Annotated in this window: 39 protein-coding genes (1 of these 39 running past the window's edge); 35 read left to right on the top strand and 4 right to left on the bottom strand. The window is 71.8% G+C overall.

The window, feature by feature from the left end; all coding sequences use genetic code 11:
- The 12 genes from AB0J33_RS05430 to AB0J33_RS05485 form a co-directional block, all read left to right on the top strand.
- Positions 1–639, top strand: the 3' portion of a protein-coding gene (locus AB0J33_RS05430) for an ABC transporter permease (protein WP_363610256.1). 261 nt of this gene lie to the left of the window's left edge; 639 of the gene's 900 nt are visible here — the last part of the coding sequence; its start codon lies beyond the left edge, outside the window; its stop codon occupies positions 637–639.
- On the top strand, positions 636–1,472 hold the full coding sequence (locus AB0J33_RS05435) for an ABC transporter permease (protein WP_363610062.1): 837 nt from the start codon (positions 636–638) through the stop codon (positions 1,470–1,472). The genes AB0J33_RS05430 and AB0J33_RS05435 overlap by 4 nt, the downstream gene beginning before the upstream one ends.
- A 49-nt stretch (positions 1,473–1,521) precedes the next feature.
- The gene (locus AB0J33_RS05440; RefSeq protein ID WP_363610064.1) at positions 1,522–2,943 is read left to right on the top strand and encodes an FAD-dependent oxidoreductase; all 1,422 of its coding nucleotides are present in this window, start codon (positions 1,522–1,524) and stop codon (positions 2,941–2,943) included.
- Positions 2,943–4,124, top strand: a complete 1,182-nt coding sequence (locus AB0J33_RS05445) for a saccharopine dehydrogenase C-terminal domain-containing protein (protein WP_363610066.1) — start codon at positions 2,943–2,945, stop codon at positions 4,122–4,124. Before AB0J33_RS05440 ends, AB0J33_RS05445 begins: the two co-directional genes overlap by 1 nt.
- A 269-nt stretch (positions 4,125–4,393) precedes the next feature.
- The gene (locus AB0J33_RS05450; protein WP_363610258.1) at positions 4,394–5,161 is read left to right on the top strand and encodes a G5 domain-containing protein; all 768 of its coding nucleotides are present in this window, start codon (positions 4,394–4,396) and stop codon (positions 5,159–5,161) included.
- 273 nt (positions 5,162–5,434) lie between these two features.
- A complete protein-coding gene (locus AB0J33_RS05455; RefSeq protein WP_363610068.1) occupies positions 5,435–6,247 on the top strand; it encodes a DUF559 domain-containing protein in 813 nt (270 codons plus the stop codon).
- Positions 6,248–6,586: 339 nt separating this feature from the next.
- The gene (locus AB0J33_RS05460) at positions 6,587–7,252 is read left to right on the top strand and encodes a response regulator transcription factor (protein ID WP_363610070.1); all 666 of its coding nucleotides are present in this window, start codon (positions 6,587–6,589) and stop codon (positions 7,250–7,252) included.
- A 29-nt stretch (positions 7,253–7,281) separates the two neighbouring features.
- Positions 7,282–8,313 carry an ATP-binding protein gene (locus AB0J33_RS05465; protein WP_363610072.1) on the top strand — a complete coding sequence of 344 codons (1,032 nt, stop codon included), beginning with the start codon at positions 7,282–7,284 and terminating at the stop codon, positions 8,311–8,313.
- Positions 8,314–8,386: 73 nt separating this feature from the next.
- Positions 8,387–9,430 (top strand): pyridoxal-phosphate dependent enzyme, encoded by a 1,044-nt coding sequence (locus AB0J33_RS05470; RefSeq protein WP_363610074.1) that lies wholly within the window; start codon positions 8,387–8,389, stop codon positions 9,428–9,430.
- On the top strand, positions 9,427–10,557 hold the full coding sequence (locus AB0J33_RS05475; RefSeq protein ID WP_363610076.1) for a D-alanine--D-alanine ligase family protein: 1,131 nt from the start codon (positions 9,427–9,429) through the stop codon (positions 10,555–10,557). Before AB0J33_RS05470 ends, AB0J33_RS05475 begins: the two co-directional genes overlap by 4 nt.
- Entirely contained in the window at positions 10,554–11,231 is a 678-nt protein-coding gene (locus AB0J33_RS05480) for a M15 family metallopeptidase (RefSeq protein ID WP_363610078.1), read from the top strand. Before AB0J33_RS05475 ends, AB0J33_RS05480 begins: the two co-directional genes overlap by 4 nt.
- A gap of 57 nt (positions 11,232–11,288) precedes the next feature.
- Positions 11,289–11,963: a hypothetical protein gene (locus AB0J33_RS05485; protein WP_363610080.1), complete on the top strand. Its 675-nt coding sequence runs from the start codon at positions 11,289–11,291 to the stop codon at positions 11,961–11,963.
- Between the two features lie 55 nt (positions 11,964–12,018).
- On the opposite strand, the gene gabT is transcribed toward AB0J33_RS05485, so the two are convergent.
- Together gabT and AB0J33_RS05495 are read right to left on the bottom strand one after the other, a co-directional pair.
- Positions 12,019–13,326, bottom strand: a complete 1,308-nt coding sequence (gene gabT / locus AB0J33_RS05490) for a 4-aminobutyrate--2-oxoglutarate transaminase (protein ID WP_363610082.1) — start codon at positions 13,324–13,326, stop codon at positions 12,019–12,021.
- A 27-nt stretch (positions 13,327–13,353) separates the two neighbouring features.
- Positions 13,354–14,790 carry a gamma-aminobutyraldehyde dehydrogenase gene (locus AB0J33_RS05495; RefSeq protein WP_363610084.1) on the bottom strand — a complete coding sequence of 479 codons (1,437 nt, stop codon included), beginning with the start codon at positions 14,788–14,790 and terminating at the stop codon, positions 13,354–13,356.
- Between the two features lie 142 nt (positions 14,791–14,932).
- On the opposite strand from AB0J33_RS05495, the gene AB0J33_RS05500 reads away from it, so the two are divergent.
- A complete protein-coding gene (locus AB0J33_RS05500) occupies positions 14,933–16,372 on the top strand; it encodes an aldehyde dehydrogenase family protein (protein ID WP_363610086.1) in 1,440 nt (479 codons plus the stop codon).
- 8 nt (positions 16,373–16,380) lie between these two features.
- On the opposite strand, the gene AB0J33_RS05505 is transcribed toward AB0J33_RS05500, so the two are convergent.
- Entirely contained in the window at positions 16,381–17,622 is a 1,242-nt protein-coding gene (locus AB0J33_RS05505) for an SUKH-3 domain-containing protein (RefSeq protein WP_363610088.1), read from the bottom strand.
- A 79-nt stretch (positions 17,623–17,701) separates the two neighbouring features.
- Between AB0J33_RS05505 and AB0J33_RS05510 the strand changes: the two genes are divergently transcribed.
- The 14 genes from AB0J33_RS05510 to ahcY all read left to right on the top strand — a co-directional run bounded on the left by AB0J33_RS05510 (position 17,702) and on the right by ahcY (position 32,927).
- Positions 17,702–18,124: a YbaB/EbfC family nucleoid-associated protein gene (locus tag AB0J33_RS05510; protein WP_363610090.1), complete on the top strand. Its 423-nt coding sequence runs from the start codon at positions 17,702–17,704 to the stop codon at positions 18,122–18,124.
- The gene (locus AB0J33_RS05515; protein WP_363610092.1) at positions 18,121–18,453 is read left to right on the top strand and encodes a hypothetical protein; all 333 of its coding nucleotides are present in this window, start codon (positions 18,121–18,123) and stop codon (positions 18,451–18,453) included. The genes AB0J33_RS05510 and AB0J33_RS05515 overlap by 4 nt, the downstream gene beginning before the upstream one ends.
- A gap of 15 nt (positions 18,454–18,468) precedes the next feature.
- On the top strand, positions 18,469–22,566 hold the full coding sequence (locus AB0J33_RS05520; RefSeq protein WP_363610094.1) for a toxin glutamine deamidase domain-containing protein: 4,098 nt from the start codon (positions 18,469–18,471) through the stop codon (positions 22,564–22,566).
- The gene (locus tag AB0J33_RS05525; protein ID WP_363610096.1) at positions 22,538–22,819 is read left to right on the top strand and encodes a hypothetical protein; all 282 of its coding nucleotides are present in this window, start codon (positions 22,538–22,540) and stop codon (positions 22,817–22,819) included. Before AB0J33_RS05520 ends, AB0J33_RS05525 begins: the two co-directional genes overlap by 29 nt.
- A 50-nt stretch (positions 22,820–22,869) precedes the next feature.
- Complete coding sequence (locus AB0J33_RS05530; protein ID WP_363610098.1) at positions 22,870–23,553, top strand: tetratricopeptide repeat protein; 684 nt, start codon at positions 22,870–22,872, stop codon at positions 23,551–23,553.
- Between the two features lie 55 nt (positions 23,554–23,608).
- Positions 23,609–23,860: a hypothetical protein gene (locus AB0J33_RS05535; protein WP_363610100.1), complete on the top strand. Its 252-nt coding sequence runs from the start codon at positions 23,609–23,611 to the stop codon at positions 23,858–23,860.
- A 197-nt stretch (positions 23,861–24,057) separates the two neighbouring features.
- On the top strand, positions 24,058–24,798 hold the full coding sequence (locus tag AB0J33_RS05540) for an endonuclease V (RefSeq protein WP_363610260.1): 741 nt from the start codon (positions 24,058–24,060) through the stop codon (positions 24,796–24,798).
- 151 nt (positions 24,799–24,949) lie between these two features.
- On the top strand, positions 24,950–26,014 hold the full coding sequence (locus tag AB0J33_RS05545) for a hypothetical protein (protein ID WP_363610102.1): 1,065 nt from the start codon (positions 24,950–24,952) through the stop codon (positions 26,012–26,014).
- A gap of 70 nt (positions 26,015–26,084) precedes the next feature.
- Complete coding sequence (locus tag AB0J33_RS05550) at positions 26,085–27,470, top strand: phosphomannomutase/phosphoglucomutase (protein WP_363610104.1); 1,386 nt, start codon at positions 26,085–26,087, stop codon at positions 27,468–27,470.
- Positions 27,471–27,531: 61 nt separating this feature from the next.
- Positions 27,532–27,717: a Trm112 family protein gene (locus tag AB0J33_RS05555; RefSeq protein ID WP_030490836.1), complete on the top strand. Its 186-nt coding sequence runs from the start codon at positions 27,532–27,534 to the stop codon at positions 27,715–27,717.
- A complete protein-coding gene (locus AB0J33_RS05560; protein WP_363610106.1) occupies positions 27,714–28,910 on the top strand; it encodes an SIS domain-containing protein in 1,197 nt (398 codons plus the stop codon). The genes AB0J33_RS05555 and AB0J33_RS05560 overlap by 4 nt, the downstream gene beginning before the upstream one ends.
- 67 nt (positions 28,911–28,977) lie before the next feature.
- Positions 28,978–29,985 carry a cation diffusion facilitator family transporter gene (locus AB0J33_RS05565; RefSeq protein ID WP_363610108.1) on the top strand — a complete coding sequence of 336 codons (1,008 nt, stop codon included), beginning with the start codon at positions 28,978–28,980 and terminating at the stop codon, positions 29,983–29,985.
- Positions 29,986–29,988: 3 nt separating this feature from the next.
- Complete coding sequence (gene manA, locus AB0J33_RS05570; protein WP_363610110.1) at positions 29,989–31,152, top strand: mannose-6-phosphate isomerase, class I; 1,164 nt, start codon at positions 29,989–29,991, stop codon at positions 31,150–31,152.
- Between the two features lie 275 nt (positions 31,153–31,427).
- Positions 31,428–32,927, top strand: a complete 1,500-nt coding sequence (gene ahcY / locus AB0J33_RS05575; protein WP_363610112.1) for an adenosylhomocysteinase — start codon at positions 31,428–31,430, stop codon at positions 32,925–32,927.
- Between the two features lie 63 nt (positions 32,928–32,990).
- On the opposite strand, the gene AB0J33_RS05580 is transcribed toward ahcY, so the two are convergent.
- The gene (locus tag AB0J33_RS05580) at positions 32,991–33,149 is read right to left on the bottom strand and encodes a hypothetical protein (RefSeq protein WP_357008755.1); all 159 of its coding nucleotides are present in this window, start codon (positions 33,147–33,149) and stop codon (positions 32,991–32,993) included.
- Between the two features lie 161 nt (positions 33,150–33,310).
- Between AB0J33_RS05580 and efeU the strand changes: the two genes are divergently transcribed.
- The 8 genes from efeU (at position 33,311) to raiA (ending at position 42,767) form a co-directional block, all read left to right on the top strand.
- The gene (gene efeU, locus AB0J33_RS05585) at positions 33,311–34,210 is read left to right on the top strand and encodes an iron uptake transporter permease EfeU (RefSeq protein WP_363610114.1); all 900 of its coding nucleotides are present in this window, start codon (positions 33,311–33,313) and stop codon (positions 34,208–34,210) included.
- Positions 34,211–34,232: 22 nt separating this feature from the next.
- A complete protein-coding gene (gene efeO / locus AB0J33_RS05590) occupies positions 34,233–35,366 on the top strand; it encodes an iron uptake system protein EfeO (RefSeq protein ID WP_363610116.1) in 1,134 nt (377 codons plus the stop codon).
- Between the two features lie 25 nt (positions 35,367–35,391).
- Positions 35,392–36,669, top strand: a complete 1,278-nt coding sequence (gene efeB / locus AB0J33_RS05595) for an iron uptake transporter deferrochelatase/peroxidase subunit (protein WP_363610118.1) — start codon at positions 35,392–35,394, stop codon at positions 36,667–36,669.
- Positions 36,670–36,896: 227 nt separating this feature from the next.
- Positions 36,897–37,586, top strand: coding sequence for an MtrAB system response regulator MtrA (mtrA, locus tag AB0J33_RS05600; protein WP_363610120.1), 690 nt, complete (start codon positions 36,897–36,899; stop codon positions 37,584–37,586).
- Between the two features lie 12 nt (positions 37,587–37,598).
- On the top strand, positions 37,599–39,356 hold the full coding sequence (mtrB, locus tag AB0J33_RS05605; protein WP_363610122.1) for an MtrAB system histidine kinase MtrB: 1,758 nt from the start codon (positions 37,599–37,601) through the stop codon (positions 39,354–39,356).
- Positions 39,353–41,164 (top strand): LpqB family beta-propeller domain-containing protein, encoded by a 1,812-nt coding sequence (locus AB0J33_RS05610; RefSeq protein WP_363610124.1) that lies wholly within the window; start codon positions 39,353–39,355, stop codon positions 41,162–41,164. The genes mtrB and AB0J33_RS05610 overlap by 4 nt, the downstream gene beginning before the upstream one ends.
- 1 nt (position 41,165) lies before the next feature.
- Positions 41,166–41,876 carry a ComF family protein gene (locus AB0J33_RS05615; protein ID WP_363610126.1) on the top strand — a complete coding sequence of 237 codons (711 nt, stop codon included), beginning with the start codon at positions 41,166–41,168 and terminating at the stop codon, positions 41,874–41,876.
- 246 nt (positions 41,877–42,122) lie between these two features.
- Positions 42,123–42,767, top strand: a complete 645-nt coding sequence (gene raiA / locus AB0J33_RS05620) for a ribosome-associated translation inhibitor RaiA (protein ID WP_363610128.1) — start codon at positions 42,123–42,125, stop codon at positions 42,765–42,767.
- The last annotated feature ends 145 nt before the right edge of the window (positions 42,768–42,912 follow it).

Here is a 42,912-nt window from a genome sequence, read left to right on the forward strand (position 1 = left end):
GGCTACGCCGGGCTGGCCCTGGTGCTGGCGCTGCTGCTGGGCTACCCACTGGCGTACGCCATCGCGCAGAAGGCGGGCCGGTGGAAGAACCTGCTGCTGGTGTGCGTCGTCGCGCCGATGTTCACCAGCTTCCTGGTTCGTACGCTGGCCTGGAAGACGATCCTGTCGGACAACGGCGCCCTCGTCGGTGTGCTGCGCGACGTGCACCTGCTCGCCCCGGACGGCCGGTTGCTGGCCACCCCGTTCGCGGTGGTGCTCGGCCTGACGTACAACTTCCTGCCGTTCCTGGTGCTGCCGCTGTACGCGAGCCTGGAGCGGCTGGACCACCGGTTGCTGGAGGCGGCCACCGACCTGTACGCGAGCGGCGTGCAGGCGTTCCGTCGGGTGACGCTGCCGCTGTCCATGCCCGGCCTGGTCGCCGGCACGCTGCTGTTCTTCATCCCGGCCAGCGGTGACTACATCAACGCGGAACTGCTCGGCACCCCGAACGAATACATGATCGGCAACGTCATCGACTCGGCGTTTTTGGTCCGACTGGACTACCCGCAGGGCGCCGCGCTGTCGTTCCTGCTGATGGCGGCGATCCTCGCGGTGGTCTTCGGCTACCTCCGTCGGGCCGGCACGGAGGAGGTGCTGTGAGGGTTTCGCGCTGGCTGGCGGACCGCTGGGTGATGATCGTGGCGTTGCTGGTGCTCGGCTACCTGGCTTTGCCGATCCTGGTGGTGGCGGCGCTGTCGTTCAACCGGCCGTCGAGCCGGCTGTCGTACGACTTCAACGAGTTCACCCTGGACAACTGGCGGCAGCCCTGCGCCACCTCGGACATGTGCGACGCGGTGGTCCGCAGCGTGCAGATCGGCTTCCTCGCCACCGTGGTCGCCACCGTCCTCGGCACCCTGATGGCGTTCGCGCTGGTCCGGCACCGCTTCCGCGGCCGGTCCGGGATCAACGTGCTGATCTTCCTGCCGATGGCCACACCCGAGCTGGTGATGGGCACGTCGTTGCTGGCCCTGTTCGTGTCGGCGGGCGTACCGCAGGGCTTCTGGACCATCGTGATCGCGCACGTGATGTTCTGCGTGTCGTTCGTGGTGGTCACGGTGAAAGCGCGGCTCGCCGGAATGGACCGGCGGCTGGAGGAGGCCGCCATGGACCTCTACGCCAACGAGTGGCAGACCTTCCGGCGGATCACCCTGCCACTGGTGCTGCCCGGCATCGTGGCCGCCGCACTGCTGGCCTTCTCGTTGAGCTTCGACGACTTCATCATCACGAACTTCAACGCCGGCACCACCGTCACGTTCCCGATGTACGTCTGGGGCGCCGCCCAGCGTGGCATCCCACCGCAGGTCAACGTCATCGGCACCGCGATGTTCGCGATCGCGCTGCTGCTCGTGGGCCTCAGCTCGCTGCGTGGTCGCCGGGCCCGCCGCGCCGCACTGCTGGCCGGGTCGTCCAGTCACCTGCGTCGGTCGTCATGACGCTCCCGCATCCGGTTCGACTGTTCGATCGTCCGACCGGTGGGCCGTCGTGACGCTCCCGCATACCGGGCGGGCGCTGGCCGACGCGGCACCCGTGCCGTACTGGCTCGACCGCCCGGACCGTCCCGACCCGTTGCCGCCGCTGCACGGCCCGCACTCCGCCGACCTGCTGGTGATCGGCGGCGGTTACAGCGGGCTGTGGGCCGCGCTGCTGGCGAAACAGGCCGACCCCGACCGGGACGTGCTGCTCGTCGACGCCGGGACGTGCGGTTGGGCCGCGTCCGGCCGCAACGGCGGTTTCTGCGCCGCCTCGCTCACCCACGGCCTCGCCAACGGCGTCGACCGGTTCCCCGACGAGGTCGGTGAGCTGGAACGCCTCGGCCGGGAGAACCTGGACGCCATCGCCGCCACCGTGGCCGCCTTCGACATCGACTGCGACTTCGAACGCACCGGCGAGTTGGCGGTCGCCGTCGAGCCGTACCAACTCGACGGGCTGGCTGCCGACGCCGACCTGGCCCGCCGGTACGGCCACCGGGTACGGCTGCTCGACCGGGACGAGGTACGCGCCGAGGTCAACTCGCCGACGTACCTCGGTGGCATGTTCGACGCCGACCGGGTCGCCATGGTGGACCCGGCGAAGCTGGCCTGGGGGCTGCGCCGCGCCTGCCTCGACCTCGGCGTACGCCTGCACGAACACACCCGGGTCACCGGCCTGCGCGCCGACGGCGCCGCCCTGCGCGCGGCGACGACCGGCGGGCCGGACGGCGCGCCCGGCTCGGTGCGGGCACGCCGGGTCGTGTTGGCCACCAACGCCTTCCCACCGCTGCTGCGCCGGCTGCGGGCATACCTGGTGCCGGTCTACGACCACGTGCTGATGACCGAACCGCTCACCCCGGCGCAGCGGGACGCCATCGGTTGGCGCAACCGGCAGGGGCTTGCCGACACGGGCAACCAGTTCCACTACTACCGGATCACCGCCGACGGGCGGATCCTCTTCGGCGGCTACGACGCCGTCTACCACTACGGCAATCGGGTCGCCCCGCAACTGGAGCAACGCCCGGCCACCTTCACCGCCCTCGCCCGCCACTTCTTCACCACGTTTCCGCAGCTCGCCGACCTGCGGTTCAGCCACCGCTGGGGCGGCGTCATCGACACCTGCACCCGGTTCTGCCCGTTCTTCGGCACCGCCTACGGCGGCCGGCTGGCGTACGCGGCCGGCTACACCGGCCTGGGCGTCGGGGCCACCCGCTTCGGCGCCCGGGTGCTGCTCGACCTGCTCGACGGCGGGAACACCCCGCTGACCCGGCTCGACCTGGTTCGCCGCAAGCCACTGCCGTTCCCGCCGGAACCCGCCCGCGCGATCGGCATCAATCTCACCCGCTGGTCACTGGCCCGCGCCGACGCGCGCGAGGGCAGGCGCGACCTCTGGCTCCGTACTCTCGATCGTTTCGGTTTGGGGTTTGATTCCTGATGCGTGTCCTCCTCGTCGGCGCCGGTGGCGTCGGCTCCGCCGCCGTAGCCATCGCCGCCCGACGAACCTTCTTCGAGACCATGGTGGTCGCCGACCACGACCCCGCCCGCGCCGAACGCGCGGTCGCCGAGCACGGCGACCGGTTCGTCGCCGCCCAGGTGGACGCCTCCTCCGCCGACGCGGTGACCGCGCTGTGCCGGGAGCACCGGATCACGCACGTGCTCAACGCCGTCGACCCACGGTTCGTCATGCCGATCTTCGACGGCGCGTTCGCGGCCGGCGCGGACTACCTGGACATGGCGATGTCACTGTCGCACGCCGACACCGGGGTGCGGCTCGGCGACGAACAGTTCGCCCAGGCCGACTCCTGGTCGGCGGCCGGTCGGCTGGCGCTGTGCGGCATCGGGGTCGAGCCCGGCCTCTCCGACGTGTTCGCCCGCTACGCCGCCGACGAACTCTTCAGCGAGATCGACGAGATCGGCGTCCGCGACGGGGCGAACCTCACCGTCGACGGGTACGACTTCGCGCCCTCGTTCTCCATCTGGACCACCATCGAGGAGTGCCTCAACCCGCCGGTCGTCTGGGAACGGGACCGGGGCTGGTTCACCACCGAACCGTTCTCCGAGCCGGAGGTCTTCCACTTTCCGGAGGGGATCGGGCCGGTGGAGTGCGTCAACGTCGAACACGAGGAGGTGCTGCTCATCCCGCGTTGGGTCAAGGCCCGGCGGGTCACCTTCAAGTACGGACTCGGCGACGAGTTCATCGAGGTGCTCAAGACGCTGCACAAGCTCGGCCTGGACGCGGTCTCCCCGGTGCGGGTACGCGGCGTCGAGGTCTCTCCGCGTGACGTGGTCGCCGCGAGCCTGCCCGACCCGGCCACGCTCGGCGCCCGGATGCGCGGCAAGACCTGCGCCGGCACCTGGGTTCGTGGCCTCGGCCCGGACGGAAAGCCCCGCGAGGTGTACCTGTACCACGTGGTCGACAACGAGTGGTCGATGCGGGAGTACGGGCACCAGGCGGTGGTCTGGCAGACCGCAGTCAACCCGGTCGTCGCGCTGGAACTGCTCGCCGCCGGGGTGTGGGCCGGTGTCGGGGTGCTCGGCCCGGAGGCGCTGCCACCGATGCCGTTCCTCGACCTGCTGAACGCCTACGGGTCGCCGTGGGCGATGGAGGAGCGGTAAGGCAGCGCCGCTGACGGCATCGCGACAGTCGGTCGCCGCCGTTGGACGTCGGGTCGCTTGTCGGTTCGATGCATGGGGATCTGCGGCTTATGTTGGTGCTGGTCCCCGCACGATCGGCCCTGCCCTGCCGGCCTGGAGGTTGCCGTGCCTGTCGACTCGTCGGCCGCAGGCGCGCCCACCGATCTTCCCCGTCGAGCGAAAGGCGAAGGTGACGAGCGCGACGGTGGATATTGCACCCTGTGTTTGCGACGACACTCATCGCCGTGACGATGCAACCACCACAGAACCCGGGGCCGCCGTACCCGCCAACGTTCGGCCAGACGCCCCGACCAAACTGGTTCCGCCGGGCCAGTCCCGCCAGCCGAGCCGCCGTGATCCTCGGCTCGATCACCCTGTCGATCCTGTTGCTCTGCTGCACCGGCACCGCCATCGTCGGCGCGTTGACCGGCGAGCCGGAATCGACCAAGACCGGCACCGCCGCCGAGGAGCCGCAGCAGCCGATCCTGGCGGCGCCCGGCGAGCCGACCGAGGAGACCCCCGGCCAGGAGGTGTCGCCGGTCGCCGCGCCTTCCACCGCGCCCTCGTCGACACCTTCAACCGCGCCCTCGTCGGCGGCGGCCGCGCCCGTGGTGAAGGTGACGACCGCGACCGAGCGGGCCACGATCCGGTACGGCGAGCGGACCGTCAAGGACTCGTCGCTGGCCGAGGGCAAGCGGGTCGTCCGCACCAGGGGTGTGAACGGCGTACGGACCCTGACGTACCAGGTCACCACCACGGACGGCGTGCAGACGAGCAAGAAGCTGGTCACCTCCGTCGTCACCAAGAAGCCGGTGACCCAGGTCGTCGCCGTCGGCACCAAGAAGCCGCAGTCCTCGAAGTGCGACCCGAACTACAGCGGCTGCGTCCCGATCGCCAGCGACGTCGACTGCGCTGGTGGCAGTGGCAACGGCCCCGCCTACGTCAGCGGACCAATCCGAGTGATCGGCGACGACATCTACGACCTGGACCGAGACGGCGACGGCACAGCCTGCGACTAACCCCCACCCCGCCCCACCCCCGCGCCACCCCCGCGATCTTGCACTTTCTGTTGTCGATATGACCGATAAAGAGCTAAAGGTGACCACAGAAGGTGCAAGATCGCGGGGGTGGGGGCGGCGGGGGTGTGTGGGGCTAGCACGGGAGGGGGTGGGACTGGGGGTTGTCCACAGGTGGGCTCGTTTTCCACAGGTGGAGGCTGCGGGGCATTCCTGGGGCCCCGGATTGGTCAGCCTGCTGTCATGGCTACTCAGTTGTGGCGTACCGACGCACTGATGCGGGAGCTCACCATCGGGCGGATCCGTACGCGGCTCGATCGTGAGGACCTGCTGCGTGTGCGCAGAGGGGTCTACGCCGACAAGCCCTGCGACGACGACGACGAAATCCGTGCTCTGATGCTCCGGCTACCCGATGGGGCGATGTTGGCGAGGCAGAGTGCCGCTCGCCGATACGGCTTCGGGGTGCTGCGCGACGATTTGATCCACATCCAGTTGCCCGCGGAGGCGCCGAAGCCCCGCCTGCCCGGTGTGGTCGTCCACCGGACGGTGCTACCCGCTCGGCCGGTCTTCGTCGCAGGTCTACCCTGCGTGCCGGCGGCCCGCTGTGCAGTCGACCTGGCCCGCGCCGTCCGGCGGCTCGACGCGCTCCCGGTCCTCGACGCTGCGCTCCGGTCGGGTTCGGTCAGCCAGGATGACCTGCTGGCGGAGGCCGCCGCACACAACGCGCTGCGTGGCGTACGCCAGGCCCGGCAACTCATACCGCTGGCTGATGGCCGGGCCGAATGCCGACAGGAAAGCCAACTGCGGCTGATCCTGATCGACGGAGGGCTGCCCCCGCCGGAGCCGCAGCTATGGGTGGCTGACCGCCACGGCATCCCTCTATACCGGCTCGATCTGGGCTACCGGGAACGCCGGATCGGCATCGAGTACGACGGGCTGTCGCACCTCGACCGTGACCGGCTCAGGCACGACCGAGAGCGCATCAACTGGCTCCAATCAGCAGGCTGGCGAATGCGCTATTTCACCGACCGTGACCTCTACCGCCGCCCAGAACACATCAAAGCCACCATTCGTGCCGCCCTCACCTAACCCGCTCCACCCCCACCCCCACCCCCACCCCCACCCCCACCCCCACCCCCACCCCCACCCCTACCTCCCGCCGATCTTGCAGTTTCTGTCCCGGCAAATTTGGCTTCAAGGGGCATTTGGGCAACAGAAACTGCAAGATCGGCGGTGTGGGGGGTGGGGGTTGTGGGGGACGGGGGGTGCAGGTGGTGGGGGGCGGGTACGAAGGCGACATCTCCTGGCTGGGGGTGGTTTGCCCACTGGACGCTCGCGTGGAGGATGGCTGCTGCGGGTGCTTACAGAACCCTTAACCCGGGCCTGAGACGGTATGCCGGGCAAGCCGAACTCGGGGGAGCGGAAGACGTGCGGGTGCTGGTGGCGGACGACGAGCGGTTGTTGGCGGACACGGTGGCCGAAGGGCTGCGCCGCCTCTCGATGGCCGTCGACGTCTGCTACGACGGTGACGGTGCGCTGGAGCGGGTCGGGGTGCACCGGTACGACGTCGCCGTGCTGGACCGGGACATGCCCGGGCACACCGGCGACGAGGTGTGCCGCAGCATCGCCGACTCGCAGGTCGGTACGCGGGTGCTGCTGCTCACCGCGGCGGCCGGCATCCGGGACCGGGTGGAGGGTCTCGGCCTCGGCGCGGACGACTACCTGACCAAGCCGTTCGCCTTCGCCGAGTTGGTGGCCCGGGTGCAGGCCCTCGGTCGACGGTCCGCGCCGGCGCTGCCGCCGGTGCTCGCGCAGGACGGCCTGGTGCTGGACGTGGGCCGGCACGTGGCCACCCGGGACGGCCGCCCGCTCGCGTTGAGCCCGAAGGAGTTCGCGGTGCTGCACGTGCTGCTGCGCGCGGACGGTCAGGTGGTCAGCGCGGAGGAGTTGCTGGAGCAGGCCTGGGACGAGTTCGCCGACCCGTTCACCAACGCCGTACGGGTCACCGTGATGACCCTGCGCAAGAAGCTCGGCGATCCCGCGATCATCCACACCGTGCCGAAGGCCGGCTACCGCATCGGCGGTACGGCGTGAGCTGGACGCCCCGACGTCGCGTGCTGCTGGTGGGACTGCTGGCGCTGCTGGCCGGGCCGGTGCTGCCGACGATGGGCAAGTGGCTGACCGGGTTGACCTGGACCTGGGGGCAGCAGTTCTGTGACCTGCCGATGCCCGGGTTGTCGACGATGTGCCGGGACGTGCGACCGGGGGCGTTCATGCTGCCCCTGGTGGCCGTGCTGCTGGTGACGGTGGCCGCCCTGGTGGGGCTCTGGTTCGCCGCCGTGTGGTGCCTGCGCCCGGTCGCTGACCTGGCCGGGCCGATCGGGCATCTCGGCCCGCAGAACCTCGGTCACCGCATCCGGCCCCGGGGCCGCGACGAACTGGCCCGGCTGTCCCGGGCGATCGACGAGATGATGGAACGCGTCTCCGCCGGGTACGAGGGGCAGCGGCGGTTCGCGGCGAACGCCTCGCACGAGCTGCGTACGCCGCTGGCCGTGCAGCGGACGCTCATCGAGGTCGGCATGGCCCGGGCGCTCACCGGCGAACAGTTGGAGTTGCTGACCGGCCAGCTGCTGGAGACCAACGAGCGCAACGAACGCCTGATCGAGGGCCTGCTGGCGCTCAGCGAAAGCGACCAGGGCCTGCGTTCGCGGATTCCACAGCGGCTGGACACCGTCGTCGAGTCGGTGCTCGCGGGGTACCTGGACCGCGCCCGGGATGCCGAAGTCACCATCGAGACCCACCTCGAGCCCCGGGTCGTCGTCGGCGAGCGGGTGCTGTTGGAGCGCCTGGTCACCAACCTGGTGGAGAACGGGATCAAGTACAACCGGGCGGGCGGCTCGCTGACCGTCGTGGTGGGCCAGGTACCCGCGCTGTCCGTGGTGAACACCGGCCAACCCGTACCGGCCGAGGCGGTGGCCGGGCTGTTCGAGCCGTTCCGCCGGCTTGCCCGGGACCGGACCTCGCAGGGCGGTGGGGCCGGCCTGGGTCTGGCCATCGCCCGTTCGATCACGCAGGCGCACGACGGCATCATCGCGGCCCGGCCCGCCGAGTACGGCGGCCTGCGGGTCGACGTCCAGCTACCCACCGTGACCTAACGCTTCCACCCACCGTCACCGGGGTCCAGGTACCGCTGGATCCCGCCCGTGGTGTGCCCGAAAAGGAGAAACCATGTCACGCACCGTTGACCAGGCTCGGGTCGATGTCGAGGAGGCCACCCGCTGGCTCGCCGGCCGGGTGGTCCGTACCCCCGTGCTGCGGTCCCCGGTGATCGACGAACTCGCCGGAGCGCGGGTCCTGCTCAAGGCGGAGAACCTCCAGAACGGCGGCTCGTACAAGATGCGCGGCGCGCTGCGCGCGGTCGGCCGCCTCGCCGCGGCCGGCCACACCGGGGTGATCGCGCAGAGCACCGGCAACCACGCGGTGGCCGTGGCGTTGGCGGCGCGGCAGTTCGGGCTCTCGGCGACCGTGGTGCTGCCGGTCGACGCCGCACCGACGAAGGTCGACCGGGCGCGGGCGGCGGGGGCGCGGGTGGTGTTCGCCGGCACCGCCGTCGAGGAGCGGGTGGCGGTGGCCGCCGGGCTCAGCGACGAGAGCGGTCATGCCGTCGTCGACGCGTACGACCACCCGGACGTGATCGCCGGGCAGGGCACGGCCAGCATGGAGTTGATCGAGGAGGCCGAGCGCGCGGGCACGCCGCTGGACGCGCTCGTCGTACCGGTCGGCGGCGGCGGTGGGGTCGCCGGCGCGTGCCTGGCCGCCGTCGGCAGGGGCATCGAGGTGTACGGCGTGGAGCCGGTGGGCTGTGACTCGCTCGCCCGCAGCCTGGCGGCGGGTGTTCGTGTCCCGGTCGCCCCGGCGCCGACCATCGCGGACGGGCTGCGGCCGTCCTGCGTGGGGGAGCTGCCGTTCGCCATCGTGCGGAACACCCTGCGCGGGGTGGTCCGGGTCGACGACGACGAGATCGCGGCGGCGTTCCGGTTGATCCTGGCGGAACTCAAGGTGCTGGCCGAGCCGTCCGCGGCGGCGGGTCTGGCCGGCGCACTCCGACTCGCCCCCGAAACGGCGACGCCGATCAGTCGGTATGACGGGATGCCCCAGCAGCGGACGGTCGGTGTGGTGCTGACCGGCGGAAACGTGGAGGCGGCGCTGGTGGCCCGGTTGTTGGGTCCGCAGCCCGTCGAGGTGACGACTGCGGACGGGGTGGCGGCGTGAGCGTGCCGACTCGGATCGGGATCCTGTTCGGCGGGCCGTCGGCGGAGCACGAGGTGTCCGGTGCCTCGGCGCTCGGGGTGGTCCGGGCACTCGCCGGCGGTGGCTATCGCACGGTCGCCATCGGTGTCACCCGCAGCGGTGGTTTTCGGCTGCTGCCCGACGCGTTGCTGACCGAGCTGCGCGACCGGCCGCCCGGCGAGCGGGCCATCGACGACCAGTTGGTGGTGACCGGCCCGGCCGTCGAGTTGCGGGCCGGTCCACGCCCGGGTGTCGTGCAGGTCTGCGCGGCCAACGCGCCCGGCGCGGTGCACGCCGAACTCGACGTGGTCTTCCCGGTGCTGCACGGTCCGTTCGGTGAGGACGGTGTGGTGCAGGGTCTGCTGGAGTCGCTGAACGTGCCGTACGTGGGGTGCGGCATCCTCGCCTCGGCGGTGGGCATGAACAAGGTGGCGATGAAGCGTGCGCTGCGCGCCGAGGGCATCCCGGTGACCCCGTACGTCGCGTTCGACGCGCAGACCTACCGGTCGGCCGAGGACCCGGAGAAGCTGGTACGCGGGCTGAGCCGGCCACTCTTCGTCAAGCCGGCCAGCATGGGTTCCTCGATCGGCATCTCCCGGGTCGGCGAGGGCGACGACCTGGACGCCGCCGTGCGGGAGGCGTTCCGCCACGACCAGCTCGTCCTGGTCGAGCAGGGGGTCGCCGGGCGGGAGTTGGAGTGCGCGGTGCTCGGCGGCTGGCGTCCCGAGGCGTCGGCGGTGGGCGAGGTGCGGGTGGCCGGCGGCTGGTTCGACTACCAGCAGAAGTACTTCGGCGACGCCGACCCGATGATCGTCCCCGCCGTCCTGCCGGACGAGGTGACCGCGCGGATCCGCGAACTGTCGGTACGCGCGTTCGCCGCGATCGGCGGCTGGGGGCTGGCCCGGGTCGACTTCTTCTACGACGAGACGGCCGGCGAGCTGTACGTCAACGAGCTGAACACGATGCCCGGCTTCACCGCGCACTCGATGTACCCGAAGGTGTGGGCCGCCGCCGGTGTCAGCTACCGGGAGGTGGTGGACAGACTCGTCGAGCTGGCCCACGACCGGCACGCGCAACGGCCGGCGAGCGCGGTGGGGAGCGTCCGATGATCCTGCTCTCCGATCCCCGGGTGGCGGCCGTGCCCAGCGCCGACGACGGCGACCCGCTGGTTGACCTGCGTGGACTGCCCGAGCTGCGGCTCGACGGCCGTGCCGCCGACCCGGCCGGGGCGTACGCCCGGCTGCGTGCCGGTGTGGTGGACCGCCTGCTGGCCGCGCAGCGTGCCCTGCCCGCCGGGATGCGCCTGCTGGTCGTCGAGGGCTACCGGCCGTACCGGGCGCAGCTGGCCATCTTCACCGGCTACCGGGACGAGCTGCGCCGACGGCACCCGGACTGGTCGCCGGAGCGGCTGCACCGGGAGACCACCAAGTTCGTCTCACCGGTCGAGGTGGCGCCGCACAGCACCGGCGGCGCGGTGGACCTGACGCTGTGCACCGCCGACGGTGTGGAGCTGGACCTGGGCACGGCGATCGACGCCACCCCCGAGGACAGCGCCGACGCCTGCTTCACCGACGCGCCGACGATCGGCGCCACCGCCCGGTGGCACCGGCAGATCCTGGTGGACGCGCTCGGCGGTGCGGGAATGGTGAACTACCCGACCGAGTGGTGGCACTGGTCGTACGGCGACCGCTACTGGGCGCTGATCACCGGGGCGCCGCGCACCCGGTACGGGCCGGTTGACCTGGCCGCCGCACGATCGATACCCGTACCGGCTGAACGGTAGGGCGCTCCGGTCCGTACCAGGGGAGGAAGGACACCACCGAGGACGGGAGTGACGGCGATGAGGGTGCAGCGCAGGCACGTGCTGGCGGCGGGTGTGGCGGTGCTCGCCGTGGTGGGCGTGTCGGTGGGGACCAGCTTCGGGTTCGCCGACACGGCCCCGGCGCGGTCGTCGGTCTGCTCCGGCTCGGTCACCTTCTCCGCGGAGGGCGGTGCGCCGGCGGCGACCAGCGACCGTTTCCCGGTGGGGACCCGGTTGCGGGTGACCAATCTGGACAACAACCGGGCGGCCACGGTGACGGTGACCGGCCCGTCGGGCAGTTGCGTGTTGCTCAACACGGCCGCCATGGAACTGGTCCGGGAGCCGGGCAAGAACGTGATCCGCCGCAACGTGGTGGAGCGGGTGGACGGCGCCGCGCCGCCCGTCGGCGCACCGGCCCCCGGCACGGTCCGCCCCGGCGTCGCCTCGCCCGGCGCGCCCGGCCCGGCGCCGCGCTCGGCCTGCTCGGGGGCGATCACCTTCTTCGAGGAGGCGGCCGGACCGGCGGCGACCAGCGGACAGTTCCCGGTCGGCACCCGGTTGCGGGTGACCAATCTGGACAACAACCGGGCGACCACGGTGACGGTGACCGGGCCGTCGGGCAGTTGCGTGCTGCTCAACTCCGCCGCGATGGAGCAGATCCGCGAGCCGGGCAAGAACCTGGTGCGCCGCAACACGGTCGAGGTGCTGCGCTGACGTCGGGGGAGGGGCCGTGCGCCGGGCCCCTCCCCGCTCAGCCGAAGGCGGCCCCTCAGCCGAAGGCGGCGTCGAGGATGTCGGCGCCCCGGTTGAGCTGGGCGTCGGAGATCACCAGCGGGGGCAGGAAGCGCAGCACGTTGCCGTACGTGCCGCAGGTCAGGGTGAGTAGACCGGCGGCGTGACAGGCCGCCGAGATCGCCGCGGTGGCGACCGGGTCGGGGGTGAGCGTGCCCGGCCGGACCAGCTCCACGGCGAGCATCGCGCCCCGGCCGCGTACCTCGGCGACCCGGGGATCCCGCGCGGCGATGGCCCGTAGCCGGGGGACCAGCACCGACTCGATCCGTCGCGCCGCGGCGGCCAGGTCCAGCTCGTGCATGGTCTCGATGGTGGCCAGCGCGGCGGCGCAGGCGATCGGGTTGCCGCCGTACGTGCCGCCGAGCCCACCCACGTGCACCGCGTCCATCAGCTCGGCCCGACCGGTCACCGCAGCCAGCGGCAGGCCACCGGCGATGCCCTTGGCCAGGGTCACCAGGTCGGGTTCGACGCCCTCGTGTTGGCAGGCGAACCAGTCGCCGGTGCGGCAGAACCCGGTCTGGATCTCGTCGGCGACGAAGACCACCCCGGCCGCCGTCGTCCAGGCACGCAGCGCGGGCAGGAAACCCGGCGCGGGTACGACGAAGCCGCCCTCGCCCTGGATCGGCTCGATCAGCAGCGCGGCGACGTTCTCCGCGCCGACCTGCTTCTCGACCAGCTCGATGGCCCGTGCCGCCGCCTCCGGGCCGGAGAGCCCGCCGTCGCGCAGCGGGTACGACATCGGCACCCGGTAGACCTCCCCGGCGAACGGCCCGAACCGGTGCTTGTACGGCATGTTCTTCGCGGTCAACGCCATGGTCAGGTTGGTCCGGCCGTGGTACGCGTGGTCGAACACGACCACCGCCGGCCGCCCGGTGGCGTGGCGGGCGACCTTCACCGCGTTCTCCACCGCCTCCGCGCCGGAGTTGAACAACGCGGAGCGCTTCTCGAACCCACCGGGCGTCAACGCGTTGAGCTGCTCGCACACCGCCACGTACGACTCGTACGGCGCGACCATGAAGCAGGTGTGGGTGAACCGCTCGACCTGCGCCCGGACCGCCTCGACCACCCGTGGGGCGGAGTTGCCGACGCTGGTCACGGCGATGCCGGCGGCGAAGTCGATCCACTCCCGGCCGTCGACGTCGGTGATCGTCCCGCCGGAGGCGTGGTCCACGTAGGACGGGATGACGCTGCCGACACCCCGAGCCACCGCACCGCCGCGCCGTTCGTGCAGCTCCGCGCTCGACGGCGCAGCACCGCCTACCGTTCGCGACCGCGGGGCTCGCAAACCCGGCTCACTCCTCGCGCTCACGGGTCAGCTGCCCAGGTTGTGCATGACGTGCTTGATCCGGGTGTAGTCCTCCAGGCTGTAGACCGAGAGGTCCTTGCCGTGCCCGGAGTGCTTGAAGCCACCGTGTGGCATCTCCGAGACGAACGGGATGTGGGTGTTGACCCAGACGCAGCCAAAGTCGAGTCGCCGGGTCATCCGCATCGCCCGGCCGTGGTCCCTCGTCCACACCGAGGCGGACAGGCCGTAGTCGACGCCGTTGGCCCAGCGCACCGCCTCGTCCTCGTCGGAGAAGCGCTGCACGGTGATGACCGGCCCGAACACCTCGTCCTGGATGATCTCGTCGGCCTGACGCAGCCCGGAGACCACCGTCGGCGCGTAGAAGTAGCCCCGCTCGCCCTGCCGGGCCCCACCGGTCTGGACCGCCGCGTGCTCCGGCAGCCGGTCGACGAAGCCGCTGACCCGGGAGAGCTGGTTGGCGTTGTTCAGCGGACCGTAGAGCACGTCGGCGTCGTCCGGCGCGCCGGTCTTCGTGTTGCGGGCCTGCTCGGCGAGCGCCGCCACGAAGTCGTCGTGGACGCCCGGACCGGCCAGCACCCGGGTGGCCGCGGTGCAGTCCTGCCCGGCGTTGAAGTAACCACCCAGCGCGATGGCCTCCGCCGCCGCCGCGACGTCCGCGTCGTCGAAGACCACCACCGGGGCCTTGCCGCCCAGCTCCAGGTGGGTCCGCTTCAGGTCCGGGGCCGCCGCGGCGGCGACCTCCATGCCCGCGCGGGTCGAGCCGGTGATCGACACCAGCTGCGGGGTCGGGTGCGACACGAGGGTACGACCGGTGTCCCGGTCGCCGCAGACCACGTTGAACACCCCCGGCGGGAAGAACTCGGCGGCGATCTCGGCGAGCAGCAGCGTCGACACCGGCGTGGTGTCCGACGGCTTGAGCACCACCGTGTTGCCGGCGGCGAGCGCCGGGGCGATCTTCCAGACCGCCATCATCAGCGGGTAGTTCCAGGGGGTGACCTGCGCGCACACGCCGATCGGCTCCCGCCGCACGTACGAGGTGTGCCCGGCCAGGTACTCCCCGGCGGACCGCCCCTCCAACATCCGGGCCGCGCCGGCGAAGAACCGGAAATGGTCCACCGCCGGGGGAAGCTCCTCGTCGGCGGTGAGCTGGCGTGGCTTTCCGGTGTTGCGCACCTCGGCGTCGACCAGCTCGGCGGCCCGCGCCTCCACGGCGTCGGCGAGCTTGAGCATCGCCCGCTGCCGCTCGGCGGGGGTGACGTCCCGCCAGCTCTCGAACGCGGTGGCGGCGGCGTTCATCGCCGCGTCCACGTCGGCGGCGCCGGAGACCGGGGCCTGGGCGAACACCTCGCCCGTGCACGGGTCGACCAGGTCGGCGTAGCCGCCGTCGGCCGGGTCGACGTAGGAGCCGTTGACGAAGTTGCGCAGCTGCTGCTGGTCACTCATGACGGGATCACTCCGAGGGGGCCGGGGGCGCGGTCTGCGGCGGTTATCGCAATCTCTCTGCCATCTTCGCTACCGAATTCGCGGCAGACAAGGGTTGTCGCGACTGTTTCCGTCGACAACCCAACCGGCTACGCTGCTCGGCGTGGAGCCCGCACCCTTCTTCGTCGCCTCCCGCCCCGCCACCGGCGAGGGTGAGCTGACCATCCACCACCCGTACGACGGCCGGCCGGTGGGGCGTACCACATGTGCCACGCCCGAGCAGGTCGACGCCGCTCTCGCGGCGGCGGCCGGGGTGGCCGCGCAGGCCGCGGCTCTGCCCGCGCACGCCCGCGCGGCGGCCCTGGACCACGTGTCCCGGCGGCTCGCCGAGCGCGCCGCCGAAGTCGCCGCCCTCATCACCGCGGAGAACGGCAAGCCGCTCAAGTGGGCCCGCGCCGAGGTCGGACGGGCCGTCTCCACCTTCCGGTGGGCCGCCGAGGAGGCCCGACGGTTCTCCGGGGAGCTGCAACGGCTCGACACCGACCCGGCCGCCGACGGGCGGATCGCCCTGGTCCGCAGGGTGCCGAGAGGCCCGGTGCTGGGCATCACGCCGTTCAACTTCCCGCTCAACCTCGTCGCCCACAAGGTGGCGCCGGCCATCGCCGTCGGTGCGCCGATCATTGTCAAGCCGGCGCCCGCGACGCCGCTGTCCGCGTTGCTGCTCGGCGAGTTGCTGGCCGAGACCGACCTTCCGATCGGGATGTTCTCGGTGCTGCCGCTGCCCAACGACCGCGCCGCCGAGCTGGTCACCGACCCGCGGCTGCCGGTGGTGTCGTTCACCGGGTCCGGGCCGGTCGGCGCGGCCATCCGCCGGGCGGCTTCGGAGAAGCACGTGACGCTGGAGCTGGGCGGCAACGCCGCCGCGGTGATCTGTGCGGACTGGACCTCCGACGAGGACCTGGACTTCGCCGCGCAACGCATCGCGACGTTCGCCAACTACCAGGCCGGCCAGTCGTGCATCGCCGTGCAACGGGTGTACGTGCAGCACGCGCTGCACGCCGACTTCCTGCCCCGGCTGGTGGCGGCGGTGCGGGGGCTGCGTACCGGCGACCCGGCGTCCGAGCTGACCGACGTCGGGCCGATGGTGTCCGAGGACGCGGCACGCCGGGTCGAGACGTGGGTGGCCGAAGCGGTCGCCGCCGGCGGCACCGTCGAGGTGGGCGGCCTCCGCGACGGTGCTACCTACCCCCCGACCGTGCTCAGCGGCGTGCCGGCCGGCGCCAAGGTCGTCGCCGAGGAGGTCTTCGGGCCGGTGCTGGTGGTCGCCCCGGTCACCGACGACCAGGCCGCGTTCACCGCCGTCAACGATTCGGCGTACGGCTTGCAGGCCGGCGTGTTCACCCGGCGCCTGGACGTGGCCTTCGCCGCCGCCCGCACGCTGGAGGTGGGCGGGGTGATCGTCGGTGACGTGCCGTCGTACCGCGCCGACCAGATGCCGTACGGCGGGGTGAAGGGCAGCGGCGTCGGCCGGGAGGGGCTGCGCAGCGCGATGGACGACTACACCGAACCCCGGGTCATGGTGCTGACCGGCCTCCCGCTCTAGGTGCCGCGCTAGTCGGCCTGCCAGGTGCCGTCGTCGCGGACCCGGGCGGGAGCGCGGCCCAGCAGCAGGGTGGTCAGCGCGGCGTCGATGGTGTCGCCGAGGAACCATTCGCCGGCCTGATCGAGGGCGAAGACCCGCCCGCGCTCGTCCACCGCCAGGACGCTGTCCTGCTGCTCGGTGCCGATCGGAAAGAGACGTACGCCGAGCACCGCGCCGAAGTCCGCGAGGGTGTCGGCGGTGTGCGCGATGGTGTGCGGACGGATGTCGAAGCGGGAAATCCACACCTGCTCACCCCGCCCGCGCCGCGCACCGACCAGGCTGGGGAACGCGGTCAGCGCCTCCACGGCGGCCGGGAACACCGTGTGCTGATGGTTCACCCCGGACACCGCGGTGACGTCCCGTACCGCCGCGGCGGCCATGATCTGATCGCCGATGTGTGGTCGCCACCCGGCCGCGACCAGCGCGTTGGCGACCTCCGCCGGGAAGCGCCCGGGATCGGGGTCGGGGGCCTCCGGCGCGTGCCAGGGCTCGGTGTAGGCGCGGGCCGCCTCCGGCAGGACGTTGGCCCGCACCAGGAAACTGATGCACGAGTCGCACGGCAGCTCGGCGGGCCCACCAGCGGGATCACCCGGTTCGCGGACCCGGAAGACCTCGAAGCGGGCGTCCTCCAGCAGCGCGGCTGCCTCGGCCCGACCCATCGGCGCGATGCCCTCGGCGGCGCGGCGGTGATCGTACTCATGCAGGACGTCGGAGACCACGATCAGCTCGGCGTGCGCCTCCCCGCCGCGAACCAGCTCGCCCGGGGGCAATTGGTGGAGATAGTCGCGGACCAGCGGGTGATGGTTGAGTGGCACCTCGGCCCTCGTGCCCTGGGCCGTCCAGATCCGCCCGTCGACGGTCAGATGCGCCTCGGTGTTCGGGGTGGAGCCCCGGTGGATCTCCCGCAGCAGCAGACTCGACGGGTCGACCGTGCGGGGAGCGGTCGGCCCGGTCGGCTGGCTGCGCCGGTACATCTCCGCCACCACCGTGCTCGGCACCCGGGGCCAGGTGCTGACCTTGCCGGTCTGCTTGTCGATGACGGTCGTCGGCAGGTCACCCGGCACCGTGCGTACGTCGGTGGGCACGACGGACGTGATGACGTAGCCGAGGTCGAACTCGTCGACCATCGCGGTGCACTCGTGGCCGAGGCGCTGCGAGTCGCGGCGGGCCCAGGTGGCTGCGAGCTGCTCGGCCTGTTGACGCTCGATCACGCATTGAAACTACCGGACTACACGGATCGATGGCGGCCGGTATTGTTTCGCTCTACCGACGGTGACGGGAGGGGCGGCGGTGGCCGAACAGGCGGACCGGGGCGTCAATCGCGACCTGCGGGCCCGATTCGACGACGTCTACGGGCAATATCAGCAGCTCAGGTCCGGTTTGGATACCCTCCAGGCGCGACTCGCCGCGCTGCGGGTGACCCGCCGGTCGCCCGACGGGCAGGTGACGGCGACCGTCGGTGCGCAGGGCCAGGTGATCGAGGTCGAGCTGACGCCGGCCGTCTACCGGGACCGGGACGCCCCGGCGCTCAGCCGAAAAATCACCGAAACGATCCGGGCCGCCGCGACCGCCGCCGCCGACGCCACCCGCGACCTCGTCGCCGAGAGCATGCCGGCCGGCTCCGGGTCGATGGACTTCCTCAAGACCGGTGACTACGCCGCGCTGCTCGGCCGGGCCGACGCCGTGCTCGGCAAGGGTGAGGGGACGACATGACCGACGGGCAGCTCTGGCTCGATCCGCTGCGCGCCCGTCGGGGCGGCGCCGACCTCGCGCTCGCCGGCGAGGCGGTGACGGCGCGCCGTGCCGCCGAGGGTGGCGCGATCGAGGCCGCCAGCGGCGTCAGGCCGTGGGGCCGCGACGACATCGGCGCCGCGTTCGAGCGCAACTACCGCGGGTTCGAGCAGACCGTGCTGCGGGCCTGGGCGGGGGTCGGGCACCGGCTCACCGAGCTGGGCGGCGACGTGGTCGAGGCCGTCGACGCGAGCGTGCAGACCGACGCGGCCAACGCCACCCGGCTCGGTCGGGCCGCCGACCAGCGCTGACGGCCGACGATCTAGATGAGTGCGCTGCCGAGTCCCATCCCGCACCCGCTGGACTACGCACCGTGGGACGTGCCCGGCTGGATCTACGAGGCCCTCGACTGGGTGGTCGGCGTGCAGTGGCCGGAGGGCGACGAGCGGGCCGTCTGGGACGTCGCCGACCAGTGGTACGCCGTCGCCTCGGTGCTCGCCGGGCCACACAGCGACGCCGCCGCGGCGGCCGCCGAGGTGCGCAGCGGGTACGGCGGTGTCGGCACGGTCGACGCGGCGTTCGAGGCAGCCTGGCGGAGGATCGCCGAGGACGCCGACGCGCCGCTGCCCGTGCTGCTCGCGGTCACGGCCGACCTGGGGCGACTGGTCGAGGAGTGCGGCTGCGACATCGAGGGCGCCAAGCTGGAAGTCTGGATCGAGCTGGGCATCCTGGTCATCGAGTTGCTCACCGTGGCGGTGGCGGCGGTGTTGACCGCAGGCGCCGCGACCCCGGCGGCCGGCGCGGCGATCACCGCGACGCGGCTGCTGGTTCAACAGATATTCAAGCGGCTGATGGGCCAACTGGCCAGCAAATCCCTCAAGCATGGGCTCAAGGAGGCCGGTGAGCGGGCCGCCAAGGAGGCCACCCGGGGCGGCGTTCGAGGGCTCGCCAAACGGGCCACCCGCGAAGGGCTGGAGGAGGCCACCGAGGAGGCCGGGGTCACCCTGGCCACCCAGGCGTACCAGAACTCCACCGGGCGTGCGCACGGGCTGGACCTGACCGATCTCGGTGCCTCGGCGGTCGGCGGGCTCGCCGGCGGGGCGGTGGCTCCGCTGGCCGGTCTGGGCCGGCACGCGACCGGGCGAGCCGCCCGGGTCGGGGAGCACCTGGGGCGGGAGATGACCGGCGAGGTGCTCGCCGAGAGCGCGGCCAGCATGGCCACCGGTCAGGGCCTGACCTCCATGGAGGACGTGGCGCGTGCGGCCGCGTCCGGAGCTACCGGCTCGGCGACCGGCCAGACCGACCACGCGCTACGTGCCCGGCTCGACGCGCAGGCCAATGCCCTCACCGGGGCGTCGTTCGCGGGTCCGTCCCTTCCGTCCGTGGCGCCCGTCGCCGGGTCTGCCGACCCGGCTGTCGGGACTGCCCCGGGTGTCGGGACTGCCCTGGATGTCGGGTCGGCGCCGGATGCCGCGGCTGCGGTGGGTGCGGCGTCTGCGGCGGGCGGCAGTGGTGGCGCGGCGTCGGGTGGTGTGGTTCCGGCGTCGGGTGGTCTGGTCTCGGATTCGGGCGGTCCGGGCTCGGTTTCGACCGCGACCACGGCATCGCTGGACCAGCTCGCCCCGGCGATGACGTCCTCGGCCGCCGTGGAGTCGGGGGGAGCCGGCCTGACGCCCCCCGTCAGCTCCGATGTGACAACGGCGTCGCCGCTGCCGGTTGGCTCGGTGTCCGACGTGGACGCGGCGGACCGTTCGACCCGTCCCTCCGAGGCGATGCCGTCGATGGACGGGCCGGTGGGGGCGGGCATACCCCACCCGCGCTCGCCCGATTCGGCGCTCTCGGTGGTGGCGTCCGATCTGGGCCTGTCGTCAACGGCTGCTGATCCGGGCCTGTCGGCGAGGGCCACCGACCCAGGGCCGTGGGCGGCTGCTGATCCGAGACTGTCGGCGGTGACCGCGCCCGTGGCCGGCGCTGTCGAATCGACCAGCGGGTCGGCCCCCACCGGTGTCGCACCGGGCCACCCCGGCAACTCGCCGCACACCAGCGCCTCCGCACCGACCGCATGGTCACCGGCGACCGGCTCGTCCGCACCGACCTTCGCACCCGGCCTGGCCACGCCGGTCACGTCCGGTGCCTCGACCACCACCAACGGCTGGCCGCCGGTCACCTCCACCGCGCCCGCGGTGGGCCGATTCGCCGTGCCGACGCGGGAGCTGCGAGCGCCCCGGCATCCGGCGCGGGGCAGGGCGTCGGTCCCCGTCGACGTGGCCGCGTTCGGTGCCCCGTCGATGCGCGAAACCGAGACCGACGAGTCGTACGCGGCGCAGTGGGCCGCCGCGGCCGAAGCCGCCGAGCGGCAGCGCTACCAGGGCCACTACGAAGCGCAGCGGACCGGGTTCGAGGCCAACCGCCGGCAGGCCGAGGCCGCCCGACTGCGCGCCCGGGCGGCAGAGCACGATCGCCGGGCCGTCGAGTACGCCACCTACGCCCGACAGTTACACCAGGCCGGCAACCGGCAGTGGTCAGACGGCTGGCAGCGTGCCGCGAACGACGAGGCTCGCGCGTACGCCCAGTGGCGTGACCTGGCAGACGCGGTGCTGGTCGGCGCCACGGCGCCCGCCGTCGTGGACATCGGCGCGGCCACGTTCGAGCACGCCAACCGGGACGTGGGCGCGCTCGCGCTCGGCGCGGTGGAGACCTCCGGCGCATCCAGGCTCACCGGCGACCGCCACCCACCGCCGATCGACGACTCCCGGCCGTACGGGCGGCCCGGAGGACTGCGTCCACCGCTCGCCCTGCACCAGGTCGACGTCGAACGGCAGATGCCCCGCGACCCGGACGGCACCGTGACCCGCACCGCCGACCCCCGACAGGGCGGCTGGTTCCGGCTCCTGAACGACGGTGGTCCCGCGGCCGACGCCACCCGGGGCATCAACTGCCTGGACTGCACGTTGTCGCTGTTCGAGACGTGGGTGCACGGGCGGCCACGCGTGTCGGCGCCGCGTACCTTCGACGGCTACCTGGACGGTGACACCCGGCGCCCGATCCGTGGCGAGGCGGGCGGCCCGGGCCGGGTCGAGGACGTGACCGGCGGGCGCTTCCAGCAACTTCTCACCCCGCACTCCGGCCAGCTCCCGAACGCCGAACAGGCCCGGCAGGCCGCCGACCGGGGCTACCGCAACCTGCACGACCAACTGTTGCTGGGCGGCCACGGCAGCTACGCGTTCATGATCACCGAGTGGGCGCACGGAGGCTCCCACGCCTGGGTGGCGCTCAACCAGAACGGCACCGTGCTCTACGTGGACCCGCAGAACGGTGTGGTCCGGGACCGGCCGCTCTACCCCGGTGTGGTCGGCATCGACGCGCTGGTGCTGAGCGGGGACGGCCGACCGATGCCGCTCGGCGGACTGCCCCGGGGCCGCTTCAGCGAGCGGCCCGACCTGCCCGATCACCCGCCGACACACGACAACGGCAGCCACGGAGACCCGTACATCAACCGCATGCACCTCCTCCTCGACGGCCCCGGCTCGGCGAGTGCGGGTAACGGCGAGGCTGCTTCGAGCGACGTTCCTCGACCGATCGCCGATCTCGCCCAGCTCACGACAGTGGAGTTGGCGACGCTGACCGAACTGCGCGAGCGCGCCCTGGGTGCCGCTGACCGGGTCGAGGGTGCTCTGGCCCAGGTTGGGCGGAACGTGACCGACGCGCTCGGGCTCAGCGACCCGATTCGGCTGCGGGACCGCGAATATCGTGTCAAGGGGCTGGATTCGCTGGTGCGGAAGTACCTCGACGAGGCCCGCGTAGCCATAATCGGCGTAGCTGACTTTGCGGCGAACGTCAATGATTCCCTGAGATTTTGTCTCGAGCTGCCGTCGGGTCGGCAATACAGCGATGCCGTTGACCTGGTTCTTGCCGGCCTGGCTGACGCTGGCTTCTCAGTGCCCACTTCGGCCTGTAAGAACTTCTGGCAGCAGGGAAATCGATTTTACGGACTGAACTGCACACTCCGTTCGTCTGACGGAATCCTGATCGAGTTGCAGCTGCATACCCCGGCGTCACGCGAGGCGTGGCTGGCAACCCATGGGGAGTACGAAGTTCTGCGGCGTCCGTCGAACGGTGCCGAACGACGGGTCGACGCCCTTTTGCGGATGCTCAGTGCGAACCGTGCCCGCGGCCTGCCGGACGCGCTGCCAGGTGGGCTCGATCTTCGTTTCCCGGCCAAGGACGCCACCTTCGCCAAGTGGATCAGTCAGAACTCTGACGCCTGGCGGGAGTACCGCGCCTGGCTGACTCGGCAAGAGACGAGCCTCGCGCAGGTTGTGCATGGGCTGGGGCTAAGGTCTCGTGACTTCCCCGTAGCGCCGCATGTCGCAGAAGAGTTGGAGCCCGAGATTGTTGAGCTACTACGTGATCTACCGGATTGACGAGCAGAGCGGGCCGGCGGGGCTCTTCATCATGGACGCCGGACTGGGTCAGGCTGTTCTCTGGGATCATCGCGCTCGAGCGTGGGCCTACGATCCCGGACTCGTGGTGCGCTTTCTCGATGACTATCGGAATGCGGACCGCTACAAGAGCGTGAGTCGTGCTGAGGCTGAGGCGGTAGTCGAAGCAGTCACCGACGGTCAGAAGTTGCCTGACGAAGGTTCGATCCGCGCAATGTTCAAGGCCGGCGGGTGACCCCGGCGCGGACCCCGGCATAGCGAGAGCTGAATAGGCATGCTTCGTGGATGGATAGCGGAAAGGGCAGGTCGATGACGGTCGAAGGACTTGACGCTCGGTTGGTGCGGGCGCAGGAGCGGTACGAGCAGGCGGTCTTCGGTGGTGACGCGAAGCCCCTGGACGAGGCGGAGCGTGAGCTTGCCGCGCTGGACGCCGATGTCGCGCTGGCCCGGGGAAAGATCCTGCACGCGCGTTTCCTCGCCATCGGGTTGGAGGACGCGGCGGAGCTGCCGCTGTTCGAGCGGGCGGCCGAGTTCTACCGGGAGTTGGGTGACGCCCGTGGTGAGGGCGAGTCGCTGTTCTGGGTGGGCACGGTCCACCAGGTGATTCGGCAGGACCAGGCGAGCGCCGACCCGGCCTTCGCCCGGGCGCGCGAGTTGGCTACCGACGCGGGGGATGAGCTGACGCTGTCGTACGTGCTGCGGCACCTGTGCTTCGGTGAGCAGGCCGCCGGTCGTGTTGGTGAAGCGCGGGAACTGCTGATGGAGTCGACCCGGTTGCGCCGGAAGTTGTCCTTCACCGCGGGTGTCGCGGCGAACCTGATCGGTCTGGCGGATCTGGCCGCGAGCGACGGCGATCGGGAGGCTGCCCGTGAGTTGCTCGACGAGGCGACCAGGCTCGCGGCCGACAGCGGCGCGCACGGGATTGGCCGGTGGGTCGAGGAGGCCCGCGACGAGTTGGACCTTGCCTGACCGGGGTGTGTCGTGGGAGGCGGTCGGCGCTGGTGCGGCCGAATAGGATCGACGCATGGCGAGATCCGCGCAGAGCACCAGTTCCCACCTCTGGGCCTGGCCGGCTGGCATCCTGATCGGCCTGGCGATCGGCATTCCCGTGTTCGGGGCGAAGGGTGGCGTCGCCTTCGGTGTCGCCCTCGGCATCGCCTTCGCGCTCGGCCTCGGTGCGATGCGCGGCCGGGCCGAGGGTGGCCCTGCCCAGGGCGGCCCGGACGACCGGGCCAGCGTGGACGACCGGGCCAGCGTGGACGGCGCCGATGTCTAACGCCAGGGGTGATCGACTCGGGTTCATTGATGTCGGGGCATCCAGGGCTGGAGGATAGCCCGACTTTCATGATGCCGAGTGGATCATGGCGAGCTGCGCGCGCGGCGCGAGCTGCGGGCGTGGCGGGCGCGGGCGTGGCGGGCGCGGGCGTGCGGGGCGTGGCGGGCGCGGGCGTGGCGGGCGCGGGCGTGCCGGGCGTGGCGGGTGTCGGGGGTGACGTCGGCGCGGGGCCGGGCAGTGTTGCCGAGGCGGTGGCCGTACAGGAGGAGTTGCGGCCGTTGGTCGACCTGGTCGGGCCGGGTCCGAGCGCTCCGGCTACGGTGGCTGGCCTGGACGTCGCGTACGCCGAGGGTGGTGACCTTCTGGCGGCGGCCGTGACGGTCCTGGACGCCCGGACGTTGGCCGTGGTGGATTCCGCGGTCGGGGTGGGGCGGCCGGCGTTCGGCTACGTGCCGGGGTTGTTCGCGTTCCGTGAGTTGCCCGCGTTGCTGGGGGCGCTCGACCGCCTGACCGTCATTCCGGACCTGCTGGTCTGCGACGGGCACGGGCTGGCTCATCCGCGCCGGTTCGGGCTGGCCTGCCATCTCGGGGTGGTCACCGGGTTGCCCACGATCGGGGTGGGCAAGACGCCACTGGTGGGGACGTGGGAGCCACCGGCGGTTGAGCGGGGCGCCTGGTCGCCGTTGCGCGACGGCGGGGACGTCGTTGGCCGCGTGTTGCGGACCCGGGACGGGGTGAAGCCGGTCTTCGTCAGCGTCGGGCACCGAATGGGTCTGGAGAACGCGACCGCGCAGGTGCTCGCGTTGACCCCCCGCTACCGCCTGCCGGAGACCACCCGCACCGCCGACCGGCTCTGCCGCGACGCCCTCACCGAAGCCGAACGGGCTGCCGGCACACCGGTCGCCGGCAGAGGCACCGCCGCCGAACGGGCCGACTGATCGGCTGGTCAGCAGGGCCAACCGCAGGTCGGCGGGGCGGGCCGCAAACCGTAACGCCGCACACATCTGGGCCGCTCTATGACCGGTGGGGTGGGCGGGCCGGTAGTAGCCTGACCCGCGGACCCCACCCGGGGAGAACGGTGAGGTGATCATGACAGTGCGTCGACGCGTGGCGCGGCTCGCGGCGGTCTGCGGTCTGGCGGGCGGCCTGGTGCTGCTCGGCGCATCACCCGCGTTGGCCGACGACGACTCGGTCCGGGTGGGTGCGGCCAGCAGCTTCGCCGCCGGAGGCTCCGCCCAGGGGGTGAACGTCGCGGTCCGCAAGCGCACCGACGGGTGCGTCCTGCTGCGTACCGCGCTGGGCTTCCAACTCGACGGTCTCCAACCGAACCAGGTGGCGGTCGAGGTCAACGCGGGCGGACGCTGGTTCCCGGTCGCGGTCAGCGGCGGTGCCGGCAACGTGTCGACCGCACAGACGTCGCCGTTGAAGCCGACCCTGTGCAAGGGCAAGGGCATCACCGTGCGCTACCGGGTGGCGTTCGCCGCCAACGCCCCGGCCGGCCGGCTCGTCGTCACGGGCGCGGGTCTGCGCGCCGACGGACAGATGCTGGGCCACGCCTCCGACGCGGCGCGGCTGACCGGCGGGCGGGTCACCCCGTCGCCCACTCCGACGCCGTCGAAGAAGCCGACGCCCACCCCGAGCCCGACCGAGGCCGCGACCGTCGACGAGGCGGTGAACCCGGCGGCGCTGGCCGGCGTGTCCAGCCCACCCGACACCACGGCGACGGCCGCCGGATCGTCCGGAGGAGGGTCGCCGGTGATGTTCTTCGGCATCGTGCTGGTGGCGGTCGGTCTGCTCCTCATCGTGCTGCTGTTCCGCCGCTCGCGACAGGACCGGAAGCCGGCCGACGACGAGCCCGGCATCCTGCCGGGCAACCCGGGCGGCACCACCTACCGCGCCGGGGGTGGGTCGCCGGCCGCGCCAGGTCGCCCCGGCCAGGTGTACGGGCAGCAGCCACCGGCCGCCGGTTGGGGCACGGTGCCGTCGCCACGACCCGCCGCCGGTGGGGTCTACGGTGCTCGGCCGGACAATCCCGCCCCGGCGCCGGAGGCGACGCAGCCAATGCCGGGGCGCCCCGAGGGCCGGCAACCGCCCGGCGTCCCGCCCGCCGACGGCGACGGTCACACCGTCTTCATACCCCGGCTGCCCGGCTGAGCGGGGTACGGCCCGGCCCCTCCGTTAGGCTCAGGATCGGTGTCTAACCCGCGGCCAAGGAGTGGAACACGTGTCTGATCTGTCCCAGATTGTGAAGGCGTACGACGTCCGAGGGACGGTGCCGGACCAGTGGGACGAGCGGGTCGCCGAGGCGCTGGGAGCCGCTTTCACCCAGCTGCTCAACGCCACCGACGAGCCGGGCGACGCGGTGGTCGTCGGGTACGACATGCGGGCCACCTCGCCCGGTCTGGCCGCCGCGTTCGCCACCGGCGTACGCGCCGAGGGGCGCTCGGTGCTGGAGATCGGCCTCGCCTCCACCGACCTGCTCTACTACGCGTCCGGCTCGCTCGACCTGCCCGGCGCGATGTTCACCGCCAGCCACAACCCCGCGCAGTACAACGGCATCAAGATGTGCCGCTCCGGCGCCCGCCCGATCGGGCAGGAGAGCGGTCTGGCCGAGATCCGGGAGCGGGCCCAGGCCCTCCTGGATTCGGGCGACGCCCGTCCGGCCGGTGCGCCGACCCGGCCGGCCGAGCGGCGCGACCTGCTCCCCGACTACGCCGGCTACCTGCGCAAGCTGGTCGACCTCTCAGGCATCCGGCCGTTGAAGGTGGTGGTCGACGCCGGCAACGGCATGGGTGGCTACACGGTTCCGACCGTGCTGGGCGACGCGGCCCTGTCGCCGCTGCCACTGGAGATCGTGCCGCTCTACTTCGAGCTGGACGGCAGTTTCCCCAACCACGAGGCCAACCCACTGGACCCGGCGAACCTGGTCGACCTCCAGCGCGCGGTGGTCGAGCACGGGGCCGACATCGGGTTGGCCTTCGACGGTGACGCCGACAGGTGCTTCGTGGTGGACGAGCGCGGCGAGCCGGTCTCGCCGTCGGCGATCACCGCTCTCGTCGCGGCCCGTGAGCTGGCCAAGCACCCGGGGTCCACGGTGATCCACGGCCTGATCACCTCCAGCGCGGTCGCGGAGATCATCCGCGAGCACGGCGGGGAGCCGGTCGTCGCCCGGGTCGGGCACTCCTTCATCAAGGCCGAGATGGCCCGCACCAACGCCGTCTTCGGCGGCGAACACTCCGCGCACTACTACTTCCGGGACTTCTGGTTCGCCGACACCGGGATGCTCGCGGCGATGCACACGTTGGCCGCGCTGGGCGAGCAGTCGCTGCCGCTGTCCGTGCTGGCCGGTGAGTACGAGCGCTACATCGCCTCCGGTGAGATCAACTCGACGGTTGTCGACCAGGCGGCGGCGGTGGCCGAGGTGCGCGCCGCGTACCCCGACGCGGTGGCCGACGAGATGGACGGGCTCACGCTGCGCTTTCCCGACGGCGCCTGGTTCAACCTGCGTGCCTCCAACACGGAGCCGCTGCTGCGGCTCAACGTCGAGGCGCCCACCCGGGATCGGATGGTCTCGCTCCGGGACGACGTGCTCGACCGCGTTCGCCGATAAGATCGCCTGCGCCGGTCGGCACCGCCGCCGGTCAAGCCGCACACGTGGAAGGAGCCGTGCCATGGCCCTGGATCCGCAGTTGCTCGAGATCCTCGCCTGTCCGGACACGCACCACGCCCCTCTCACCTACGATGCCGAGGCGCAGACGTTGACCTGCACGGAGTGCGGCCGGATCTTCGAGGTCCGCGACGACGTGCCGGTGCTGCTGCTCGACGAGGCACGCGGCGGCCCCGGGCAGCCGTCATGATCGACGGTACGGCCGGGGTCAGCGGACGCCGCGACGCCGACGAGGCCCTGCTCGACAACCCGGAGGCGTTGGCCGAGGCCGACCCGGGCGGCATGCTCCGACACACGGCGTCGGCCGGTGCGCAGGTCCGGGAGAGCGCCGCCCTGGCAGCCGAGGCGAATCTGGCGGTGCTCGCCGACGACGGGCGTCCCCGAGCCGTGGTGATCGCCGGCATCGGCACCGCGGGGCGCACCGGGGACGTGCTGGCCACCGTCGCCGGGCCACGTTGCCCGGTCCCGATCATCGGGCACCGCAGCGCCGGCGTGCCCGGTTGGGTGGGCGCGGCCGACGTGGTGATCGCGGTGAGCGCGTCCGGACGCAGCCCGGAGGCACTCGGCGCCGCCGAGGCCGCGCACCGCCGTGGCGCCCGACTGGTAGCCGTGGGCGCTCCGGACTCGCAGTTGCAGTCGATCGCCGAGCAGGCCCGGGCGCCGTTCATCCCCGTGCCCCGGCGTGCCCCGGCCCGCGCCAGCCTCTGGGCGCTCACCGTGCCGGTCCTGCTCGCCGCCCGTTCCCTCGGTCTCGTGAAGGTCAACGAGGCGGACCTGGCGGAGACCGCGGCCCGGCTCGACGCGGACGCCGACCGCTGCCGGTCCGCCGCCGAGTCCTTCGTCAATCCGGCGAAGTCACTGGCGCTGGGCCTGGCCGGCTCGATCCCGATCGTCTGGGGCTCGTCCCCGCTGGCCACGGTGGCCGCCCGCCGGTTCGGCGACACGCTGTCGGCCAACGCCCGCTACCCGGTGGTCACCGGAGCGCTCGGTGAGGCCGGGCGGGGCCGGGTCGGGCTGCTCGACGGCGTCTTCGGCGGCCTGGCCGAGGGGGAGCGGGACATCTTCGCCGACCCGGCCGAGGACGACGGCGAGGGCACCCGGCTGCGGCTGGTGCTGCTGCGCGACGGCGGGCTCAACGCCGAGGACGACACCGACGAGCCGCTCGCCGTCGAGGAGCGCCGTGCGGACGCGGTGCAGACGCTCGCGGAGCGTCGTGGCGTGCGGTGCGACGTGGTGACCGCCGAGGGCGGTTCCGCGCTGGAGCGGCTGGCGTCGCTGATCGCCGTACCGGACTTCGCCTCGATCTACCTTGCTCTGGCACACGGACTGGACCCGATGGCCGTGCCGGCCATCACCGAGATGAAGGAGCTGTCGAACCAGTGAACCAACGTAGGGGGCGGCGCGCCATGCGCGAACCGGGCGGCTTCGTGCGGCGAAGCGGAGCGGTGGCATGAGCGCCAACGGTGGGACGAAGGCGATTGTCGCCGCCCTGCTGGCCAACATCGGCATCGCCGTCACCAAGTTCGTTGCGTTCCTGCTCTCCGGCTCGTCGTCGATGCTGGCCGAGGCGGTGCACTCGGTCGCCGACTCCGGCAACCAGGGCCTCCTGCTGCTCGGCGGCAAACGGGCGAAGCGGGCGGCCACCCCGGAACACCCGTTCGGGTACGGCCGGGAGCGCTACATCTACGCGTTCATCGTGTCCATCGTGCTGTTCAGCATCGGTGGTCTGTTCGCGCTGTACGAGGCGTACCACAAGTGGGGCCACGAGGGCGGCATCGAGTCCTGGCACTGGCTGCCGGTGGTCGTTCTGGTGGTGGCGATTGTCCTGGAGTCGTTCTCCTTCCGGACCGCCATCAAGGAGTCCAACCACGTCCGGGGCAAGCAGTCCTGGGTGCGTTTCATCCGCCGGGCCAAGGCCCCGGAGCTGCCGGTCGTGCTCCTGGAGGACTTCGGCGCGCTCGTCGGTCTGGTGTTCGCCCTGTTCGGCGTCACCATGACGCTGATCACCGGTAACGGCCGGTGGGACGCCGCCGGCACCGCGATGATCGGCATCCTGCTGGTCGTCATCGCCGTCGTGCTGGCCATCGAGACGAAGAGCCTGCTGCTGGGTGAGGGCGCCGAGGCGTCCGAGCTGGCCACCATCGAGCGGGCCGTCACCGACGGCCCCGAGGTGGAGCGGATCATCCACATGAAGACCCTCTACCTGGGGCCGGAAGAGCTGATGGTGGCCGCGAAGATCGCCGTTCCGGAGTGGGAGAGCGCCCACGAACTGGCGCGCGGCATCAACGCCGTCGAGGCGCGGATCCGCGCCGCGGTGCCGATCGCCCGAGTGATCTACCTGGAGCCGGACGTCTACAGCGTCGCCGCCGCCGAGGCCGGCACGGGTGCCGCTGCCGACACCGCCGTGCCGCAGCCGCAGGACGCGTCGGGCGAGGCGGCCGGGCGACCCGGGGGTTGACGGGTGGAGCCACTGTACGGGCCGATCCGCGACTACGCCTGGGGCTCACGCTCGGCCATCGCCCTCCTGCAGGGGCGAGAAGTGCCGAGCGTGGGCCCGGAGGCGGAGCTGTGGTTGGGCGCCCACCCGGGCGCCCCGGCCCGGGTGGACCGCGCCGGTCAGCGGGTGAGCCTCTGCGACCTGGTGCGGGACGAACCCGACCAGTGGCTCGGTCAGCGGGTCTCCGAGCGGTTCGGTGATCGGCTGCCGTTCCTGCTCAAGGTGCTCGCGGCCGACGCTCCGCTGAGTCTGCAGGCCCACCCGGACGCCGAGCAGGCGCGGGTCGGCTACGCGGCGGAGGCGGGGCGGCCCGAGGAGCAGCGCAACTACTCCGACCCGCACCACAAGCCGGAGCTGTTGGTCGCGCTCACCCCGTTCGAGGCGCTGTGCGGTTTCCGGGATCCATCGCTGTCGGCCGAGGCGCTGGCGGCGTTCGGCGTACCGGAGCTGACGCCGGTGGTCACCGCGTTGCGGGCCGGGCCGGCGGGGTTGCGGACGGCGGTGCGGACGCTGCTCGGCTGGCCGGTCGCGAGGCGGCACGAGTTGCTGGCCACCGTGCTGGCATCGTCGGCCGACGGCCCGGACGCGGAGCTGACCCGCCGGCTGGCCCAGGCGTACCCGGGGGATCCGGGAGCGCTGGTCGCGCTGCTGTTGCACCACGTGCGGCTGGTGCCGGGGGAGGCGATCTGGATGCCCGCCGGCAACCTGCACGCCTACCTGAGCGGTTGCGGCGTGGAGATCATGGCGGCCAGCGACAACGTGCTGCGCGGCGGTCTGACCCCGAAACGGGTGGACGTCGACGAGTTGTTGCGGGTGTTGCGCTTCGAGGTGCTCGACGATCCGGTGCGGGCCGCGCAGCCGGTCGGCCCGGGTGTGGACTGGTGGCCGGTGCCGGTGGACGACTTCGCGCTGCACCGGGTGCGGGTCGACCCGGCGGTGCCCTCGGTGACGCTGCCGCTGCCCGGCCCCCGGGTGGTGCTCTGCGCCGGCGGTTCGATCACCGTGGACGACGGCGCCGGCGCGTTGACGATGGTGTCCGGCGAGGCGGCGATCGGTACGGCCGCCGGCGAGCCGTTGCGGATCGACGGTGCCGGTCTGGCGTACGTGGCGACGTCCGGGCTCCGCTGACCTCGCACCGGAACGGCGCAAGTCCGACTTTCCCGGAATAGCTTGACGCCACCTTGTCTCAGTGTGACTCTATGAGTACGCAGCGTTATCGCGACGACGGTCCGAGAACGTGCGGGGGAACCAAACCGGGGGGATGCGCGGGGCGGGCGGGACGTGGGCGGGAAACCGTCCATCACCGACCGCCCCGTGCGCTGTCCGCGGACCGTGCCCCGCTGCCCGTCGCCGACGCGCGTAAGGTGGAGGGTCGGCGCAGACATCGTTCGACAGGAGCTTTCATGACCAGCACCCTCCCGGCGTCCGCCAGCGGCACGCCGTCCGAGGCCCGGCCGAGCACGCTTGCCGACGGCGACTTCAAGGTGGCGGATCTGTCGCTCGCCGAGTTCGGGCGTAAAGAGATCCAGCTCGCCGAGCACGAGATGCCCGGCCTGATGGCGATCCGTCGGGAGTTCGCCGAGGCGCAGCCGCTCGCCGGCGCGCGGATCACCGGCTCGCTGCACATGACCATCCAGACCGCCGTCCTGATCGAGACGCTGGTCGCGCTCGGCGCGCAGGTGCGCTGGGCGTCCTGCAACATCTTCTCCACCCAGGACCACGCCGCCGCGGCGATCGTCGTGGGTCCGGACGGCACGCCCGAGGCGCCCTCCGGCGTCCCGGTGTACGCCTGGAAGGGCGAGTCCCTGCCGGAGTACTGGTGGTGCACCGAGCAGGTGCTCGCCTGGCCGGACGGGCAGGGCCCGAACATGATCCTCGACGACGGCGGCGACGCCACCCTGCTCGTACACAAGGGTGCCGAGTTCGAGCGGGCCGGGGCGGTCCCGCCGGTCGAGTCCGCCGACTCCGAGGAGTACGCGGTCATCCTCGAGCTGCTGCACCGCTCGCTCGGCGAGGACAACCAGCGCTGGACCCGGATCTCCGCCGGCATCAAGGGCGTGACCGAGGAGACCACCACCGGCGTGCACCGGCTCTACGAGATGCACCGGGCGGGCACCCTGCTCTTCCCGGCCATCAACGTCAACGACTCGGTGACCAAGAGCAAGTTCGACAACAAGTACGGCTGCCGGCACTCGCTCATCGACGGCATCAACCGGGCCACCGACGTGCTGATCGGCGGCAAGATGGCGGTCGTCATGGGCTACGGCGACGTGGGCAAGGGCTGCGCCGAGTCGCTGCGTGGCCAGGGCGCCCGGGTCGTGGTGACCGAGGTCGACCCGATCTGCGCGTTGCAGGCGGCGATGGACGGCTACCAGGTCGCCACCCTGGACGACGTGGTCGAGCAGGCCGACATCTTCATCACCGCCACCGGGTGCTTCGACGTCATCACCAACGAGCACATGGCCCGGATGAAGCACCAGGCCATCGTCGGCAACATCGGCCACTTCGACAACGAGATCGACATGGCCGGGCTGGCCAAGCGGTCCGACGTCGAGCGGGTCAACATCAAGCCGCAGGTCGACCTGTGGCGCTTCGCCGACGGGCACGCCATCATCGTGCTCTCCGAGGGCCGCCTGCTGAACCTCGGCAACGCGACCGGGCACCCGAGCTTCGTGATGTCGAACTCGTTCGCCAACCAGACGATCGCCCAGATCGAGCTCTTCACCAAGACCGAGGAGTACCCAATCGGCGTCTACGTGCTGCCCAAGCACCTGGACGAGAAGGTGGCCCGGCTGCACCTGGGCGCGCTCGGCGCCAAGCTGAGCACGCTGACCAAGGAGCAGGCCGCCTACCTCGGCGTCTCCACGGAGGGTCCGTTCAAGCCGGACCACTACCGCTACTGATCTACATCTCCGGACCGGGTCGGCTGTTCGCAGCCGGCCCGGTTCGTCGTCTCCGCCGGCTGGTCAGCCCGAACGGGGTCCGCGCCGGGTGGGCCGGAACCACGTCCAGACGCACCAGGCCAGCCAGCCGACCGACACGACGGTGGCCAACGCCCGCAGGCGTAGGGCGCTGAGCAGCAGCACCACGGCCAGCACCGTCAACCACGGCAGGAATCCCCTCACGGCGGGGATCCTTCCACAGCCGAGCGAGACGGACCGGCCGGCGGTCTTCGTGCTGCGGCGAGTGAGGTTGTCGTGAACGACTTGACGAGGGCCCTGAGCAGGGAGGAAGGTATGCCTGCCCTAAGTCAGCCAAGGCGTGCCTAACCCACTCGGAGCCCCGGATGTTCGCCACCTACCTGATCGGCCTGCGGGAAGGGCTGGAGGCCACCCTGGTGGTCAGCATCCTGGTCGCCTTCCTGGTGAAGTCGCAGCGCCGGGACCGGTTGCCGCAGGTCTGGGCCGGTGTCGGCCTGGCCGTGGCGCTCTCGGTGCTCTTCGGGTGGCTGATCGAGTACACGTCGACCTCGCTGCTGTCCCGGTCCGAGGATCGGGAGCTGTTCGAGGCGATCACCTCCGTCGCCGCCGTGGTCTTCGTGACCTGGATGATCTTCTGGATGCGTCGGGCCGCCCGGACCATCGCCGGAGAGCTGCGGGGCAAGCTCACCGAGGCGCTGGCCGTCGGGTCCCTGGCGGTCGCCGGCATGGCCTTCCTCGCGGTGATCCGTGAGGGCCTGGAGACCGCGCTGATCTTCTACTCCGCCGCCCAGGGCGCGGCGGGTGACAGCGGGCCGCTGCTCGCCCTGATCGGCGGCATCGGGACCGCCGTGGTGCTCGGTGTGCTGCTCTACGCCAGTGCCCTGCGGATCAACCTCAGCAAGTTCTTCACCTGGACCGGTGCGCTGCTGATCCTGGTCGCCGCCGGCATCCTCAAGTACGGCGTGCACGACTTCCAGGAGGCCGGTGTCCTGCCCGGCCTGAACAATCTGGCCTTCGACATCACCAGCACGCTCGACCCGAGCACCTGGTACGCCGCCCTGCTCGCCGGCATGTTCAACGTGACTCCCGCGCCCACCGTGCTGGAGACGATCGCCTGGGTCGCGTACGCCGTACCGGTCCTCCTGCTCTTCCTGCGACCGGCCCGGCGTAAGCCGGCACCCACCGCGACCACCACCACCGTCACCGAGCGCGGGGCCGACACCGGCGCCGAGGCCGAAGCGGCGTCCACGCCGCAGCGTGCCTGACCCACGAGGAGAGACAGCTCAGATGCGTACCACCCAGTTCTTCGCGCTGGCCGCCGCCGGTGTGCTGGCGACGGCCGGTCTGGCCGCCTGCTCCGACGCCGACGAGGGCGGCCAGGCCGCGGCCGGCGGCCCGATCGTGGTCAAGGCCAGCGACACCGCCTGTGAGGTCGGCACGACCGACCTGGGCGCCGGCACCGCCACCTTCAAGATCACGAACTCGGGCGCGAAGGTCACCGAGTTCTACGTGTACGCCGACGGCGACCGGGTGATGGGCGAGGTGGAGAACATCGCCCCGGGCCTGAGCCGTGAGCTGCACGTGGAGTTGCCCGCCGGCACGTACGAGACGGCCTGCAAGCCGGGGATGAGTGGCAAGGGCATCCGGGGCGCGCTCAAGGTCAGCGGGTCGGCGCAGCCGCTCACCGCCGACGCCGCGCTGGGTGACGCCACCGACAACTACCAGCGTTACGTCAGGAGCCAGACCGCCGCGCTGCTCGACAAGACCGAGGAGTTCGTCGGCGCGGTCAAGGCCGGTGACGTCGCGAAGTCCAAGGCGCTCTACCCGGTCGCCCGCACCTACTGGGAGCGGATCGAGCCGGTGGCCGAGATCTTCGGCGACCTCGACCCCAAGATCGACGGCCGCGAGGAGGTCATCGAGGAGGGCATGGAGTTCACCGGCTTCCACCGGATCGAGAAGGACCTCTGGCAGTCCGGCGACATCAGCAAGGACGGCCCGATCGCCGACCGCCTGCTGGTCGACGTCAAGGAGATCGTGGCCAAGGCCAACGCCGAGAAGCTCTCGCCGCTCCAGCTCGCCAACGGTGCCAAGGAACTGCTCGACGAGGTGGCCAGCGGCAAGATCACCGGTGAGGAGGACCGCTACTCGCACACCGACCTGTGGGACTTCGCCGCCAACCTCGAAGGCTCCAAGGCCGCCGTCTCCGCCCTCCGTCCCGCCCTGCAACAGCGCTCGCCGGAGCTGGTCACCCAGCTGGACACCGAGTTCGCCAATGTCGAGGCGCTGCTCGGCAAGCACCGCGACGGCGACGGGTGGAAGCTGCACACCGCCCTGAGCAAGCCCGAGCTCAAGGAGCTGTCCGACGGGATCAACGCGCTCGCCGAGCCGATCAGCAAGGTCGCCGCGGCCGTCGCGAAGTGACCGGATGGCAGGGAGAGTCGAGTCGATGAGCGAGAGCAGACTGACCCGGCGGCGGGCGATCACGCTCGCCGGCGCCGGGGTGGCCGGGGTCGCCGGGGTGGCGGCCGGTGCGGGTGCGCTGCTGAACGGCTCCCACGGCCCGGCCGCGGCGAGCGACCATCCGGCCGGGGCGGTGCCGTTCCACGGCGAGCACCAGGCCGGCATCGTCACCCCGGCCCAGGACCGGCTGCACTTCGTCGCCTTCGACGTGATCACCAAGGACCGGGCCCGGCTGGTCGAGCTGCTTCAGGAGTGGACGGCCGCCGCCGCCCGGATGACCGCCGGGCGCGACGCCGGGGTGCTGGGCGCGGTCGGCGGGATGCCGGAGGCCCCACCGGACGACACCGGTGAGGCACTCGGACTGCCTCCCTCGCAGCTCACCCTCACCATCGGCTTCGGGCCGACGCTGTTCCGCGACGCCGACGGCCGGGACCGCTTCGGCCTCGCCGACCGGCGGCCCGCCGCCCTGGCGGAGCTGCCGAAGTTCCCCGGCGACGCGTTGCAGCCACAGCTCTCCGGCGGCGACCTCTGCGTGCAGGCCTGCGCCAACGATCCGCAGGTGGCGGTGCACGCCATCCGCAACCTGGCCCGGCTCGGCATGGGCGTGGTGAGCGTCCGCTGGTCGCAGCTCGGCTTCGGCCGGACCTCGTCCACCTCCCGCGACCAGGCCACCGCCCGCAACCTGTTCGGCTTCAAGGACGGCACGGCCAACCTCAAGGCCGAGGACACCGAGCTGCTGCGGGACCAGCTGTGGGTGCAGCCGGGCGACGGGCCGGACTGGATGGTCGGGGGTTCGTACCTGGTCACCCGCAAGATCCGGATGCTGGTGGAGACCTGGGACCGGACCTCCCTCGCCGAGCAGGAGGAGATCGTCGGCCGGGCCAAGGGCAGCGGTGCGCCACTCGGCCGGACCGACGAGTTCGACGAACCCGACTTCGCCGCGCGGGGCACGGACGGTACGCCGGTGATCGCCGAGCACGCCCACGTGACGCTGGCCCACCCCACCCGCAACAACGGTGCCCAGCTCCTGCGCCGGGGCTACAACTTCGTGGACGGTTCGGACGGACTCGGCCGGCTCGACGCGGGCCTCTTCTTCATCGCCTACCAGCGCGACCCGCGTCGCCAGTTCGTCCCGATCCAGACCCAGTTGGCCCGACACGACGTGATGAACGAGTACCTGCGGCACGTCTCCAGCGGTGTGTTCGCCTGCCCACCCGGGGTACGCGACGGCGGAGACCACTGGGGGCGCGCGCTGTTCGGCTGACCCCTCGTCCGGATGGCGACAGCCGGCTCCGCCGAGCCGGCGGTGGCGCCGGGCGCCGCCGAAGGGGGATCATGGTGGCAGGCTGGTACGCGGCGCTTTCGTGAGCCGGGCCCCCGCAACACGTGGCGCCGCCGCCGCGGGTCGCGGTCAGCGGTGCGACGGCGGCGCGAAGCGTTACCGGCGGACGCCGGTCCCACCGAACTGAATGAGGATGCAATATTAATCCCATGAGAGCCCGCGTACTGGTGGTCGACGATGACCCCGCGCTCGCCGAGATGCTCGGCATCGTGCTGCGCAGTGAGGGTTTCCTGCCCTCGTTCGTGGCGGACGGCGAGCGGGCGTTGGCCGCCTTTCGTGACAGTCGTCCCGACATCGTGCTGCTCGACCTGATGCTGCCCGGAATGAGCGGTATCGACGTCGCCCGGTCGATCCGGGCGGAGTCCGGCGTGCCCATCGTCATGCTGACCGCCAAGAGCGACACCGTGGACGTCGTGCTGGGCCTGGAGTCCGGCGCCGACGACTACGTGGTCAAGCCGTTCAAGCCCAAGGAGCTGGTGGCCCGGATGCGGGCCCGGCTGCGCCGGGGCGAGGACGTGGCCCCCGAGATGCTGACCATCGGGCCGCCGAACAACCAGATCACCATCGACGTGCCGGCGCACACCGTGAGCCGTAACGCCGAGGAGGTGAAGCTGACTCCGCTGGAGTTCGACCTGCTGGTCGCGCTCGCCCGCAAGCCACGTCAGGTGTTCACCCGCGAGGTGCTGCTCGAACAGGTCTGGGGCTATCGGCACGCGGCCGACACCCGACTGGTCAACGTGCACGTCCAGCGGCTGCGCGCCAAGATCGAGCCGGACCCGGAGCGACCGGAAATCATCCTCACCGTGCGGGGCGTGGGCTACAAGGCGGGGACCGGATAGCCTGGTCGCACTGTGTCGACCTCGCCGCCCCCACCCTCCCCGAGCACGACCGCCCGCCGGCCCATCGCCGGCGGGGAGGTCTGGCGCGCGGTGAGCGGTCGGGTCGCCCGGGTGGTGAGTCGGGTGCACCAGACCTGGCGCCGTTCGCTCCAGGTCCGGGTCGTGACGATCACGCTTGTCGCGTCCAGCCTGCTGGTCGGCGGGTTCGCGTTCCTGATCGCTGACAAGATCACCACCATCCTGCTCGACAACGCCCGCAGCGACGTCCGGCAGCGGGTGACCAGCGGTGCCAGCTACGCGGCCAAGCAGGTCTCCTTCTACGGGCAGCCGCAGGAGGCGCAGCTCCAGGAGACCATCGACGGCACGGTCAACTACCTGGCCGGTGGCGACCCGCAGCAGACCAGCGGGGTGGTCGTGGCGATCACCGCCGACGGCTACCCCAACGACATCCAGACGCGCACGGCCCCCTCCGCCGACGTCCAGTCGCTGATCAGCCCCGAGCTGCGGGCCGCGATCGCCGACGGCAAGGTCGCCAGCCAGATCCGCACCGGGCGGCTCACCGGCGACTCCACCAAATACCTGGTCTACGGCTCGCCGGTACCCACCCGCTTCGGTCAGATCGAGCTGTACTACCTGGTGCCGCTGACCCGGCAGGACGTCACCGCCGCCGACGCCCGAGCCACCGTGGTGGCCACCGGTGTCGCCCTGGTGATCCTGCTCGGGTTGCTCGCGGCGCTGGTCACCCGGCTGGTGGTCAACCCGGTCCGGGTCGCCGCACGGACCGCCCAGCGGCTCTCGGCCGGCCTGCTCGACCAGCGGATGGTGGTCAACGGCGAGGACGATCTCGCCCTGCTCGCCGCGTCGTTCAACCAGATGGCCACCAACCTGCAACGGCAGATCCTGCGCCTGGAGGAGATGTCCCGGTTGCAGCGCCGCTTCACCTCGGACGTCTCACACGAGCTGCGCACCCCGCTGACCACGGTCCGGATGGCCGCTGACCTGATCTTCGCCGAGCGCGACGAGTTCGACCCCGCGGTCGCCCGCAGCGCCGAACTGCTCCAGGCCGAACTGGACCGCTTCGAGGAGCTGCTCACCGACCTGTTGGAGATCAGTCGGTTCGACGCGGGCTTCGCCATGCTGGATTCCGAGCCGACCGATCTGGTGCCGGTGGTGCACCGGGTGGTCGACCGGCTGGCCGGCCTGGCCGAGCGGGTGGGCGTACCGATCGAGCTTGATCTGCCGGGCACACCGGTGATCGCCGAGGTCGACCCGCGCCGGGTCGAGCGGGTGTTGCGCAACCTGGTCGGCAACGCCGTCGAGCACGGTGAGGCCCGTCCGGTGCTGATCACCCTCGGCATCGACGAGACGGCCGTGGCGATCACGGTGCGCGACCACGGCGTGGGGCTGAAGGTGGGTGAGGAAAAGTTGGTGTTCAACCGGTTCTGGCGGGCGGACCCGTCCCGGGCCCGGCAGACCGGCGGCACCGGCCTGGGCCTGTCGATCAGCCTGGAGGACGCCCGGCTGCACGGCGGCTGGCTGGAGGCGTGGGGTGCTCCCGGACAGGGTGCGCAGTTCCGGCTCACCCTGCCGGCCCGCGCCGGTGACCGACTGACCACCTCCCCGCTGCGACTGGTGCCGGCCGACGCCACGCTGCCGTTCGGCGGCCCCCGCGACGGTGGCCCGCTGGCCATCGGCCCCGGCACGGGCGGGGCACTGGCGATCGGCCCGGCTCCGGCCGGGGACGGGCAGCGGGCGGAGGTGCGCTCGTGAGACGGCCGACTCTGCTCGGTGCGCTCGGCGTGCTGGTGCTGCTGGGCGGCGGTTGCGGCATCCCGGCGGCGTCCGACGTGCGGGTCGACGGTAAGGGCGGCGCGGCGACCGAGGCCGGTGTGATCAGCCGGGGCAGTGAGCCGCCGACGCGGACGGCCAGCGGCAGCGTCAACGAGGCGTTCGTCCGCAACTTCCTGTCCGCCGCCGCGGGCGAGCCGGATCGGGCGTACGAGCGGGTCAAGGCGTTCGTCGCCCCGGAGGACAAGATCCGCCTCCAGGACAAGAAGGGCAGCGAGGTCGCGCTGAACGTGGTCCGGCTGCGCGAGGCGATCTACACCCTCAACAGCGACTCGACCACCACCGTGAAGATCACGGTGCAGCAGATCGGTGTGCTGCGGGCCAACGGCACCCTGGCGCCGCCGGTGGCCACCGAGACGGAGTACGAGTTCGGCCTGCGCAGCGCGGCCTTCAACGGCGGCGTCAACGACGAGCGAGCCGGCCTGTACGTCATCAACCCGCCCAACGTGCTGCTGCTCAGCGACTCCGCCCTTCGACAGTATTACCAGGACGAGACGATCTACTTCTGGAGTTCCGACCGCACCCGCCTGGTGCCCGACCAGCGCTACCGCCCGCAGGCGGTGCCGGACGAGCGTCGGGTCAACGAGGTGGTGAAGTGGCTGGTCGGCGGCCCCTCCGACTGGCTGCGCCCGGGAGTCGTCGGGCTGCCCGACCGCACCGAGCTGATCAACAACGCCACCGGTGGGAACGGCCGGTGGGAGGTCAACCTGGACATGTCCGGTGACGACCAGAACGGCATCGACCAGCTGATCACACAGATCGCCTGGTCGCTTGGTGACCTGTCGGGCAAGCTGGAATTGAAGATCCGCAACAACCCGCAGCCCGTCGTGGACCTGAGCGAGCGACGGGACGCCGAGGTGCTCTACCCGAACACCGCCAGTCCCCAGCGCTTCGGGGTGTACGAGGGCGCGGTCCACCCACTCGACTTCGACGGCGAAATCAGTGGCGCGGTGCCGTTGGCACCGGAGGTCAACCGCAACGTCGTCGCCGCCGGGCTCGGGCTGGGCAAGGATCGGATCCTCGCCGCGATGGTGGTGACCGGCAGCGGCAAGAGCCGGTACCGACTCGCGGTGGGCGCGGGCCCCGCGCCGATCTCGGTGCTCAGTCGCAGCAGCACCGAATACTCCTCGATCAGCCGCCCGGTGTGGCTGCGTACCGTCGACTCCCGCCCCGGTCGCGGCCTGGTGGTGGCCGACGGGCAGCTCTACCGGTTCGACGAGACGGCCCGGATGTACCAGGTGCCGCTCAACCTGCCCTCCGCCACCGTCACGGCGGTGGCTGCCGCGCTGGACGGCCAGCGGGTCGCGCTGGTCGCCGGTGGTCGTCTCTACGTCGCGGCGGTCAACCTGGACGGCGGCGGGGTCTCCATCGGCCCGCCCCGCCAACTGGTCACCTCGCTGACCGGCATCACGGCGGTCGACTGGGGCAGAGAGGACCAGCTGGTGGTGGCCGGGTCGGCCGGTCAGCCGGCGATCTACGAGATCAGTGTCGACGGCGCCCTGGAGACGCCGCTGCGGACCGACCTCGGTGCCAAGGTCAATCACCTGACGGCGTACCCGACCAATCGCAGCGTGCGGGTGCCCAGCGGCGCCTACATGTACGAGGCGAACGGGGTGGCCTACCGCAGCAGCCCGTTCGAACGGATCGAGCCCGACCGGGTACGCGACATCCCTCCGGTGCCGACCGGCGTGCGCCCGAGCAACCCGTCGGCGCCGTTCTTCCTCTACTGACATGGTGGGCGGGCTCTGGGCGGACCTCGCCGACCTGGTACTGCCCGCCGACTGCGCGGGCTGTCGGGAGCGCCGGCCCGGCCTCCGGCACGGGGTCTGCCCGACCTGCGTCGCGGCGCTCGGCGCGCTGCGGCCCCGGGCGGTCCGGCCCACCCCGGCCCCGCCGGGCCTGCCGTCCTGCGTCGCGCTCGGTCCGTACGCCGGGCCGCTGCGGGAGTGCCTGCTGGCGTACAAGGAACACGGCCGGCACAGGTTGGCCCGCCCGCTCGGGGCCCTGCTCGCCGAGGCCGTCGCGACGGCCGTCGGCGTCGCTCGTCCGCTGGCGTTGGTGCCCGTTCCGGACACCGCGGCGGCGGCCCGGTCCCGCTACGGGGACCATCTCGACCGGCTGGCCCGGCACTGCGCGGCCCGACTCAACCAGGGCGGCTGGGAAGCGCGGGTGCATCGTCCGCTGCGGGCGCTGCCCCGGCCGGACTCGGTCACCCTGGACAGCGCCGGGCGGGCGGCGGCGGCCGAGGCCGCCTTCCAACCCCGCTCGACAGGGCCGGCCCGGGCTCGTACCGCGAGCGCGGCGCCGGTCGTGGTGCTGCTCGACGACATCGTCACCACCGGCGTCACGCTGGCTGCCGCGACCGGGGTGCTGACCGCGACGGGATGGGCACCGAGTGTCGCCGTGGTGCTCGCGGCGACCGAGAAAAGACACCAGTCGTAACCGATCGTGTTTCCGTTTCACCCGTTGGTGTATGAGGTGCGAAAAATTCTGGGCCGTCTCAGCAACATGGGGTGACTGCCGGGCGAACAGGAGTTAGCGTTTCGCTGTCGGGGGTAGGAGGTCGTTCCAACCGCCCCCGGCGGTGAGAGGAGGCGTAGCCGTACCAACCGGTCGACGCCAGCGGGTCTCCCCACGGCGCGCGGCCGGGTAAACCGGATCGAAGACCGTCCGAACAAGGGAGGTCACGTGGACATCGTGGTCAAGGGCCGAAACGTCGAAGTGCCGGATCATTACCGGGTACACGTAGCCGAGAAACTCGCGAAGATCGAACGCTACGACCACAAACTTATTCGCGTCGATGTCGAGCTGTTTCACGAGCGCAATCCGCGCCAGGCCGACCACTGCCAGCGGGTGGAGATCACCTGCGTTTCCCGGGGGCCGGTGATTCGGGCCGAAGCCTGCACGAACGACTTCTACAGCGCACTCGACGCGGCCATCGCGAAGCTCGACACCCGGCTGCGCCGCGCGGCCGACCGCCGCCGCGTACACCGTGGCCGGCACGCGCCGATCTCCGTCGCCGAGGCCACCGCGGGCCTACCGGTCGCGGACCTGGTCTCCCCCGCGCTGAGCGCGCCGGGTGACGGCGCCCGCGCCGGCACCGCGGTCGCCGAGCGGGTCGAAGAGGAGTACGACGACCAGCAGCCGTGGCACATCGCCCGGGAGAAGGTGCACCCGGCGGAGCCGATGACCATTGACGACGCGCTGTTCGAGATGGAGCTCGTCGGCCACGACTTCTACCTCTTCCAGGACAAGGAGTCCGGCCGCCCCAGCGTCGTCTACCGGCGTCACGCCTACGACTACGGCATCATCTCCCTCGCCACCGACCGGTAACCGATCTGTGTCGATCATGGAGTTGTGGGGGGGGGGGGGGCCCCCCCCCCCCCCGCGCCGGGGGGGCGGGGGGGGGGGGGGGGCGGGGCCGCGGGCGGGGCGGCCCCCGAGGCGGGGGGCCCCCCCGCCCCGGCCCCGCGCCGAG

The organism is Micromonospora sp. NPDC049645, assembly GCF_040675155.1.
Classification (GTDB): Bacteria; Actinomycetota; Actinomycetes; order Mycobacteriales; family Micromonosporaceae; genus Micromonospora.

Excerpts from the sequence above, each read along its gene's own strand:
- AB0J33_RS05495 (WP_363610084.1), bottom strand. The coding sequence starts at position 14,790 with ATGAGTGACCAGCAGCAGCTGCGCAACTTCGTCAACGGCTCCTACGTC.
- AB0J33_RS05485 (WP_363610080.1), top strand. The coding sequence starts at position 11,289 with ATGAGGGTGCAGCGCAGGCACGTGCTGGCGGCGGGTGTGGCGGTGCTC.
- AB0J33_RS05560 (WP_363610106.1), top strand. The coding sequence starts at position 27,714 with ATGATCGACGGTACGGCCGGGGTCAGCGGACGCCGCGACGCCGACGAG.
- AB0J33_RS05455 (WP_363610068.1), top strand. The coding sequence starts at position 5,435 with ATGCGGGAGCTCACCATCGGGCGGATCCGTACGCGGCTCGATCGTGAG.
- AB0J33_RS05450 (WP_363610258.1), top strand. The coding sequence starts at position 4,394 with ATGCAACCACCACAGAACCCGGGGCCGCCGTACCCGCCAACGTTCGGC.
- efeO (WP_363610116.1), top strand. The coding sequence starts at position 34,233 with ATGCGTACCACCCAGTTCTTCGCGCTGGCCGCCGCCGGTGTGCTGGCG.
- AB0J33_RS05470 (WP_363610074.1), top strand. The coding sequence starts at position 8,387 with ATGTCACGCACCGTTGACCAGGCTCGGGTCGATGTCGAGGAGGCCACC.
- AB0J33_RS05515 (WP_363610092.1), top strand. The coding sequence starts at position 18,121 with ATGACCGACGGGCAGCTCTGGCTCGATCCGCTGCGCGCCCGTCGGGGC.
- AB0J33_RS05520 (WP_363610094.1), top strand. The coding sequence starts at position 18,469 with ATGAGTGCGCTGCCGAGTCCCATCCCGCACCCGCTGGACTACGCACCG.
- AB0J33_RS05615 (WP_363610126.1), top strand. The coding sequence starts at position 41,166 with ATGGTGGGCGGGCTCTGGGCGGACCTCGCCGACCTGGTACTGCCCGCC.
- ahcY (WP_363610112.1), top strand. The coding sequence starts at position 31,428 with ATGACCAGCACCCTCCCGGCGTCCGCCAGCGGCACGCCGTCCGAGGCC.
- AB0J33_RS05545 (WP_363610102.1), top strand. The coding sequence starts at position 24,950 with ATGACAGTGCGTCGACGCGTGGCGCGGCTCGCGGCGGTCTGCGGTCTG.
- efeB (WP_363610118.1), top strand. The coding sequence starts at position 35,392 with ATGAGCGAGAGCAGACTGACCCGGCGGCGGGCGATCACGCTCGCCGGC.
- AB0J33_RS05555 (WP_030490836.1), top strand. The coding sequence starts at position 27,532 with ATGGCCCTGGATCCGCAGTTGCTCGAGATCCTCGCCTGTCCGGACACG.
- AB0J33_RS05530 (WP_363610098.1), top strand. The coding sequence starts at position 22,870 with ATGGATAGCGGAAAGGGCAGGTCGATGACGGTCGAAGGACTTGACGCT.
- AB0J33_RS05480 (WP_363610078.1), top strand. The coding sequence starts at position 10,554 with ATGATCCTGCTCTCCGATCCCCGGGTGGCGGCCGTGCCCAGCGCCGAC.
- efeU (WP_363610114.1), top strand. The coding sequence starts at position 33,311 with ATGTTCGCCACCTACCTGATCGGCCTGCGGGAAGGGCTGGAGGCCACC.
- AB0J33_RS05565 (WP_363610108.1), top strand. The coding sequence starts at position 28,978 with ATGAGCGCCAACGGTGGGACGAAGGCGATTGTCGCCGCCCTGCTGGCC.
- mtrA (WP_363610120.1), top strand. The coding sequence starts at position 36,897 with ATGAGAGCCCGCGTACTGGTGGTCGACGATGACCCCGCGCTCGCCGAG.
- AB0J33_RS05445 (WP_363610066.1), top strand. The coding sequence starts at position 2,943 with ATGCGTGTCCTCCTCGTCGGCGCCGGTGGCGTCGGCTCCGCCGCCGTA.
- AB0J33_RS05535 (WP_363610100.1), top strand. The coding sequence starts at position 23,609 with ATGGCGAGATCCGCGCAGAGCACCAGTTCCCACCTCTGGGCCTGGCCG.